Raw genomic sequence first — 51,482 nt, 5'->3', positions numbered from 1 at the left:
GCGCGGCCGGTCCGGGTCGGGAGCATCGGGGCGATCAACTCCCATTGGGTGTCAGAGAGCATCTGGAACCGGGACATGTCCCCAGGGTCTCAGCTGACTCGTGCATCTATTCTCAGACACGCCCTAGTCACCAGCCGGTCGGCACGTCAGGTCGCCCCGCGCAGACGCGAAGAGGGCCGGAATCGCGTGGATTCCGGTCCTCTCTCGCGGAGACGGGGGGAGTCTCCGTTAACTGGTGTCTGACAAGCAGCTATGTTGCTACACACTCGCTCTTAGTCAGTCTGTGGTCAGTCGCGGCGATCTTGCGTGTGTAGGACGGATTATGTGGTGCCCTCAATCCGAGCAAGCCGGACGGCAAGTTCCCGGCCAGCTCGGCTCCGTCGGTCGGCAGGCACGCGGTCAAGGAAGCGCCTGAGCACTGAGACCTCTTCGGCTTGTTCCTTGAGCTTCCGATGGACGATGGCTGCCTGTTCCGTGAACCAAGGGGCGGGCGCAAAGCCGCCGGCGCGCACACTGTCCTCTTCTTCCTGCTCGATAGCGGTGTAGATCAGTACCAGAGCCTCCTTGTAGCGCTTCTGGCGCTTCAGCTCCCTGATGGGCTCGATCAGTTCCTGAGGCCCGTAGCCCGTCACCTTGCCCCTAGCGATGGCCCTCGTGAGAGAGGCCTCAGGTGTGAGCAGGTGCGCAACCGATGGGGGGGAGCGGCGGGGCTCCGTCGGGGGCTGGCTAGGTGGCATCGGGTTGGACGCAGTGTAGGTCCATTCGGGTTTAGTGTTTCCCAGCCACACGAATGCCCTGGTCTTGAAGCTCGTGCCGTCGGCCGAGCTAGCCAGGACGTGCAACTGTGCAGGGACGGTGATGACTTCCTCCCGCCCAAACCGCATCTCCCGGGCGTGCTCGCCCCACAGTGCCCCAGCCTTGACCCTGAAGCGCCCTGGGTCTGATGGAGACTCGCGCTATTTGATTCCGACCAGCTGTTCGCGGCCGGCTTCGACAGCATAGAACGTGTCCTCGAACTCGGCGGGTGGGACGTCGCCGAGGTAGCCGTGGAGGCGTTGCGTATTGTGCCAGGACACCCACCCGCGGGTCGCGAGCTCGAGGTCCTCGACCGTCCGCCAGGGACCTGGCCGTGCGGGTCCGCAGACGAGCTCGGCCTTGTAATAGCCGTTCACGGTCTCGGCCAGGGCGTTGTCATAGCTGTCCCCGACGGTCCCGATCGACGGTGTCGCTCCGATCTCGGCGAGGCGTTCGCCGTAGCGAATGGAGGTGAATTGAGACCCCGCGTCGCTGTGACAGCGCAGGTCCTCGTGGCGAGCGCCGCGGGACCAGCGGGCCATCTCGATCGCGTCGAGGACCATCTCGGTGCGCATGTGTGACGCGCACCGCCACCCTACGATCATCCGGCTGAACGCGTCGACGATGAAGCAGACGTACGCGACGCCGGCCCACGTCGGCACGAACGTCAGGTCGGTGACCCAGAGCCGGTTCGGGGCAGGCGCGGTGAACTCCCGCTTCACGAGGTCCAGGTGCCGCGCCGACGCCGGGTCCGGCCGGGTGGTCTTGACCCTCTTCGACCGCCGCGCACCCTCGATGCCTGCAGCGCGCATCAGACGGGCGGTCTGGTCTCGGCCGATCATGATCCCCGCCCGGCCGGCGGCTTTCCAGAGCTTGCGGATTCCATAGACGCGGTAGTTTCCTCTCCCAGAGCTCGACCAGCTGCGGGATCAGCTCCTCGTCCCGCACCGCGCGAGCCGAGGGGGCGCGGGTCTTGGCGGCGTAGTAGCTGCTCGGAGCCACCTGCAGCAGCCTGCAGATGAGCTCGACTCCGAGCCGGCGACCGTCGACCAGGTCATCCTTGTTCGCGTCGATGAACGCGACTACTTCCGGTAGTGGCGGTCGAGCTCCGCCCCGAAGAAAGACGCAGCACGCTTGAGGACCTCGTTGGCCCGCCGCAACTCCCGGACCTCCTGCTCCAGTTCACGCACCCGCCGCGCCTCAGCGCTGCTCACGCCAGAGGTGACGCCGTCGTCGATGTCGGCGCGCTTGACCCACATCCGCACGGACTCGACCCCGTATCCGAGCTGCGTCGCGACCCGCTGCACAGTCCCATGCTCGGTCCCCAGCTCGGCACGCAGCGTCCGCACCATCCGGACCGCCGCGGCCTTCTCCTCCGGCGAATACCGACGCGTCGTCGGCTTCCCCGCTGTCTGCTCTTTCGGCATAACTCCATCCTCGTTTCCAAGGTCAGGAGTCTCCATCAGACCCAGGGCGCTTCACCCCGTTGATGAAGGCGACGATGGGAAGAGTGCGGAACGCTTCAGGCTCGTCCCGGTGTGCGCTCTTGAGGGTCGCCTGTGTTTCGACGTGCTGCCCGGCTGCTATTCCATACCGACGGACTAGCTGTTGTGGGTCATGAGGTTCTTGACATGGGTACCGGGCTGAGATGAGACGAGTGGGCCTCTCCCGCAGGATGGAAGTTCCTACACCACCCACCTGCCCGAAAAGACCCACTCATGACTCACGCTAACGCACCCCTGACCCCCACCGGCCGACTCAGGATGGTCCACCGCCACCTGCACGACGGGATCCCGCAGGCACACGTGGCCGCCGAGTTCCGGGTGAGCCGGCCCACGGTGGCCACCTGGGTCGCCCGCTACCGCGCCCAGGGAGAAGCCGGCCTTCAGGACCTGCCCAGCCGGCCGCGCCGTTCACCTGCCCAGCTCGATCCGGTCCTGGTCGCCCAGATCCACGCCCTGCGGCGGGAGCGCAAGTGGTCCGCACGGCGCATCCATCACCACCTCGTCTCCGAGGGCCACCGGGTGTGTCTTCGTACCGTGGGACGGTGGCTGCACCGACTCGGGATCTCCCGCCTACGGGACCTGACCCCGGCCGGAGAAGACCTGCGCCAACGACCCCAGAAGATCACCGCGAGAGGGCCGGGGCACATGGTGCACCTGGATGTGAAGAAGATCGGGAAGATCCCAGACGGGGGCGGCTGGCGCACCCACGGACGTGAAAGTGAAGCAGGCCGTGCTTCCAAGCGTGGTGCAGGCCGGCGGGTCGGGTACACCTACCTGCACTCGGCGATCGACGGGTTCACCCGGCTGGCCTACACCGAAGCGTTGGAGGACGAGCGGGCGGCCACGACCGTGAGCTTCTACTGCCGGGCGAGGGCGTTCTTCGCCGCCCACGGCATCACCGTGGACCGGGTGATCACGGACAACGGAAACAACTACCGGGCTGCGGACTTCACCGCGAAGGTGGTCTCGCTCGGAGGCCGGCATCACCGGATCCGGCCCTACACCCCGCGCCATAACGGGAAGGTGGAGAGGTACAACCGGCTGATGGTCGATGAGGTCATCTACGCCCGCCCCTACACCTCAGAGCAAGCTCGGCGTGAGGCCCTGGCGGTGTGGGTGAACCACTACAACTACCATCGGCCTCATACCTCCTGCGGAGACGCTCCTCCGGCCTCACTGGCACCGACCCGAGTCAACAACGTCATGCCCTCCTACACCTAGCACCGTGGACGTGGTGGTAACTATCCATTCCCAGCCGGTCGCGTCAATGGACTATTCCGTGATCGGCAGTTCATCGCGCGGCGCCGCATATTTCAATGCAGTCTCCTGCATAGCGCGTAGAGCTAGCGATGTGCAATCGAGCACCACGGGTCATGGAGTCTACTGGTCCGCCCAGTACGCCAGGCCCCGGCGCATGCTGCGGCCACGCGCCCGTGCACACCCTCCGCCAGAGGCCGTAGACCCCGGGCAGGTGCGTCGACAGAACCCGCGGCCGTCTCAGTCCATGAGAGGCGTACCCATCGTGTACGCACCTGCGCGGCCTGCCGACCCCACCCAATGAAGGTTGGGGGCATCAGGGCAATCAGAGCCCACCCCAGGGCGAAGAGCACCCTGAACCGGGACACACATTCAGAGCCCCAGCCTGCTGCCGGAATCCGGTCTCAGACATGGTCTGGACGTTCCAACTCCGACTGGCTACACTTTCACCCCAAGAAAATATTGCAACAATACTGAGGCCGGCCGGATAAGCTGTGTGGCCAGAGGGGGAAGCATGCTAAACGTCGAAAACCTTAGTTACGCTTGGGGAAATAAGACTATTGTCAAGAATTGGACAACCACCCTTCAGGCCGGTTCGGTCAACGGCCTAATCGCCCCGAACGGAGCAGGGAAGTCAACAATTCTCAGAGTGCTGGCAGGACAATTGAAACCAGCTAATGGCCGCGTGCTAAGAAATCCTCTCACCACAATCCAGTATTTGCCCCAACAGATTACTGCAGGCCAGAATGAAACCGTCGTCAATTATATTGAGGGAGCCACGGGCGCGCTCGATGCAACGAAACGACTAAGTGATGCGGCTCGCGCTCTAGCAGCCCAAAAAGCAAACGCCGAAGAAAAATATGTGGAAGCACTAGAACACTACAACAGTTCAGCCGCCCCAAGCCTAGATCTGGAGATGCCAGAAGCATTAACCCGGGTAGGCCTAGAGCCTTCACTTTGGAATCATCCGGTAGCGACCCTCTCGGGTGGGCAGCAGGTAAAGGTGGGGCTTGCAGCGCTCATATCATCACGAGCCGACGTGCTGCTGTTAGATGAACCTACAAATAACCTGGACCAGGAAGGATTGACTACTCTGGAAGAATACATCTCCCGTCAGGATGGGGTTGTATTCGTCGTGAGCCACGACCGCGATTTCCTCCACCGGGTTACCACAGTAATATATGAGCTCGATGAGTTCTCCGGGACAGTCTACGAATATAAAGGTGGATACTCTGCCTACCTGGAGGAGTCCAAGAAACGCCGAGAAAAGCTGTACAAGGACTACTCGCAATTTGAAGCAAGGAAGAACAAAATAGAGGAACAGGTACGAAGGGAGAGGTCCTGGGCCGCACGAGGGGAGCAACGAGCCGCATCAAAAAAGAGGCGGCCCGATAATGACAAACACGCCGCCGCGGCCGCTAGAGAAGGAGCACAGGCCACTGCCGGACGGGCCGCCCGATCTGAAAAGAAACTCGCCCGCCTGGAACAGGTAGAAGAGCCCCGCGAGCCCTGGACACTAAAGTTGCATATCGCAGAAACTCGCAGAAGTGGGCAAGCTGTGGTAACAATGTCAGATGTGGTATTTGTAAGAGGAGGTTTCAGCTGGGGCCCCCTAAAAGAACAAATATCCTACGGGGAGCGGATCCATCTCACCGGGCCGAACGGAGCCGGTAAGTCCACATTCGTAGACGTCATCATGGGCCGGTTGCTACCTACGCGGGGCACACTAACAATTGGCTCAAATGTAGTGATTGGTGAGCTCGCTCAATCACGCGGCTTATTCAACTCCGAACGCAATGCTACCCAGATCATAAGTCGTGAAGGGGGCATGACAATAGAGGAAACTCGAACACTGCTCGCCAAGTTTAGGTTGGGGGAGAAAGAAGCCTTACGCCCGAGTGCAACCCTCTCTCCAGGAGAGAGGACTAGAGCGAACCTCGCGCTTATGCAAGCAAAAGCAGTGAACTTCCTCATTCTCGACGAGCCTACCAACCACTTGGACATAGAGTCTATCCACCAACTGGAATACGCGCTTTCCAACTACAACGGCACGGTACTGCTTATTTCTCACGATCAACATTTGATCAGTAACTTGAGAATAGACAGAAATATTCCTATTCGCAATAATAAAACCGATGGAGAATAGCATGTGGGCTAGTTCACTACATATGAATGAAGATCACCTCTATAACGAATCACGGAGGCTAATTCAAAAAATCACAGGTTCCACGGAGACCTTGTTTAGGGTATTGCGATCGGTAGCGACACCCGAGGCAATTAATGATGAAATTAATAGATCCATTAGGGCCCTGGCGGGGGCTCCCCAAGAGCTAATGAGGGAGGACCCAAAAAAAATCAATATGATGACTGTCTTCTTCCCTTCCAACAATATACTCTACTCCTATGTACTATATTGCCTAATTCCAGGCCTCTACTGTGATACTATCCTGCTTCGGCCATCGTCTCGAGCCAAACAAGCAACAATGGACGTTCACGGATTGCTCGGCGCCTCCTCGGGCTCGCACGTCTGGCTCAGGGATGTAACACAAAAAGATTTTATTGAGGAATCCGGGGATGCCGACTTGGTGGTGTTCACGGGGACATCGCGGAACGCTACCGCGGTGCAAAAGAAACTCCCCCCGGGACCGACTCTGATTTCATTCGCGTCGGCTTCCACTCCTGTCGTGGTCGCCCCAGGGGCGGACGTGTATAAAACTGCGAGGAACGTCATCGCAGCGCGTTTGTTTAATGAAGGTAGAGATTGTCTGTGTCCCGACGCTATTTTAGTCCACGATAACCTTTTCCGCGAGTTTATAAAGAGCCTGAAGGCGCAAATCTCCGAATATATACACGCCCGAAACCGGAACAGCAACGACCTGCCCCGGGGGCACAATGTCGACCCTTCGATTATCGAGACATTGCAGGGAAGGAATAAAAGTATAGTGCACGGCGGAATTCTTGACAACTCCGGTGGAAAGATTGCACCCACAATTATAGAAGGAGATCTGACCCGGGACTTTGTCCAGACAGAATGGTACGGCCCTGTTTTCGATGTAGTCCGATATGAACGGGATCACGATTTGGAGAGTTGGTTTCTAGAGAACGAGCAGCTCAGCACGGGCAGCTACGTTTCCGTATTCGGTAAGTTCGGTGCAGGGCGAGAGATGATTGGTACACACCTTGTACTAAGAAACCTCATGCCACTAGATGCCGAGCACCCAAACTTGCCCTTCGGCGGCTACGGCCAGCTCTCCGGAAGTGTCCGTAATCATGGACACGTAGTGTCGAGGCCACTCCTAATCTCAGCAGAGGTCTGTCGACGACAGGCCAGGGCGTCATGATATCGAGCTCAAAGACGATATCGCTGCCGATTAGTTCGAGGAGCTATTCGGACGCAAGTCGAGACGATGTTTCCATTGCCGTGTCCAGGTTAATTGACGAAATCGGCGATGAGCGCAGCAACCCCGTAGTTCTCAATACGTACCCGTGGCCATCAATGCATATTCAAACCTTAGTTGACAGGGTCGACGGAGAACAGAGGGTCAGACCGGTTGAGTCGCTTGCCTTAGAAGCCACACGCCTCCTATCCGCTGCCTGTCTAGAATGGGATAAACGGGGAGTCGTACTGACCTCGAAGGTGGGTAACGACAGCGTCGCGATGATCGCTGAAGCCTTCGCGCGGGAGTACAAACAACCCTGCATAGTAATAGAGATTGCCATAGATTTACAGCGCTCGGTCATTACAATGTCAGGTCACAAGGTAGGGGAAAAACACCGTAATGAAAGTATTTGAGCAGGTAGTAGACCAACTAGCCAGTCACGGGGTGACCCATTTTTTCGGGTTGCCATCGGACGAACCCGGATTCCTAGATGCCGCGGCTTCAAACGCTGCATCACAGGCAATCATGTTCGACGATCAGAGGGCCGCCGCTCTAGCCTGTATCGGGTACGCTCGAGCCTCGGGTAAATCCCCGGCGCTGTGTTTAACTCCCGGTCCAGCCTTCTCAAATGCCCTCACAGGGCTTTTGGAGGGTTCGAGCTTAGGACTGCCGACCATTATACTTACCCACGGGTGCGATCCCCGAACGAGAAATAGAGGCGGGTTTCAACAGACTCCGCAGAGGGAAATGTTGGCTCCCCTCGTCTCGTGTTATGAGGAGCTGGTGGATGCACGCGACGTAGAGCGCGTCATCTTCAATGCGGTCCATAATAGTCTGAACCTGCGGCCGGGTCTTGTTGCCGTCCAGGCTGACAGTACTTTGATGCAGGCAGAGGCGGAGAAGGTATCCGTCCATAGGACCGTGTCCGCCGCGCGACTCAGAATGGCCCCGGATCCAGTGGCCGCGCGCGCCGCTGGACGAAGCATCGACAGTTCTCAGTCTCCTCTAATGTTAGTCGGAGGCGGCGGTTATACGGCTACCCGCGAAATACTCGCGTGCGCTGAGCATTGGGGTGCCGGCGTACTAACTACGGCTGCGGGACGTGGAACCATAGACGAGAGCCATCCTCTCTCATTGGGCCTATGTGGTCTTTATGCCTCGGAAAGAGCGCAAGAGGCCTTAAAAACATCCGACCTGGTCGTCGTTGTTGGCAGTGCTATGGAGGAAACCGTGCGGATGGGTTGGTCTGCACTTACGGAACAGAGAATCATTCAGATCGATAGAGACCCGAATGCGTTCTCTCGAGCCATCCCAGTTGAGTTTCCAATTCTGAGCGACGCTGGACTCGGTCTCCTCGCATTGAAGGATGCGACAAATGCACGTAGCAAGAGTGCAGCGTCTCTAATCTCTACGGGTACTGCACCCAGGACTTCCAAGTCTCTTGTTTCCCGATTGCTCCAAAATCTCTGGAACCGGCTGCCGGCTAAGACAACACTTGTGCAGGAGAACGGACTGCATGACATGTGGTCATACGACTCGGAAACCATCTCGGTCTACCCCGAAACGACGGTGGTCACCCCCGGTGAGCAAACAACAATGGGATTTAGCATACCTGCAGCCGCTGGCGCTGGGGCCGCAGCCCCTGGCCAAATGACGCTTATCGTTTGCGGAGATTCCGCGTTTGCGATGACTGTTGCCACCCTACCTACCCTGCTTGAGCAGACTATGCAGTGTGTAATTGTTGTTCTGAATAATAGTGGATGGGGATGGCCCAGGAGTCTTAGGGACGGTGGCGATACTCTAACCGTGGTCGACCGTAAAACTTGGCTCTACGCAATCCCAGAAGCGTTAGGAATGCGAATCATTGACGTCGATTATGAAAGCTCAGTCGCATCGGTGGTTGATAAAATCGAGACAGCAGTGTCCGCGGGCAGGCCTGTCGTCGTGAACGTCAGAGTGCGAGACGATGACGTGTACCCACCGATTCTTAGACAAGGGCTTGCGAGTGACTAAAGCATTCATTGCACCCCTATGGATTAACGGAGTGCGCGTTCCGAGGATAGATATCCTTCGGCTCGCAAGGGATATTCGTGGGTCTCTCAAGGGGCTGCATCAGGATACTGTCGTCGTCATGCCAAAAAATCCCCTGGTTAGTGTCATCGCTCGTAAAGTGGCACTGGAGTGCGGACTTCCCTATGCACTGGATTACGGCTCTATTCAACGGTCTCCGGATGTTCGCCATGTCTACTTAGACGAGCATGGGAACGTAGGACTGAGCCGCGGTTGGAGTTATCCATTACAAGATGACTGCGCGCGTCTCGTGTCGACATCGGGCTCGACGGGAAACCCCGAAACGGTTGTCCACTCATCCCACGCGATCGCCTTTCAAGCCCGGGTACTAGCCGAACGACTTGGGGTGGGTGCCGAATCGAACATGCTTCTCCCTATTCCCGTGAGTCACGCCTATGGTGCGTCGGTGGTCGAGCTGTGGTTGAACCATAACGTGCCGCTGATAATCGAGTGCGGGGACGTTATAGCTGGTACGCTAAGAAGTCTTCTCGAGCGTCGGATCAGCACGATTGACGTAGTGCCCTCCATGCTTCAAATACTAGTCAAACTCAGCCGGCGCAACACTGACCTTCGTGCCGCACTGTCGCGGTTGGATCTGTTGAACGTGGGCGGGGATGTACTCCCACTCGGTTTAGCTAATGAAGTAGAGCGCGAATGTGGTCAGAAAGTGTTTGATGGATATGGGCTCTCTGAAGCGGGCCCTAATGTGGCAATCAGTGGGCCCGGTGTTTATAAGAAGGGAACGGTAGGTCTACCGCTTCGCGGTGTAGAAGTGCGCGTAGACGCCCGAGACGAGGTGTACGTGAGGAGCCCGTCGCTACTATCGGGATATTTGCGCGGTACCAACGTCGTCAAACAGGTCAACAAGGACGGGTGGCTGCGCACCGGGGATCTGGGCAGTATAGATTCGGAAGGGTATCTATCCATTCGAGGTCGCAGCAAAAGCGCTATTATAGTTAACGGTAAAACAATTGCGCCGTTTGAGGTCGAGGAGGCGGCGCGCGCTAGTGGTGTTTGCGAAGATGTTGCTGTTATCTGTACCCGAGGGCAGAGTCAGTTGTCGGACCGGATTCATGTATTCTTCATTCCTGGCCGCGTCCACACCCCCCAGCGCCAAGTCGAGATACTTAAAGACGTTGTCAGGACATTTGGTGCTGGTCCGGTAGTCCTCCATAGAATACTTTCGTTTCCGAGACTCCCATCGGGAAAAATCGACAAAAAAGCGTTGAAGGAGAGCGTGTCATGAAGATCATTGGGGCGAGTCTTGCCGAGATAGGGCCCAGCAGTCCATTGGACGCGTTTGAGGCCTCAGTTGAGCCCTCGGGGGCGAGTGGGTTGCAGGGGTCCAGGCATTTGGTCATAGTAGTGGGCTATGGGGAGCTCTTAGCCCAGTCACGGGTGAAGACGGAGGTACAAGACTTCAGCGGACAGTCTGCCCTGGACCGTCTTCGTGAACGCGGATATGAGCCGGTCCTAATAAATCATGCCTGCGCTTCGGTGATCTTTGCGCTACAGCTCGCCCGAATTTCACTGCGGGCCGACGTGGCGGATATTGTGACCATTGTGGGGGACTCCCGTGGAACACGCTACGAACATGAGGGAATGCGGGCGCTAGGTGCCCTATCCAAGATGGGCTCCGCGCGCCCATTCCATCCCAGCCGGGATGGGACGACGATTGGTACAGGTCAGCTTGCGTTAACTTGTACCAGCGAGAAGTGGGACGGACCGAGCTATGGTCGAGTTACCGGTCTGGACTGCAGGATGGTTCGCGAGCCAAATGCTGGGTTGGAGAGGCATAGTGTGGAGAAGACAATGAGGGCAGCTCTAGATGACGCAAGGGTTATCTTGCCGCACCATATCGAGGCGCACGCGACGGGCACATGGCTAGGGGACGCTGTAGAGGAGGAGGCGATCAGAGGTCTGCTAGAAGAACGGCGAAGGTATGCCATTACGCCAACGGTTCATGCGTCGAAAGCAAGCCACGGGCACCTGCTCCATAGTGCCGCGGCGATTTCGATACTCCATGCAATCGTGTCCATCGGCAACGGTTGCCCCAGCGTCCTAATTAACGCGTTTGGCTTTGCAGGAAACTATGGTTCAGCGGTCATGGAAGGGGATTCACAAATGACAAGTGTAATGGAACTCGAGGCCGCCCTTCAAAAGCATAGCCGGGGTGGCAAATGAAGGCCCCGCTGGTCACGGTGGTCACTCCTACCATCGGAAGGCTTGAGAAGCTACGGGAAGCTATACGTTCAGTCGCAGCTCAGACTGTCGCCACGGAGCACGTCGTAATTGGAGACAACTGCGCCCGTCGCGGATGCGCGGGTGAAGTAGCTGAGGTGGTGAAGGAGTTCAGTAATGCAACGTTCTACGACATTCGTCGGATTGAGAATAGCTCCCGTTTCAATTACTTGCCGGCTCGTTTGGCGTATCTACGCAACTACGGTGCGCGCATGGGTCGGGGTGATTATGTCGCTCACCTCGATGATGACAACAGGCTCCGGGAGGATCATTGCGAGTCACTCGTCGCCATTATGAGGGCGACCGGGGCGGGCATCGCACATTCGTGGAGACAGCTAGTTTACGCTGACGGAGAACCGTTTGTTGTGCGTGATGAGGATCCATGGCAGCCAAAGCCCGAGCGCAGGAGGGAATCATTCATCAAACTTTCGGACCAAGGAGTCCTAATTTCCGGTAGCGACATTGTACGTGACCGCCTGTGGGATGGAGACGATCTGGTCGCTCGTGTAGACACGAGTGAGTATTGTGCGACTGCTATCTTCTTTTCTAAGTTCGGGTTTCCGGAGCGATTTTCTAGGGGGGAGCAACTGCTGGAGGTCACGGAGGACATGGCGTACGCGCGCCGCCTCGGACGGCAAGGAATTAGAGTTCCGTGTACGCAATTGCCGACCGTATTGTATACTATGGGGGGATACTCGAACCGTGACGTCGTAGATCCGGGCGTCGATCGCTTCAATGTGCTCGCGTGCTCAGCTTTAGAGAGGGGGCTGGAGAAATGACAAAACAGGATATCGAGTTGCCGGCGCGACGCGCCCATATGGTGCTTTATAATCGCCCTCTGGGCTACCTCGTAATGTCGGTGTTTCTTTCCCGTCTGGTAGGGTCGATGCTAACTGTTGCGGTACCCTTCTATGTCATTGAGAAATTTGGATTTGGGATAGAGGCTGGCATCACCCTGGCGGCGCGCCTTCTGCCGAGCGTGCTCCTTGGCATTGTGGTCGGTCACTTTGTAGATAAATGGGACCCTCGCAGAACGGCTATCTACTCAACCGTGATTGCAAGTGTCCTTCTGGCCCTGGTTCCATTGACCGGGGTTATTTGGCAGTTGCAGATTCTTATGTTTGTAATCGGCCTAGTGCAACTGTTTAGCTTCCCTGCACGGATGGCGTTGCGGCCCCTTGCGATTCCTACGGGTGGGGAGACTCGGGGCAATGCAGCAATTGTTACGGCAGAGCGCCTTAGCGGCATACTTGGACCGTTGCTAGTGGGTCTGTTGATCGCGACCTCGGGCTTGGGCATTGGCTTTTTTCTCCAGTCGGGTGTCTCGATTGTCTCCGCGCTCTTAATTCTTGGTTTGCCGGCGCGGCCGTTCGAGCGAGATGCGCCGGGGTCTCTTGGGGAAGAGTTCCGTGCGATGTTGATTACTGGGCCAAAGGTCCTCGCACGGGCGGTGTTTGGAGATCCCATGCTGCGGGTTGTAGTTTTGACGGCGTTCACGTACGTAGCAGCAACAGCTATCGGTGAGGTGTTTATTGTCGGGCTGGCCAAGGAGTCATTTCCGACGGTACCCGGCGCGAACGGAGTGCTGGTCGCGGCGATGGGCGCGGGCGGCGTCCTGGGAGCGCTGATGTCCTCAAAGCTCGAGCGCTTTTCCCCGGGGCGGTTGTATCTGACGGGGAACGTGCTGGAGGGTGTCGCCTGGGGGACACTGCCCTTTCTGCATAACTTGCCCGGAGCAGCGGTAGTTATGGTCATAGCGGGGTGTCTTGAGTCGGTGGCGACTGTGGTCTATTTTGCCGAAGTACAGAAGCGGTTGCCAGACAATCTGGTTGGCAAGTTCTTCGCCACATTTGTTCCTCTTACCGACATTTTTATTGTTCTGGGAATGGTGGGGGCGCCCGTTTTCATGGCTTCCATGGGCGTTACAGGAACGGCCATGATCATTGCCGGACTGATCGCGGTTCCTGTTCTGGCGTTTGCGCCGACCCTGGTTCGCCATGCGGTGCCGGTTGGAAAGGAGAAGCCGCTATGAGCGAAGGATCACTCAGTTCCGAGAGTGAACTCTACTTGAATGAAAAATGGGCGGTGGCTGTCGCATCCGGCCGTCATATTGCGGTGAATGTGGAAACCTTAGACCGCAGGATAATCTCTCCTGAGGTGGCCCTCGTTCTAAATCGGGCCAAGGACGGGGCGTCGAGTTCAGCTTTGGCCTGTGCGCATCCTGCTGGCCCGGGCCAGGGGCAGATGGTGGTACAGAGTCTGCGTTTGAGTGGTTTGCTGACTGAGCCGGGTAGGCCGGGCCGAGGAGGTGCTCGGGGAGTAATTCCAAGGTTGGAGGAGGAATTTCGGGTAGATCCGAGAGCTTCTCTCGCGTATGGTTCCTTACGACCTCTTATTGCGGCTGGCGACTCCGTGCCGCGGCGGGGAGACATTAGGATCACACTGGTAGGTGGCTGCGTGATGCAGTTTGCACGAGCGGCGACGCACGACAAGTTTGCATTGGCGGGTTACAATCCTTCGGTGACGACGCTTTGGCCGGGCGCTAGAGCAGCTGATCTGGAGATCCCCCTGAAGCGGACGGCACCTGATATCATTGTGCTTGCACCATTTGTCGAAACGCTCCTTCGTGGGATTTTTGATCCCTCATATGAAACGTCGGCGGTCGACCTCGCCAGGCGGGGGAAGGTGCTGTCGCGTACGCTCGTCCGCTTCATGAATGAGGTAGCGACATATTGTCCCTCGGCTCTTATTATCATGCACACCTTGTCAGAGCCGGGGCTGTCTGGTCGCGGGCGGCTTGAAGGATTGGAACGTCGGCGTTTGAGCCGAGTGGTTGGTGAACTCAACGACCAGATTCTGATCGCGAGTCAAGAGCATCATAACGTGCTCGTCCTGGATGAGGAGTATTTGGTGAGAAGGTGGGGAACCGATAAGTTGTTCGACGACTCGGTTTTTCCTTTCGCGCACCACGGAGGGAGCCTGGATATCGCTCTTGACACCCCTAATCAGCTGGAGTTTCTGGAAGAATGCCTTGCTCAGGAGTATTATAATCTCTGGGTAGCCTTTGGTTTCAAGAAGATTAAGTGCCTCGCTGTGGATTTGGATAACACTCTGTGGCCGGGAGTGATGGCCGATGGTCTTGCTGATTGGCACATTAGAGATACGACGTCATCCTGGATGCACCGAGGTTTACATGAGGCCCTAAAGATCGTCAAGGAACGCGGCGTACTCCTCGCGTCCGTTAGTCGGGGAAACCCCGATCACACATTATCGGAGTGGCGGAGGAATAGTGAGAAGGGGCTTCTAGATCCCGATGATTTCGTCGCACACTATATTCGGTGGGGGGCCAAGTCTGAGTCGATGTTTCAACTGTGTGAGGACCTGCGGGTATCACCGGAATCGGTTGCGTTCCTTGACGACATGGAGATCGAACGGGCCGAAGTAAGAAAGTTTGGGCCCCCGATCATGATTGTGGAGAGGCCCGTGCATGAGTTCCGGTCCTGGATTCTGACCGAACCAAGGCTCGAGATTGCATCGAGAACTGCGGAATCGGCAAACCGCACCGAAACCACACGCGCAAGTTTGAAGGTGGAGGCGGCGAAGCGGGACAACCCAGACGGGTTCGCAGAGATTCTGGGAGAGATGGAAGTGCGTCTCGTCGTTCGCCCGGCGGTAGAGGGGGATCGTACGCGCCTGGTCGAGTTGCTCTCTCGCACGACGCAGTTTACAAACGGGGGTCCAGCGCCGTCGGATGCGGACTACGCGCGGGGCATAGCGGATAACCGCGTGTTTGTGGTAGAACTTACAGACAGGGACGCTAGCTACGGAATCGTGGGTGCGTGCATTGTTGAAGGAAACAAGGTAGCGCACATGGCTGTTTCGTGTCGTGTGATTGCATATGATGTTGGGCCCGCGTTTATTTGTACCGTAATTGATCACCTAGGGGGAGACCTTTGGTGTGCGAAGATCGTCAAAACCGATAGGAATAACCCGGCAAGAGATGTTTATCGGCAGGTGGGCTTCGATTGCACTCGTGATGATCATGAGTGCAGCGAGTGGGTGCTTTATAATGGCGGCCTGGAGGAGCTATCGCGCAACTGGCCGCACCAAATCGAATGGAGGGGAGTTACGGCGTGATGAATCTACGTTGGAGTCACTTGGATCGAGACGAGGCGACTCTCCGAGACTTGCGAAGTGTGTCGGCAAATGAACTGCGATGGAACGCTGAGTCGGTGGTAAGGTCGGGCGCCAATTCGTGGCATTTATATAAGAAGTGGGAGCATCAGCACTGGCAAGTCGACTCACTTAGAATTGGGGATGACCGGACACAATGGGAGTCCTTTTCGAATGGATCCAGGGAGATGCTGTTGGATCTATTCGCATCCTTCTACGTGGGCGAGTATACGGCAGTAGATGGGCTCACAGCTGTTACTAGGGGTGCTCCGCAGGAGGATTACTTGGTGTTTTTGGCAACCCAGAGCGCGGACGAAGCGCGGCACGTTGCATTTATGAACGAGATCGATAAGAATCTTATGGATGGGAATGGGTCACTTCGAGATCGCCTTCCCGAATTTTGGGAATGTTTGACGCCTCCTTACAAAGCACTCCAGCGTGTTGAAGATCAGTTTGTGACTGAGCTCCTGGAACGTCCCGATATTGACAGCTGGTTGAGGGTAGTAACAGTGTTTCACTTACTCACTGAAGGTGTGCTTGCGATTAATGGCCAGCAGTCCATTATCCGTGCACTAAGGCTTCAGGGGGATTTGCCCGAGGTTGAGAAGGGGTTCATCGGGATGATGCGAGACGAATCGCGTCATATCGCGTTTGGAACTCAAGCGGTTCGGGAATGGGTTTCCCGAGGGTTCGAACGTCATGTTATCGAGGCGATGGAGATGGCGGTGCCTCATGTTGTACATGTCGGTGACAGGGGCGAGTCGAACCTTCCTGCGGTGCATCATCTGACCAATCTGGTGGACAGGCGGTTGGCCGCGGCGGGAGTCTCCCTGGCGGGGAGGAAACATGTTGCCATTGTAGCGGCTCGTGAGTATGATTCGAAGATGTGAGCTTGGGCACAGGGGAAGAGTTGATGTTCCTCGGTCTGGCTCCATTCGCCGCAGGCCCTGTGGCGGGATTCCTCTGTGTCATGTAGGGAGGTGTTTCAAGTGGCCAAGATTGTCAAGCTTGCCGGCAAGCCCGATAAGAAGACGATGCTCTGACATTGCTTCTCGCAGAAAGCTGCTCCGGGTCTCTGGAACCAGGGGCCCGGAGCAGTGCTAGTTAAGGGAAGGCGGGGTTAATGTGCGGTGGCCGGCGTACGGTTTGCAGCGGCGGTTAATGGCCCTTGGCGAGGTGGATTCGGAGGGGTGGTTAGTAGGCCATCCGCAGGAGCCTGTATGGGATTTGTATCGCGTAGAGGGCACCCTGGATCTGGTTCGCTTGGAGGCTGCCTGGCGTGGTGTGACCGACGGAATCGACACTCTGCGCTTTCGAATTAGAGACGAGGGGGGGCAGCCGTTTCTATACCGGGTCGCGGATGCTCCTAGCTCGGAATTCGAAATTGCCGATATAGATTCATGCTTTGGCGTCGGAGGACTGTCTGAACCGGCTATCGATGCCGTCTCGGAGCATATAGGTAATACCCGCTGTGGGCCGGAGGCGGCGCTGGCTAAGTTGTTGGTGCTCCGTGACGGATTCGATTTCCTTTTGTGTTTCTCTATTGACCACGGGTTTAGCGACGGTTGGTCTCTTTCCTTGATTCTTAAGCGACTAAGTCGTGCTTACAGAAGTGGGGCGTCTGGGTCGTCCGCTGGCGATTATAAAGGCGCTTCGCTTGAGGGGTTTTTGAACCGGTGGATCGGCGAGGTTGATATTTCGGCGGCCCGAAGGGAACTGTCTGACTATTTCCAGGATATCGAATCGCCCGGTTCAGCCCTTTGCGGTGAGGAGTTCTCTCCTGAACGTGGGGATGCGTTTTTTGTTGACTCGAAACGGACCTATGTGGTTCCTACTGATGTTGACCAAAAGGTTTCCCACTTGGCCGAAGTAGGGGAGTGTTTTTCAGTCGATGTTTGGAATGCGGCGGTCTCGGTAACGGCCCGACGCTGTTCTCAGGGGCCACAGCCTCTCTTCTATATTCACCATGGTCGGGTTGATCGGCGCGATTTTAATGTGGTGGGACCACTTTATGAGGCGCGGGTTCTACGGTCGGCTAGGAGTGGATCTCGAGTCGGTGAACAGATCTCCGAGTTGGCTGCTGTTCCTGCCCTTCGGGGTGCCAATTTGCGAGAGATGGGGCTGACAAACAAGTTGCGATTTGCCGTTGACCACGTGCCAGAATCATCCCCTATTAAGTTTGATGATGATGTTACAGGGCGTCCTATTCTGGGTGCCGAGTTGGGGGGGCTGTCTGGAAGTGTGTTTGAGCCGTCTGAGTCTGCAGCTACTGTCTGGGTGACGATTTATCGAATGGGCGATCGGTCTGAGGTTGGTATCGAGTATGCCAGCGCGTCTGTAAGGAACCCGGATTGGATTTTTGAAGAACTAGTCAGGGCAATACGAGATGAGTAGAGATAGTGTAGTGGCTCCTGGCGGCTTAGGTACGGGTGAGTCTGGCCCCCGCAGGGCGGTGGTGCTTGGCGGGGCCGGGTTTTTAGGGAGCCATCTGGTCGATGGGCTTCTTTCCGAGGGGTTTTCTGTTACCTCGATCGACAATTTGTGCACGGGTAGGAAGGAAAACTTCGAACATTGCCTTGGGCTCTCTCATTTCGAGTTCATTGACTGTGATATCGAGGAAATGAGGACTGATATTCAATGTGATTTGATGTTTAACTTGGCCTCTCCCGCCTCTCCGGAGGCGTATAGAAGGTTGCCTCTAGAGACTCTCAGCGCAGGGTCTGCGGGGGTTAAGCGTTCACTTGAGGCCGCGCGAAAGAGCGGCGCTACTTATATTTTTACTTCGACCTCGGAAGTTTACGGAGACCCTCTGGAGCATCCCCAGCGGGAGGGGTATTTTGGCAATGTTAACCCCGTCGGCCCGCGCAGCATGTATGATGAGGCCAAACGCTTTGGCGAGGCGCTTATCACGGCGTATGCAGATGTTCATAACCTGGATGTGCGTATAGCCCGTTTGTTCAATACCTACGGGCCACGTATGCGGGAAGACGATGGACGTGTCGTCCCCATGTTCATGAAGCAGGTGTTCGACGGTGAAGAAATGACGGTGCATGGAGACGGTCTCCAGACACGCTCGTTGTGTTATGTGACTGATACCGTCCGTGGCCTGATCAGGCTGGCTGATACTGCCGTTGCCTCTCCTGTGAATATCGGCAATCCGGAAGAAGTGTCGATTTTGCAACTTGCGGATATAATTGCCGAGGCCGCGGGCGTTTCGGAGCCGAGGGTTCGGTTTATGGGGGCCTCGCCTGAGGATCCCAGAGTGAGGCGCCCGGATATTGAATTGGCCAGAACTATGTTGGGTTGGAAGCCTGAGATCGGTCTGCGTGAGGGTATTGAGCGGACTTTGATGCATTTCAGGCAAGGATAGACGAATTGTATTCGAATGAGTATCGAGGAAATTTTGACTGTTGACGGGGCCGCATCGTCTGGAGCTCGTGTTTCTTATTAGTGTCCGCGCGTCGGGTGGTTCTTTGGGGATCCGTATAAAGTCTAGCAGGGGGTCTTCGACGGGACCTTTTTTGGTATAGGGTCTAGTACTCGATTTGTGATGGCTCAGGAATGCGTTGTCCTTATGCGAGGTCCGGCTGTCGCGGGTATTTATGAACCTTGCGGTGATTGCGCGTGGCGCTCCCTGTAGGGGCGCTTGGGAGATAGGGGGGAGCACTGTGCCCCATGCTCTCCTGGGCGGATGTGCTGTTGGCGTGGCCTGAGCGCAGTGCCCTCATTACTCGTAGTACTTGGAGTGCTGTCATCTGGGGGTGGGGCGGCCTGCCGCGGCCGCTGGCCGACCCTCTGCGCTATTGACCCTGCAGGCCTCTGCGCTCCTCTGTGTGCCTCTGTGCCGTTCTGGGAGCTTGTCTGGTCGGTCGTGCTGGCCGCAGGCTGGTGGGGAGCGTCGTGGGGGCGCGCCTGTCACCGCGAGGAAGGCCGGTGGTGTCGGTCTGTGGCTGTCGGTCGAGGTGATTGCCCACCCGGCCCCGCACCGTCCCGGGCTCTCCCGTTGCCCAGGGCCGCGTGGAGCACTGGAGCGCCGTCGGCCAGGGCCAGGGTCAGCCCGGCGTCCGAGGTGCCCGGGGCGTAGGGCTCGCTCTCACCCGTGGTCAGGTTCGTGCAGTTCTTCCCGTCCACCGATACCAGGGCGGCCATGGGCATCCCGTGATCGGTCATGGCCGCCTCCACCTCGAACCAGTGCGGTGCGCGGTCTACGGGGCCGTAGCCGATCAGGATTGCGCGCTCACATCCGGCCTCCCCGAGTGTTGCGTCCTGACCTCGGAACGAAGCCAAGGGCGCTTCAGTACTTATGGCGACCTCCTCTGACCAGTACCGTCGGGCGGCGGATCCAGCCGGCACGACTTGAGCAGAACGACATGGTCAGCGGGAAGGGGAGGGGGGCGACCCGCGATGCCCCAGCCGGTCAAGACCCCCCCGAGGCGGGTACCCCACTTCTAGGGCGTGTTGCTAAAGGGTTCGGGGACGTGGATGCGCGAGTCTGGGGTCATGTCGCGTGATGTCATCTCGGACGAGGTCTGGGCCGTGATCGGCCCGCTGTTCCCGGCTCCGAAGTCCACGGGTCGGTCCCCGGTGGATCGGCGCGCGGTAGTCGAGGCCACCGCGTGGCGCTTCCGCACGGGGGCACCATGGCGGGATCTGCCCGATCGGTTCGGGAACGGGAACACGATCTACAAGAACTTCAACCGGTGGGCCGCCCAAGGCGTGTGGGAGCAGGTGCTCGAACGCACTCAGTCCATGGCACAGCAGGCCGGCGAGCTGGACTTCGGTGGCCTCGATCGATTCCACGATCGTGCGCGTCCACCAGCACGGGGCGACCCTGCCCCGCACCACAGGGGGCCTGGATGAACTACAAGAAATCAGCGGACGAGCCGGCTGATCATGCCATCGGACGTTCCCGCGGTGGTCTGACGACGAAGAATCATCTGGTCTGTGATGGCAAGGGCAGGGTGCTGGCGTTCGTGGTGACCGGCGGGCAGGTCGCGGACACCTCGATGCTGGCCACCGCGCTGGAGCAGATCAGCGTTCCCGGGCCCCGTGGGCGGCCCCGGACACGCCCTGAGCGCCTGATCGCAGACAAGGGCTACCCCTCGAAGGCGAACCGGGCCTGGCTGCGCCGGCATGGCATCGCGGCCACGATCCCCGAGCGGGCCGATCAGATCACGCACCGGCGCAGACGCCCGGGCCGGCCGATCGACTTCGGTGAAGACCAGCGCCAGCGCTACCGGGGACGCAATGTCGTGGAGCGGTGCTTCAACCGGCTCAAGCAGTGGCGAGGGATCGCGATGCGTTCGGACAAGTACGCCCGGAACTATCACGCCGGTCTCAGCCTCGCAGCGACACTGCACTGGCTGACTACCATCCTTTAGCAACACGCCCTAGGTGTAAGAGGTCATGACGTTGTTGACTCGTGCCGGGGCCAACGAGGTTGGCGGGGCGTCCCCGCAGGAGGTATGAGGCCGATGGTAGTTGTAGTGGCTCACCCACACCTGCAGGGCCTCACGCCGAGCTTGCTCTGAGGAGTACGGGCGGGCGTAGAGGACCTCATCGACCATCAGCCGGTTGTACCGTTCGACCTTCCCGTTATGGCGCGGGGTGTAGGGGCGTTCCCTGCTGTTGCCCGTGTTGAGGGTGGTGGTGTGGGGTTAGGGTTACGGCGGTCATAGCGTGGGGGAAACGCCCGGTTCCATTCCGAACCCGGAAGCTAAGGCCCACAGCGCCGATGGTACTGCAACCGGGAGGTTGTGGGAGAGTAGGTCGCCGCCGGACATTTTTTGAGGGAGGGCCTCGCACTGTTGGTGCGAGGCCCTTCCCGCATTTCTGGACTGTTTCTCCGAGAGGACGGTCCGCCACAGGCTCCGGGCACTAGCCTGGTCTCCTGAGGACCCGGCCGTGAGGCCGGCGCATGAGGAACAGAGACTGCGTTCCCGCGGATCATCGCGGCGTGACGCCCAGGAAGGACACCATGGCTGAGGACACCCCCCGAGAGCGCCGCGAGGACCGTGGTTCCGAGGGCCGCGGGCCCCGTGGTGGTGATGGCCGGCGTCGTGGTGGAGACCGCGACGGACGTCCTCGCAGCGGTGCCGGTGACCGGCGCCGCTCCGGCGGGCCTCACGAGGACCGTCGTCGTGGCTCCGCAGACGGTCCGCGTCGTCAGGACGGGGCCGGTGACCGTGGCCCGCGTCGCGAGGAGTTCGGTCGCGACGGCGCGCGGCGTCGCTTCCGCCCCACCTCCGAGGACCGCCGGCGCGGCCCGGGCCAGGATGGCGGGCGGCCCGAGCGCCGCGGTGCGCCGACGGGCCCTCGTCGCGAGGACCGCGCCGAACGACCCGCGCACAATCCCGGTGACCTCCGAGCGGCGAATCGTGCGGACCAGGAGCGCTCCCCGGACATCGACCCGGACGTGACGGGCAAGGAGCTCGACCGCGGCACGCTCAAGGAGATCAACGGCCTTGACGAGCGTGCTGCCAGCTGGGTCGCCAAGCACCTGGTGATGGCCGGTCGCTACCTGGACGTCGACCCGACGCTGGCGTTCCAGCACGCCCTCGCCGCGTCCCGCAAGGGCGGCCGCCTGTCACGCGTGCGCGAGGCCGTCGCGCTCACCGCCTACGCGGCGGGGGAGTACGCCGACGCGTTGCGCGAGTTCCGCACCTACCGGCGCATGACGGGCGACGACACCCACATCGCCGCGCAGGTGGACAGCGAGCGTGCCCTCGGCCGCACGGAGAAGGCCCTGCAGCTGGCCGCCGAGGTGGATGCCTCGCGTCTGGACCGCGCGGCGCGGGCCGAGCTGGCCATGGTCGTCTCCGGCATCCGCGAGGACGCCGGCGACCTCCAGGGTGCCCATGAGGCCCTGCAGATCCCGGAACTGGACCGTCGGCGCGGCTACCCCTTCTCTCCCCGGCTGTTCCAGCGCCAGGCCGACGTGCTGCTCGCCCTGGGGCGCCGCGACGAGGCTCGGCTGTGGGCGCGTGCCGTGCGCGTCGCGGAGAAGGCCCTCGGCGTGGGCGGGTTCGCGGACCCAGAGATCATCGACGTGGACACCGAGCCGGTCGAGGACCCCCGGAACCGCCGCCCGTCCCCCCGCGAACGGCGCCACGAGCGGTATGCGGCCGAGGCCGGTGCGGAGCCGACGGCGGACGGATCCCCGGCCGAGGAGCCGGAGGCCGCCGCGGAGCCGACCTTGGTGCCCCGACAAGAGGCCGTCGCGGAGCCGCCGGCCGCCGTCGACACGCCGGACGAGGTCGACCCGAACCAGCTGTCGCTGTTCGACGACCTCGAGGCCCCGGAGGCAGACGAGCGGTGAGCACCACGTTCTTCGACGGTCACGACGGGCTGCTGTGCGACCTGGACGGCGTCGTGTACGCCGGAGACGGTGCGATCGCCGGGGCGGTCGAGACGCTGTCGACGCTGCAGGAACGCGGCGTGCCGGTCGGGTTCGTGACGAACAACGCCTCTCGCGCGCCGGAGTCCGTGGCCGAGCATCTCCGCACGCTCGGGGTGCCCGCGGAGGCGGGGCAGGTCTTCGGCTCCGCACCGGCGGGCGTCGACCTGCTCGAGGAGACGCTCGGCCGCCGGACCGGCCGGGTGCTCGTGGTCGGCTCGGCGTACCTGCGCGCCGTGGTCGAGGAGCGGGGCTACGAGGTGGTCGCGTCCGCGGCGCAGTGTCCCGACGCGGTGATCCAGGGCTTCGACCCCGGTCTCGGCTGGGCCGATCTGGCGGAGGCCGCGTACGCCGTGCGCGCCGGGGCCACCTGGGTCGCCACCAACCTGGACACCTCGATCCCGCGCGCGGAGGGGATCGCCCCCGGCAACGGGGCCCTCGTCGAGGCGGTGGGCCGGGCCACCGGCACCGCGCCCGTCGCGGCGGGCAAGCCCGAGCCACGACTGTTCCGGACGGCGGCCGACGCCCTCGGCCTGGCCCGTCCCCTCGTGGTCGGCGACCGCCTGGACACGGACATCCGCGGCGGCAACGCGGCGGGGTTCGACACGGTGCTCGTCCTGACCGGCATCGACACGCGCGAGACCGCGGCCGCCGCCCCCGGGCCAGACCGGCCGACGTGGGTCCGTGCGCACCTGCCCGCTCTGCTCGCCGGCGGGGCCGAGGCCTCCGCGGACCCACGGCGTGGCTGAGACCGCACGCGCCGACGTCGCCCTGGCCGCTCGGGGCCTGGCACGCTCCCGCACGGAGGGCGCGGCGCTCATCCGCGCGGGACAGGTGCTCCTCGACGGCCGCCCGGTGCGCCGGCCCGCCGACCGCGTGGCCGCCGACGCCACCCTGCGCCTGCGCGACCCGGGCCCGCGGTACGTCTCCCGTGCGGCCCACAAGCTCGTCAGCGCACTCGAGGCATTCCCGGACGTGGGCGTGGCCGGCCGCCGAGCGCTCGACGCCGGGGCCTCCACCGGCGGATTCACCCAGGTCCTCCTCGAGCGGGGCGCCGAACGGGTGGCCGCCGTCGACGTGGGCCACAACCAGCTGGCCCCGCCCGTCCGGGCCGACCCCCGCGTCCTCGTGCGCGAGGGGCTCAACATCCGCGACCTCACGGCCGAGGACATCGACGGTCCGGTGGACCTGGTGGTCTCCGACCTGTCCTTCATCTCGCTGCGCCTCGTCCTCGCCCCGCTCGCGAGCGTGTGCCGACCCGGCGCCGAGCTACTGCTCATGGTCAAGCCCCAGTTCGAGGTCGGGCGGCGCGCCCTGCCGCGCTCCGGTGTCGTGACCGATCCCGACGCCCGCCGCCACGCCGTCGTGGGTGTGACCGCGGCCGCGCTGGGCGCCGGCCTCGCACCGCGCGGCCTCGCCCGATCCGGCCTGGCCGGACAGGACGGGAACGCCGAGTTCTTCCTGCGGCTCCGCCGTCCCGACGCCACCGCGGCCGACAACCCGGCAGGCGGGACGAGCCCGGCCCCGCCCGCCGGCGAGCGCGCCGCCGGGTGGGTCCGGGGCGCCCACATCGACTGGTCCTGACCCCCGACCGGGGGACACCGCCCGTCCACGGGCGCGGGGCCACCGGTTCGCGTGTCCGGTCTCGTGGCTATCCTGGAGCGCAGTGCCCGGCACCCCGGCTCGCGGAAGGAACCATGCCCTACACCCCCGGACGTCGCATCCTCGTCCTGACCCACACGGGCCGCGAGGACGCCATCAGCGCGGCGCTGCAGGCCACCCGCATGTTCGCGGAGGAGGGCCTGGTCACCGTCATGCTCGAACAGGACGTGGCCGCCATCCGCGCGGCCGCGGGGGACCCCCCGGAGTTCGCGCCGGAGACCCTCGGGGTCGACTGCGAGCTCGAGGACATCACCCTCGGCCTCGTCCTCGGCGGCGACGGCTCGGTGCTGCGGGCGGCCGACTTCGTCCGCGGCCACAACGTGCCGCTGCTGGCGGTGAACCTGGGCCACGTCGGCTTCCTCGCCGAGTCCGAGCGCACCGACCTGCACCGCACCGTCCAGGCGATCGCCTCGGAGTCCTACGTGGTGATCGAGCGCATGGCCCTGGACGTCGTCGTGCACGTGGAGGGCCGCGAGGTGGCCCGCACGTGGGCCCTCAACGAGGCCTCCGTGGAGAAGTCCCACCGGGAGCGGATGCTCGAGGTGGTCGTCTCCGTGGACAACTCGCCGCTGACGTCCTTCGGCTGCGACGGCGTCGTGCTGGCCACCCCCACCGGCTCCACGGCCTACGCCTTCTCCGCCGGGGGCCCCGTGGTGTGGCCCTCCGTGGAGGCCCTGCTGTGCGTGCCCATCAGCGCCCACGCACTGTTCACCCGCCCCCTCGTGGTGGGTCCGCGCTCCACGATCGGTGTGGACGTGCTCACCCGCACCCGCGAGACCGGTGTGCTGTGGTGTGACGGCCGGCGCACCGTCGAACTGCCACCGCAGGCCCGGGTCGAGGTGTCCCGGTCGGCAGAGCCGGTGCGCCTGGCCCGTCTTAACCCGACTCCCTTCGCGGAACGGCTGGTGCGCAAGTTCCGGCTGCCCACGGACGGCTGGCGCGGCCCCGTCACCGCCCAAGAGCGGGCGGGCGTGCTCCACGAGGTGGAGACCGTCGAGCCGCGGCACGCGGGGCCGCGTCCCGACGTCGTCGAACCGGCCACCATGCCGCTGTCGGTGCCCTCGCCCGCGGACATCCAACGCCACCGCGACCGCGGGGCGCGTCACCCCGGGGAGGACGCATGATCGACCATCTGAGGATCTCGGGGCTCGGCGTGATCGGCGAGGCCACCGTGGACCTGGACCCCGGCTTCACCGTCGTCACCGGTGAGACCGGCGCCGGCAAGACCATGGTGGTCACCGCCCTGGGCCTGCTGCTCGGTGCTCGCGCCGACGCGGGCGCGGTCCGCCGGGGCTCGTCCCGAGCCGTCGTGGACGCCGGCGTGCGCGTGACCGCGGACCACGCGGCGCTCCGCCTGGCTCAGGAGGCCGGCGCGGTCGTGGACGAGGGCGACAACGGCACCCACGACCTGGTCCTCAGCCGCAGCGTCACGGCGTCGGGGGACGGCACACGCTCCCGTGCCACGGCCGGCGGCCGTTCCGTGCCCGTGGGCCTGCTCTCCGAGATCGGGGCCACGCTCGTGGCCGTGCACGGGCAGAACGACCAGGTCCGCCTCCAGGGCGCCGACGCCCAGCGGCACGCCCTCGATGCGTTCGGCGGCGCCGAGCTCGCCGCGGCCCTGCGCGCCTACCGCGCGGACCACGCCGCCTGGACCGCCGCGCGTCGGGAGCGCGAGGAGCTCACCGCCCACCGCCAGGAGCGGGCCCGCGAGGCCGAGGCACTGCAGCGCTCGCTCGAGGAGATCGACCTCGCCGAGCCGCAGGAGGGGGAGGACGAGGAGCTGCGGGCTCTCATCCGTCGGCTCGAGGACGTCGAGGAGCTGCGCGCCGCCTCGGGGGAGGCGCACGCCCGACTGGCCGGCCCCGACGTGGACGCGATGGACGAGACCCCCGGCGCCGTCAGCCTTGTGGAGGCGGCGCGGCAGGCCGTGCTCGCCGCCCCCGGCGACGACCCCGACCTCGCCGCCGCGGCCGCACGCCTGGCCGAGGCCGCCGTCGTGCTCACGGACATCGCCGGCGACCTGGCCCGCTACACCGCCGACCTGGACGCCGACGCGGCCTCCGACCTCGACGCGGCCCAGTCGCGGCTGGCCGAGCTCACGCGACTGCAGCGGCTCTACGGGCCGGAGCTCGCCGACGTGATCGACTGGGCCCGGACCCAACGTCCGCGCCTGGACGAGCTGCAGGGCGACTCCGGCCGCCTCGAGGAGCTCGAGGCGGAGGTCGACCGGCTGGACGCCGCGCTGCGCGAGCGGGCCGCGACCCTCACCGCCCTGCGCACCGCGGCCGCCGAGCGGCTCGAGACCGCGGTGACCGAGGAACTGCACGCCCTGTTCATGCCGGACGCCTCGTTCCACGTGGGACTGACGCCGGTCGCCGGGGACGGTCTCGGCCCGTACGGCGCTGAGGACGTCACGCTCGCCCTGCGCCCCCACGCGGGCGTCGAGCCCCGGCCCCTGGGCCGCGGCGCCTCCGGCGGCGAGCTCTCCCGCGTGATGCTCGCCCTCGAGGTGGTCCTGGCCGCCACGGACCCGGTGCCCACCTTCGTGTTCGACGAGGTCGACGCCGGCGTGGGCGGTGAGGCCGCCGTGCGGATCGGGGCCCGCCTGGCCCGGCTCGCCCGCCACGTGCAGGTCATCGCCGTGACCCACCTGCCCCAGGTCGCCGCCTACGCGGACCGGCACGTGCGGGTGGAGAAGAACTCGGACCCGGCCGCGGGTGTGACCACCTCCGACGTCGTGACGCTGACGGCCGACGAGCGGGTCGAGGAGCTCGCCCGCATGCTCGCCGGCCACGGGGACTCCGCGGCGGCCCGCGAGCACGCCCGGGAACTGCTCGAGTCCTCCGCCCGCGAACGCGGCTGACCCGGTCCGCGGACGCCGCCCCGACATGAGAGGATCGCCCCATGCCTGAGATTTCCGCGTCCGCGGGACGCTCGCCCCTGCGCGACCTGCACGTCCCCCGCCCGGTGAAGAAGTCGAAGACCGTGTACGAGGGCCGCGTGTGGGACATCGCCCGCGAGTCGTTCCGCCTGGACCCGGCGGACAAGTCCCGGGAACCGCTGACCCGAGAGCTGATGGTGCATCCGGGCGCCGTGGCGATCCTCGCGGTCCGCACCAAGCTCACCACCACCGGCCCCCGCGAGCAGGTGGCCCTCGTCCGCCAGTACCGCCACCCCGTGGGCATGGAGCTGTGGGAGATCCCGGCGGGCCTGCGGGACGTGGACGGGGAGGACCTCCACCAGGTCGCCGTCCGTGAGCTGGCCGAGGAGGCCGACCTGCGCGCCCGCGAGTGGCACACCCTCGTCGACTACTACACGACCCCGGGCGGCTCCAGCGAGGCGATCCGCGTGTTCCTGGCCCGTCAGATCGAAGAGATCCCCGACGGCGAGCGGCACACCCGGCAGGACGAGGAGGCCGCCATGCCGCTCGTGTGGGTCGGCCTCGACGAGGTGACCGACGCCGTCCTGGACGGCCGGGTGCACAACCCGTCCACCGTCGTCGCCGTGCTGGCCCTGGGCGCCCACCGCGCCCAGGGCTGGCGACGCCTGCGTCCCGTGGACGCGCCGTTCGTCCCCGACCGGCAGGCCCCGGGGGCGGACTGGCCCGCGTGAGCGCCGACCCGGCACCCCGGGGGAGCCGTGGGGGCCGGGGCGCGGAGTCCGCCCTCGCGGCCCCGTTCCGCCGCCACCTGGAGCACCTGGCCGTCGAGCGGGGCCTCGCCGCGAACACGCTGGCCGCCTACCGCCGCGACCTTGAGCGCTACCGCCGCTGGCTCGAGGCCCAGGGGGTGCGCGCCCCCGCCGACGTCGACCCGGGCCACGTCTCGGGCTTCCTGCGGGCGCTGGGCACCGGCGAGGACGGCGGGCGGCCCCTCGCGGTCCGCTCGGCGGCCCGCGTGCTCGCGGCCGTGCGCGGCCTGCACCGGTTCTGGGCCCTCGAGGGACTCACGCCCGCCGACCCCGCCCGCGACGTCCACCCGCCGAAGCCGGGCGACCGCCTGCCGAAGGCGCTCCCCGTGGAGCAGGTGACGGCGCTGCTGGAGGCCGTGCCCGTCGACACCCCCGCCGGACTGCGGGACCGCGCGCTGCTCGAGTTCCTCTACGGCACCGGCGCCCGCATCTCCGAGGTGGTCGGCCTCGACGTCGACGACGTGGTGGGGCTCGCGCAGACCGGGGACGACGGCGGCCAGCCCGTGGTCCGCCTGTTCGGCAAGGGGTCCAAGGAGCGCGTGGTGCCGATCGGCTCCTACGCGGCCGCCGCGCTCGACGCATGGCTGGTGCGGGGACGGCCCACGATCATGACGGGAGTCACACGCTCCACGCCCGCCCTGTTCGTCAACGCCCGCGGGGGCCGGCTCTCCCGGCAGTCCGCGTGGGCCGTGCTGAAGCGGGCGGCCGAGCGCGCCGGCCTCGAGGCGGACGTCTCGCCCCACACCCTGCGCCACTGCTTCGCCACGCACCTGCTGGCCGGCGGCGCGGACGTCCGCGTGGTCCAGGAGCTGCTCGGGCACGCGTCCGTGACCACCACGCAGGTGTACACCCTCGTCACCGTGGACTCCCTGCGCGAGGTCTACTCCGCCGCGCATCCGCGCGCGCGCTGAGCCCCGCACCTGATACGCTCAAAATCCGTGGTGAAACGAACTTCTCGTACTCAGACGTCCACGCGCGTCACCCGTCACGTGTTCGTGACCGGCGGTGTCGCCTCCTCCCTCGGCAAGGGGCTCACGGCCTCCTCGCTCGGCCACCTGCTCAAGGCGCGCGGGCTCAGGGTGGTGATGCAGAAGCTCGACCCCTACCTCAACGTGGACCCGGGCACCATGAACCCGTTCCAGCACGGCGAGGTGTTCGTCACCGAGGACGGCGCCGAGACGGACCTGGACATCGGCCACTACGAGCGCTTCCTCGACGAGGACCTCGACGGCCTGGACAACGTGACCACCGGCCAGGTGTACTCCACCGTGATCGCCCGCGAGCGCCGCGGCGAGTACCTCGGGGACACCGTCCAGGTCATCCCGCACATCACCGACGAGATCTGCCGCCGGATGCGCCTGCCCGCGGAGCCCCGCGGCGACCGCCCCGCCCCGGACGTGATCATCACGGAGATCGGCGGCACCGTCGGCGACATCGAGTCGCAGCCCTTCCTCGAGGCCGCCCGCCAGGTCCGCCAGGACGTCGGCCGCGACGACGTCTTCTTCCTGCACGTCTCCCTCGTGCCGTACATCGGCCCCTCGCAGGAGCTCAAGACCAAGCCCACCCAGCACTCCGTGGCCGCCCTGCGCTCGATCGGCATCCAGCCGGACGCGATCGTGCTGCGCTCGGACCGGGCCGTCCCCGACGATGTCCGCGGCAAGATCGCCCGCATGTGCGACGTCCCGCAGGACGCCGTCGTCAACTGCGCCGACGCCCCCTCCATCTACGACATCCCCCGCGTCATCCACGACCAGGGCCTCGACGCCCACGTGGTGCAGTCCCTGGACCTGAAGTTCAAGGACGTGGACTGGACCGCGTGGGATGCCCTCATGGACGCCGTGCACCACCCGGAGCACGAGCTCACGGTGGCGCTCGTGGGCAAGTACGTGGACCTGCCGGACGCCTACCTGTCCGTCACCGAGGCGCTGCGCGCCGGTGGCTTCGCCCACCGGGCCAAGGTGGGCATCCGCTGGGTGGCCGCGGACGAGTGCGCCACCCCCGAGGGCGCGGCGGTGGCGCTCGCGGACGTCGACGCCGTGTGTGTGCCCGGCGGCTTCGGCGTGCGCGGGCTCGAGGGCAAGCTCGGCGCGCTGCGGCACGCCCGCGAGCAGCGGATCCCGACGCTGGGTCTGTGCCTGGGCCTGCAGTCCATGGTCATCGAGTACGCCCGCAACGTCCTCGGCCTGGAGGACGCGGACTCCACCGAGTTCGACCCGGAGACCGCCTCGCCCGTGATCGCCACCATGGCCGAGCAGGAGCAGATCGTGGCCGGCGAGGGGGACCTCGGCGGCACCATGCGCCTGGGCGCCTTCCCCGCGACCCTGCGCCCGGGCTCCGTGGTGGCCGAGGCCTACGGCACCACCGAGGTGACCGAGCGCCACCGCCACCGCTACGAGGTGAACAACGCCTACCGCGACCGCCTCGAGGAGGCCGGTCTCGCGATCTGCGGCACCTCCCCGGACGGCGCCCTCGTGGAGTTCGTGGAGCTGCCCCGGGACGTGCACCCGTACTACGTGTCCACGCAGGCCCACCCGGAGTTCTCCTCCCGGCCGACCCGCCCGCACCCGCTGTTCGCCGGCCTCGTCGCCGCCGGCCTGGCCCGCCGCGCCGACGCGGCGGCCCGGCGCTGAGGGGCCGACGACCGGCCCGACACAGTGGTCACGACACGCCGTCGCCGCGCCCGGCACGCGGCGTGTCGTGACCACTCTGCGAGGGCGTCGCACCGATGACGACACGACGACGGCGGGCCGCCCCACCCGGGGCGACCCGCCGTCGTCGTGCACGCGGCACCGCGCCGCGAGCGAATGGGGCGACGTGTCGGAGGTGATCTGCGTCTACACCTCCGACAAGTCGCCCCGACCGCCCCTCACGAGGCTCAGCCCGCCGGCAGCTCCCGCTGCTCGGGGCCGTCGTAGGCCGAGAGCGGGCGGATCAGCGCGTTCGCGGCGCGCTGCTCCATGATGTGGGCGGTCCAGCCCGTGATGCGCGAGGCGATGAACAGCGGGGTGAACATCTCCGTGTCGAAGCCCATCAGGTGGTAGGTCGGGCCGGCCGGGTAGTCGAGGTTCGGCTTGATCTGCTTGGCCTCGTCCATCGCGGACTGCAGGCCGTCGTACAGCCCGAGCATCTCCTCGCGGCCGTAGTGCTCGATCATCCGGTCCAGCGCGGCCTTCATGGTGGGCACGCGGGAGTCGCCGTTCTTGTAGACGCGGTGGCCGAAGCCCATGACCTTCTTCTTCTGGGCCAGGGCGTCCTCCATCCACGCCTTCGCTCGGGCGGCGGCGTCCTGGCGGGACTCCTCCTTCCGGATGCCGATCTCGTCGAAGGTGTGCATCACGGCCTCGTTGGCGCCGCCGTGCAGGGGGCCCTTGAGCGCGCCGATCGCACCGGTCACGGCCGAGTGCAGGTCGGAGAGCGTCGAGGTGATCACGCGCGCGGTGAAAGTCGAGGCGTTGAACGAGTGCTCTGCGTACAGCACCATCGAGACGCGGAACGCGTCCACGACCTCCGGGGCGGCCTCCTCGCCGAACGTCATCCAGAGGAAGTTCTGCGAGTAGTCCAGGTCCTCGCGCGGCTCCACCACGTCCTGGCCGCGCCGGCGGCGCTGGTCGTAGGCGACGACGGCCGGGAACGCCGCGAACAGGGCCTGGGCCTTCTCCAGCTCGGCCTCGGGGGAGGAGTCCTCCGCCTTCGGGTGGTTCGCGCCGAGCACGGACACGGCGGTGCGTCCGACGTCCATGGGGTGGCAGTCGGTGGGCAGCAGGTCGATGGCCTGCTTCACCTTCGGGTCGAGGGCACGGTGGGTGCGCTCGAAGCGCTCGAACGCGGTCAGCTCCTCGTCCGTGGGCAGCTCACCCGTCCAGAGCAGCAGCGCGACGGCCTCGAACGGCAGCTGCGCGGCCAGGTCCTGCACGGGATAGCCGCGATACAGCAGGGAGTTCGTCTCCGGGTTGACCTTGGAGATCGCCGTGGTGTCCACGACGACGCCGGCCAGGCCCTTCTTGATCTCGGTCTCGGTCATGGTGTCCCTCCTCGGGGAGTGGGGCCCGCCCGCGCACGGGCGGGCCCGGTGACGGGTCAGAGGTCGGCGTGGTTGGCGCCGATGTCGAGCGTGGGCACGTCGAAGTTGAAGATGCCCGTGTCGAAGGCGTTGTAGCCCTCGTAGTCCACCAGCTCGTACAGGCGGGCGCGGGTGAGCATCTGCTCCACCTGCGACTGCTGGGTGCCCTCCTCCTTGATGGCGTGGAGCACGCGCTCGGCGGCGCCCATCGCGGAGCGCAGCAGGGTGACCGGGTAGATCACCATCGCGACGCCGGCGTCGGCCAGCTGCCGGCGGGTGAACAGCTCGGACTTGCCGAACTCGGTCATGTTCGCCAGGACCGGGACCCCGAGGGGCTCCAGCTCGCGACACACGGTCTCGAACTCGCCGATGTCCTTCAGGGCCTCCGGGAAGATCGCGTCCGCACCGGCCTCCACGAGCGCCTTCATGCGGGCGATCGCGGCGTCCAGGCCCTCCACGGCACGCAGGTCGGTGCGCGCCATGATGAGGAAGTTCGGGTCCCGGCGGGCATGGACGGCGGCGGCGATGCGCTTGACCGCGGTGTCGAGCTCCACCATGTTCTTGCCGTCGAGGTGGCCGCACCGCTTGGGGTTGAACTGGTCCTCGATGTGGCAGCCGGCCAGGCCGGCGTTCTCGAACTCCTGCACCGTGCGGGCCACGTTCATCGGCTCGCCGAAGCCCGTGTCCGCGTCGATGAGGCACGGCAGGTCCGTGAGGCGGGCGATCTGCCCGCCGCGCACGGCCACCTCGGTGAGCGTGGTCAGCCCGACGTCGGGCAGGCCCAGCTCGTTCGCGAGCACGCCGCCGGAGATGTACACCCCGGGGAAGCCCTTCTCCTGGATCAGCTTGGCGGTCAGCGGGGTGAACGCGCCCGGGAACTGCTGGGCGCCGCCCTGCTTCAGGGTCTGCCGCAGGTCGATCCGCTTCTGTTCGGCCGTCTTCGTCGAGTACAGCATCAGAACAGGCCCTTCGGGGCGGCGGCGAGGTCGGCCTCGGACAGGAACGCCGGGTCCGCCAGGATGTTCAGCTGGTCCAGCTCGCCGGGCTGCAGCTCGGCCACGCGCTCGGCGGCGGCCAGGAAGCGGTCCTGCTCCTCCTTCGAGACGATGCCCTCGGCCAGGGTGCGGAACTTCTGGATGTACTGCTCGCGGGCGAACGGCCGGGCGCCGAGCGGGTGGGCGTCGGCCACGGCGATCTCGTCGGTGATGACGGTGCCGTCCTTGAGGGTGATCTCCACCGCGCCGCCGAACGCCTTCTCCGCGAGGTCCAGCGAGTGGTAGCGGCGGGTCCACTCCGGGTCCTCCACGGTGGTCACCCGGTGCCACAGGGCCACGGTGTCCTCGCGCTGGGCGCGCTCGGGGGCGTAGGAGTCCACGTGGTGCCAGGAGCCGTCCTGCAGGGCCACGGTGAAGATGTAGGGGATCGAGTGGTCGAGGGTCTCGCGCGAGGCCGTCGGATCGTACTTCTGCGGGTCGTTGGCGCCCGAGCCGATCACGTAGTGGGTGTGGTGCGAGGTCTTGATCAGCACCGACTCGACGTTCGCCGGGTCGGTGGCCTCCGGGTGCTCCCTGTGGAGCTTGCGGGCCAGGTCGATCCAGGCCTGGGCCTGGTACTCGGCCGAGTGCTCCTTGGTGTAGGTGTCCAGGATGCCGCGCTTGGGCTCGCCCTGCTCGGGCAGCGGCACCTCGTAGGAGGCGTCCGGGCCGTCCAGCAGCCAGGCGATCACGCCGTCCTCGCCCTCGTAGATCGGGACGGGGGAGGTCTGGCCGCGCATGGCGCGGTCCACGGCCTCGACGGCCATCTTGCCGGCGAACGCCGGGGCGTGGGCCTTCCACGTGGAGATCTCGCCCTTGCGGGACTGGCGGGTGGCGGTGGTGGTGTGCAAGCCCTGGCCGATGGCCTGGAAGATGGTCTCGGTGTCCAGGCCGAGCAGGGTGCCGATGCCGGCGGAGGCGGAGGGGCCGATGTGGGCCACGTGGTCGATCTTGTGGCCGTACAGGTTGATGGACTTCACGAGGTCCACCTGGATCTCGTAGCCGGTGGCGATGCCGCGGATCAGGTCCTTGCCGGAGCGGCCGGTGTGCTGGGCGACGGCGAGGATCGGCGGGATGTTGTCGCCCGGGTGGGAGTACTCGGCGGCCAGGAACGTGTCGTGGTAGTCCAGCTCGCGGACGGCCACGCCGTTGGCCCATGCGGCCCACTCGGGGGAGACCTTCTGCTCCACACCGAACACGGAGGCGCCCGCACCGCCGGTGGAGACCGGGTGGGACAGGGCCTGGGCGCGGGCGGCGACGATCGGGCCGCGCTTCAGCGAGGCGACCGCGACGGAGGCGTTGTCGATGATCCGGTTGATGATCATCTCCTCGACCTCGGGCAGCACCTCGACGTCGTCGACGGCCACCTCGGCCAGCTTCCAGGCCAGCTGGTCCTTGCGCTCGAGGTTCTCCTCGGAGCGGTGCACGCGCACGTGATGGTTCTTCATGGTCGGTCTCCTTCGGTGGGGGTCAGCAGGGTCGGGGTCTCCTCGGCGCGGCCGCGCCGGGTCAGATGGTGGAAGGCGTGGTGCAGGTGGACCCGCGTGGTCGCCTCCGCGAGGTCTGCGGCGCCCGAGCCGACGGCGTCGGCGATGTCCGCGTGCTCCGCGGCGGAGGCCGCGAGGCGGGCCGGGTCGTCCGCGGCCAGTCGGCGCAGGCGCGCCAGGTGCAGGCGCAGGGTGCGCAGGGTGGAGACGAGGTAGGGGTTCGCGGCGGCCTCGTCCAGCCGGCTGTCCAGCTCGGCCGTCATCGCGTAGTAGTCCGCCGGGTCGGTCCCGCCGCGCAGGGCCGCCTCGGCCTCCTGGAAACGGCCCGCGAGGACCGTGAACCGCTCGGCCGCCTCCGGGGTGGCCCGCTGCGCGGCCCGGCGCGCCAGGAGGGACTCGAGGGCGATGCGCAGGTCGAACAGCTGGTCCGCCTGTTCGAGGGACAGGTCGGCGACGACGATGCCCCGGCCCGGGGCCTGCTCGGCCAGGCCGTCGGCCATCAGGCGGGAGAGCGCCTCGCGCAGAGGGGTGCGCGAGATGCCCAGGCGCTCGGCCTGCTCCACCTCGCCCAGGCCCGCGCCCGGAGGGAGGGACCAGTCGAGGATCTCCGCCCTCAGGGCCTGGTACGCCCGCTCACTCGCTCGCATGCCGCCAGTGTATACACAACAGTCCCGCCGAGGGCAGGGGGTGTGTCCGATGCGCGTGCCGGGCGACGCCGTCCACGGGGAGCGTCGTCCGGCGTGCGGGGGCTGGGTGGTGCGTCCCCGGCGCGGGTCTCGCGCGTGCCGCCACGCCTCACTGACGGGGCACGAAATGTATACAGATCCCTTGCCCCCTGTGATCCACGGCACTACCCTGGGCGCATGGCGACCCACGATGCCCCCGCCGAAGACCGCCCCTCCGGCGCGTACGCCGACGCCCACGCCCGCTCCCTCCGCGACCCCGAGGGGTTCTGGCTCGACGCGGCGCGCGCCATCGACTGGACCGTCGCGCCCACGCGCGCCCTCGACGACTCCGCCGCGCCTCTGTACCGCTGGTTCCCGGACGGCGAGCTGAACACCGCCTTCAACTGCCTGGACCGGCACGTCGAGGCGGGCCGCGGGGACGCCGTCGCGCTGATCCACGACTCCGCGATGACCGGTGAGGTCACCCGCTACACGTACGCCGAGCTCACGGACGCGGTGGCCCGCCTGGCCGGCGCCCTGGCCGCGCGCGGCGTCGGCAAGGGCGACCGCGTCCTCGTGTACCTGCCGATGATCCCGCAGGCCCACATCGCGATGCTGGCGTGCGCGCGGCTCGGCGCGGTGCACTCCGTGGTCTTCGGCGGCTTCGCCCCGCGCGAGCTCGCCTCCCGCATCGACGACGCCGCCCCCGACGTCGTGCTCACCTGCTCCGGCGGCATCGAGCCCAAGCGCCGGGTCGAATACCTGCCCGCCGTGGCCGAGGCGCTCGAGACCGCCGCGCACCCCGTGCGCACGGTGCTGGTCCACCACCGCGAGGGCTTCGAGACCGCGCTCGCGGACGCCGACGGGCGCGGGGGCGCGAGCTGGGAGGACTGGGGCGAGGCCGTCGCGGCCGCCGAGCCGGCCGACTGCGTCCCGGTGCAGGCCACCGACCCGCTGTACGTGCTCTACACCTCGGGCACCACGGGCAAGCCGAAGGGCGTCGTCCGGGACAACGGGGGCCACGCCGTCGCCCTGCGCTGGACCATGGAGCACATCTACGACGTCGGTCCGGGGCAGGCGATGTGCACGGCCTCGGACGTGGGCTGGGTCGTGGGGCACTCCTACATCGTCTACGGCCCGCTGCTGGCCGGGGCCACCACGGTCATGTACGAGGGCAAGCCCGTGGGCACGCCCGACGCCGGCGCGTTCTGGCGGCTGATCGAGGACCACGGCGTGCGCTCCTTCTTCACGGCCCCCACGGCGCTGCGCGCGATCCGCCGCGCCGACCCCGAGGGCGAGCTGCTCAAGGACCACGACCTGTCCTCCCTGCGGCACTTCTTCGCCGCGGGCGAGCGCCTGGACCCGGAGACGCAGCGGTGGATCGAGGGCCTGCTGGGCATGCCGGTGATCGACCACTGGTGGCAGACCGAGACCGGGTGGGCCATCGCGGCGAACCCGGTGGGCCTGGAGCAGCTGCCGGTGAAGATCGGCTCGTCCTCGGTGCCCTCGCCGGGCGTCGATCTCGTGGTCCTGGACGGCCTGGGCGAGCCCGTGCCCGCCGGGACCGAGGGCAACATCGCCCTGCGGCTGCCGCTGCCCCCGGGCACCCTGCCCACCCTGTGGGGCGACGACCAGCGCTACATCGACTCCTACCTCAGCGCGTTCCCCGGCCATTACGCGACCGGTGACTCCGGCGTCGTGGACGAGGACGGCTACGTGTTCGTGCTCGGCCGCACCGACGACGTCATCAACGTCTCCGGGCACCGGCTGTCCACGGGCGTCCTCGAGGCCGCCCTGGCCGCCCACCCGGCGGTGGCCGAATGTGCCGTGATCGGCATCGCGGACCCGCTCAAGGGCCAGCGGCCCTCGGGCTACGTGGTCCTCAAGTCCGGCGTCGAGACGCCCGAGGCCGGCTCCGAGGCCGAGGCCGCGCTCCTGGACGAGCTGCGTCAGGCGGTGCGCCGCGAGGTGGGCCCGGTGGCGGACTTCCGCGACGTCGTCGTGGTGGACGCGCTGCCCAAGACCCGCTCGGGCAAGATCCTGCGCAAGACCATGCGGCAGATGGCCGACGGCGAGGAGTACGCGGTGCCCTCGACCATTGAGGACCCCGCCGTGCTCGAGGCCCTGGCCGGGGTGCTGCGCCCGGCCCGCTGAGCCCCGCTCACGTGCGGCCGGCCCAGCGGTACTCCTGCTCGGGCCGGCCACGGCCGCCGTGCCGGGCCGAGCGCCGCACCCGGCGGATCCGCTCGAGGTGCTCGAGGTAGCGCCGGGCCGTCACGCGGGAGATGCCCAGGCGCTCGCCCACCTCGGCCGCGCTCAGGGCGGTCTCCGGGTCCGCCCCCAGCAGCTCCACCACCTCGCGCAGGGTGCTCTCGGTCAGCCCCTTGGGCAGGGCCTCGGCGCGCCGCTCGCGGGAGACGCGGAAGACGGCGTCCACCTGCTCCTGGCCGTCGAGGGCGCCGTCGCCGGCCAGCATCGCCGAGGCGGCGCGGAACCCGCCCAGCCGATCCGCGAACTCGTCGAAGCCGAACGGCTTCACGAGGTACTGCGTCACCCCGTACGCGACGGCGCGGCGCACCACCGGCAGGTCGGTGGCCGCGGTGAGCGCCAGCACCCCGCCGTGGAAGCCGGCCGCGCGCAGTTGGCGCAGGAAGTCCAGGCCGTGCCCGTCGGGCAGGTTCATGTCCAGCAGGACGACGTCGAACGGGAAGCGCCCGTTGGCGTGCAGGCCCGCCGCGGCGACCTGCCGCGCGGCCAGCAGGGAACCGGCCACCGCGGCCACCTCGAAGCCCGGCAGCCGGTCCAGGTGCGCCACGTAGGTCTCGGCCGTCAGCTGCTCGTCCTCGACGACGAGCACCCGGTACGGGCGGGCGGTCATGTCTCCTCCTGGGGTGTGGGCTCGCGGGGCACCTCGACGGTGAACACGGTGCCGGAGTCGGTCGCGACGTCCACGACCCCGCCGGCCTCCTCCGCGATCCGCCGCGTCAGCCACAGCCCCATGCCGCGTCCGGCGGCGCCGACGGGCTTCGTCGACCAGCCCCGGTCGAAGAGCCGGCGGCGGTCCGCGTCGGAGGGTCCGGGGCCGCCGTCGGCCACCTGCACCACCAGGCCCGTGGCGTCCGAGACCACCTCGACGTCGACCCACCGGTCTACCGCGGACAGGTCCGGTGCGGCGGCCGCGTCGAGGTCGTTGTCCACCAGGTTGCCCAGCACGGTCAGCAGGTCGAGCGGGCGCAGCGGGGCGGGCGCGGTCAGCTCGGCGGACCAGGTCAGCGCCACCCCCCGCTCACGCGCCTGGGCGGCCTTCGCGTCGAGCAGGGCGGCGAGGACGTCGTCGGAGGCCTCCTCGTCCGCGGCGCGGCGGGACAGCACGGCCCGGGCCGCCTCCAGCCGGCCCGACTCCACGAGGGCGAGGGCGGTGTGCAGCTGGTTGGCGTGCTCGTGCGTCTGCGCGCGCAGCGCCGTGGTCAGGGTATGCGCCACGGTGAGCTCGTCGCCGAGCCGCTGCAGGTCGGTGCGGTCGTGCAGGACGAGCACGCGCGATCCCGCCGGGGCGGTGGTCACGCCCTCGCGGGCGGCCGCGGCGAGGGCCGTCGGCGGGACCGACCCGCCGGGGTCGGAACGGCCGGGCGCCCGCACGACACGCTGCTGCACCACGAGGACCCGCCCGCCGACGGCGAGGCTCGCCCGCGCCCTCCCAGCCGAGCAGGCGCGCGGCGGCGTCGTTGTGCAGGCGGACCCGCCCGTCCGGGGCGAGGACCACGACGCCGGCCTCGAGCGAGTCCATGGCCGTCTCCGCCAGCAGGAACTGCTCGGCGATCTGCTCGGGGCCGCGTCCGAGCGTCACCCGGTTCAGATACCGGCCCACGAGCCAGGCGACGAGCAGGCCGACGGCGGCCACGGCGGCCGAGCCCAGCAGGATGCCGGGGATCTGGGCCTGGGCCATGATGGTGACGTCGGAGATCTGCACGCCCATCGTGACCACGCCCAGGACGGTGCCGTCCTCCGGGTCCACGACCGGTGCGAGCGCACGCACCGACCGGCCCGCGGCACCGGTGCTCGAGAGCTCCACGACGGTGTCCCCGGCCACGACGGCGTCCACCGGCCTCGGGTAGCGGACACCGACCTGCTCGGGGCGCCAGCTCGCCAACCGCATCCCGTCCGGGTCCATCACGGTCAGCCACGAGACCTGTGCCTCGGCGATCCAGCCGTCGATCCCGGCCTGCAAGGCGGGGGCGTCGCCGGCCCGCAGGGCCGAGACGAGCGCGGGGTCGCGCGCCACGAGGGTGGTGACGCCCTGGACGTGGCGCTCCTCGACGCGCTGGGCCACCTCGCGGGCCTGGAGGTAGGCGCTCCACACGCTGAACAGGGCGATGGCCGCCACGAGCGCCACGTGGACCACGGCGATCCGCCGGGCGATCGACCACGGGTGGCGCATGCCTCTCCTCCCTCGGGCCGGCGACGCGCCGGTCCACCCCCACGATCCTGCAGTCCGTCGGCCGCCGTGACCACTATGACCGCAATCGTGACCGACACCACCCGGGGCCGCGAGAGTGGTCACATCCCTCCCGCGCCGTTGCGGACCGCTCGGCGGCGCCCCACCACCGCACAGAACGGAACGCCCGATGGCGCACACCCCACCGGCCGAGACCTCGGCCCCGCCGGCCCCGGCGACGAAGAAGGACCGCACCCACTGGCTGTACATCGCCGTGATCGCCTCGGTGGTGCTGGGCGCCGCCGTCGGCCTGCTCTTCCCCGAGTTCGGCAAGTCCCTCAAGCCGCTGGGCGACGGCTTCGTCTCCCTCATCAAGATGATGATCGGCCCGGTCATCTTCTGCACGATCGTCCTCGGCGTCGGCTCGATCGCCAAGGCCGCGACCGTCGGCCGCGTGGGCGGCATCGCCCTGGTCTACTTCATGGCGATGTCCACGTTCGCGCTGGCCGTCGGCCTCGTCGTCGGCAACCTCATCCACCCCGGCGAGGGCCTCAAGCTGACGCCCTACGACCCGAACAAGCCCCAGGCCGCGGCGGACGGCACCGTCCAGTTCCTGCTGGACATCATCCCCGGCTCCCTGCCGATGCTGCCCACCCTGTTCATCGCCCTGCTCGTGGGCTTCGCCCTGCAGCAGATGGGCCCGGCCGACGCCCCGCTGCTGCGTGGTCTCACGCTGATCCAGGGCGTCGTGTTCCGCATCCTCATGATGGTGATGTGGGTCGCCCCGATCGGCGCCTTCGGTGCGATCGCCGCCGTCGTCGGCTCCACGGGCTGGTCCGCGATCGGCGCCATGGCGCTGCTCATGGGCGCCTTCTACCTGACCTGCATCGCCTTCATCGTGGTGGTGCTCGGCACCGTCCTGAAGGTCGTGACCGGCCTGAGCATCCTGTCCCTCATGAAGTACCTGGGCCGGGAGTACCTGCTCATCTTCGCCACCAGCTCCTCCGAGACCGCCCTGCCCCGCCTGATCGCCAAGATGGAGCACGCCGGCGTGGACAAGTCCGTCGTGGGCGTGACCGTGCCCACCGGCTACTCCTTCAACCTGGACGGCACCGCCATCTACCTGACCATGGCCGCGCTCTTCGTCTCCAACGCGATGGGCGCGGAGATGAACCTCGGCGAGCAGATCGGCCTGCTGGTCTTCATGATCATCGCCTCGAAGGGCGCGGCCGGCGTCACCGGCGCGGGCATGGCCACGCTCGCCGCCGGCCTGCAGGCGCACCGACCCGAGCTGCTCGGCGGCATGGGCGTGATCGTGGGCATCGACAAGTTCATGTCCGAGGCCCGCGCCCTGACCAACTTCACCGGCAACGCCGTGGCCACGCTCCTCGTCGGCCGCTGGGTGGGCGAGCTCGACGGCGAGCGTGCCCGGCGCGTCCTCAGCGGCGAGCTGCAGTTCGACGAGGCGACCGTGGCCGGCCACGACGGCGCCGCGCACGACCCGCAGCAGTCCCCGACGATCGCCGAGCAGGCCTACGAGGGTCACCCCGACTCCAGCCTGAACTTCGCCATGGCCGCCGACGGCGACCGGAACCCCGCCCGCTGACGGAGGCGGCGGGCCCGCGCGGCACGCCGCACCGTCGACCACCGGCGACGCCGGGGACGAGCCTGGACACCGGCCCGTCCCCGGCGCCGCCGTCGTCCCGGGAACGCCAGGCACTAGGGTGGGGGAAGATCCGGACACGCCGACGACGGCGGCCGCGGCGCGCCGCGGCCCGCGGCCGGGCGTGCAGACCACCGTGGAAGGAGCCGGCGCCGCCGTGACCTCGAGAGAACCGATCCCCGTGATGACCATCCACGGCGAGCCCGTGCTCGGGCCCACCGGCCGGCCCAAGCACGACTTCCCCGAGCCCGCGCCCCTGACCTCGCACGGCCCGGCGCGGATCATCTCGATGGTGAACCAGAAGGGCGGCGTCGGGAAGACGACCTCCACCATCAACCTGGGCGCCGCGCTCGCGGGCTACGGCCGCAGGGTGCTCATGGTGGACTTCGACCCGCAGGGCGCCCTCTCGGCCGGCCTGGGCGCGAACCCGCACGAGCTCGACACCACGGTGTACAACGTGCTCATGGAGCGGTCCGTGACCGCGAAGGACGCGATCCTGTCCACGGACTTCGCGAACATGGACCTGCTGCCGGCCAACATCGACCTGTCCGCGGCCGAGGTGCAGCTCGTCAACGAGGTGGCCCGCGAGCAGGTCCTCGAGCGCGCGCTGCGCCAGGTCCGCGACGACTACGACGTGGTCCTCATCGACTGCCAGCCCTCGCTGGGCCTGCTGACCGTCAACGCGCTGACCGCCTCGCACGGCGTGATCATCCCGCTGACCGCCGAGTTCTTCGCGCTGCGCGCGGTCGCCCTGCTCGTCGAGACGATCGAGAAGGTGCAGGACCGGCTCAACCCGGACCTGGAGATCGACGGCGTGCTGGCCACGATGTTCGACCAGCGGACCCTGCACTCCAAGGAGGTCGTGGGCTCGCTGGTGGCCGGCTTCGGGGACCGCGTGTTCGAGACCGTCATCAAGCGGTCCATCAAGTTCGCCGACGCCACGGTGGCGGCCACGCCCATCACCCTGTTCGCCGAGAACCACGACGGTGCCAAGGCCTACCGGCAGCTCGCCCGCGAGCTGATCTGCCGCGGCGGCGCGCCGTGACCGTCCGCTGAGCGCCGACGACGCCGGCCCGGTCCCGTCTCGGGACCGGGCCGGTTCGCTGCGCGCTCGCGGCGGGGGAGCGGTGGCCGGGAGACGCGACGCCGCTGATCTGCGAGAATGGAGCCGGGCGTGTCCGTCTCCGGGCCGTCCCTCACCCCCTGACCCGTCCGCCGCCGGCCCGACCGGCGCCGTTGACGCGCACCCGAAAGGACGCCCTCCCCATGAACTCCCGCAAGCCGCGAGGCTCCGGACGCACCCCCGCCGTCGGTCGACGGGGCGGCCCGTTCCAGGAGCGCGACTTCCAGCGACAGATCGGTGCCCGCCGCGGCGCCGCCGCCCCCCGTGAGGAGGCCCCCTTCGACGAGGACGCCGTGCCGCGCACCCGCGGTCGCCGCGGCCGCGGCGCCGGCGCCGCCCGGGCCAAGGCCGCCCACCTCGACCGCATCCACGACGAGTCGGGCGAGCGCCTGCAGAAGGTGCTGGCCGCGGCGGGTGTGGCGTCCCGGCGCGTGAGCGAGGACCTCATCGCCGAGGGCCGCGTGGAGGTGGACGGCGTCGTCGTCACCGAGCCCGGCGTGCGCGTGGACCCGGCCACGGCCGTGATCCGGGTGGACGGCATCTCCGTGCAGACGGACGTGACCAAGCAGTACTTCGTCTTCAACAAGCCCCGCGGCGTGATCTCCACGATGGTGGACCCGGAGGGCCGGCCCTCGATCGCCACCTACCTCAAGCCCGGGCAGGAGCACCTGTTCCACGTGGGCCGTCTGGACAACGAGACCGAGGGCCTGCTCATCCTCACCAACGACGGCGAGCTGGCCAACCGCCTCACCCACCCCAGCTACGAGGTCCCCAAGACCTACGTGGTGCAGACCCGCGGCCCGCTGGCCAAGGGCGTCTCGAACCGGCTGCGCGAGGGCGTGGAACTGGAGGACGGCGTGGCGCAGGTCGACTCGTTCAAGCTCGTCGACTCGACGCCGGGCCACGTGCTCGTCGAGGTCGTGCTGCACTCGGGCAAGAACCGCATCGTGCGTCGCATGTTCCAGGAGATCGGCCACCCGGTCGAGCGGCTCGTCCGCGTCAAGGTGGGCCCCATCCTGCTGGGCGACCAGAAGCAGGGCACCGTCCGCGCACTCAACGCGCAGGAGCTGGGCCACCTCAAGGCCCTGGTCGGCCTGTGAGCGCGCCCGCCGAGTCCGCCGCCAAGCTCGGTGACGGCCCGGCCGGGATCCCGCAGCCCGTGCTCGTCCGGGGGACCGGTCTGCTGGGCGCCTCGATCGGCATCGGGCTGAGCGCGGCCGGTGTGGACGTGCGCCTGCACGACCCCTCGCCCGCCGCCCTGGCCGTGGCCGCGGACATCCGCGCCGGACGCCCCGCCCGCCTGGACGCCGAGGGCGACGACCTCGACGTCGCCCCGGGACTCGTCGTCGTGGCCGCGCCGCCGGACGTGACCGCCGACGTCGTGGTCGACTCGCTGCGCCGCTGGCCCGCGGCCGTGGTGGTGGACATCGCCTCGGTGAAGGAGGCGGTCGCCGCGGGCGTGCGCGCTGCCGTCGACGACGGCCGCCTGGCCCCGCAGGACGCCGACCGGTACCTCGGGACGCACCCGATGGCCGGCTCCGAGCGGTCCGGTCCCGTGGCGGCCCGCGGCACCCTGTTCACGCAGGCGCCGTGGGTGCTGTGCCCGACGGACACGACGCACCCGGGCGCCCTCGCGGCCGGTCGGGCGCTCGCGCGGACGCTGCAGGCCACCCCGTACCGGATGGCGGCCCGCGCCCACGACGAATCGGTCGCGCTGATCTCGCACCTGCCGCAGATCGCCGCCTCGCTCGTGGCCTCCCGCCTGCAGGACACCCCGGACCAGGCGCTCGCCCTGGCCGGCAACGGGCTGCGGGACACCACCCGGATCGCAGCGTCGGACCCGCAGCTGTGGGTGCAGATCCTCTCCGGCAACGCCGGGCGGATCGTGCCGGCGCTGCACGGGCTGCGGGCGGACCTGGACCGGCTGATCCGCACCCTGGAGGACCCCTCCGCCCCCGGGGCGCGGCTGGACATGGCGCAGCTGATCGCCGAGGGCAACGCCGGTCGGGCACGGGTGCCCGGCAAGCACGGGGCGCCGCCGCAGGCGTTCGCGGTGGTCACGGTGATCGTGGACGACGCCCCCGGGCAGATCGCGGCCCTCCTCGACGAGGTCGGCCGCACGGACGTGAACGTGGAGGACCTGCGGCTCGAGCACGCCTCGGGCCACCGGGTCGGCATGGTGGAGATCTCCGTGCTGCCCGGCCGCAGGGACGAACTCGTGGCGGCGCTGACCGCCGCCGGATGGAAGGTGGTCTGAGATGACCGAGCACACCCGCGACGACGTCGCACCCGCGCCGCTCGTGGTGGCGGTGGACGGCCCCTCGGGCTCGGGCAAGTCGTCCGTGTCCAAGGCCGTGGCCCGGCGTCTCGGCGCCGCGTACCTGGACACCGGCGCCATGTACCGCGCCGTGGCGTGGCACTGCCTGCACGAGGGCGTCGACCTGGCCGATGCGGAGGCCGTGGCGGCGGCCGCCGTCGCCATGGACCTGGACCAGTCCACCGACCCGGACGTCGAGGCCGTGCGGGTCGGCGGCACGGACGTCACCGAGGCGATCCGCGGCCCCGAGGTCACGGACACGGTCTCCACCGTCGCCGTGGTCATCCCGGTGCGCGAGGAGCTGCATCGTCGCCAGCGGGCGGCGATCGCCGCCGCGGGCCGGATGGTCGCCGAGGGCCGTGACATCACCACGGTGGTGGCCCCGGACGCCCACGCGCGCGTGCTGCTCACGGCCTCCGAGGCCGTGCGCACCGCCCGCCGCTCGGGCCAGCTGGCCGCGGCGGGGGAGACCGGCGTCGATGCCGGCACGCTGCACCGTCAGGTGGCCGGGCGCGACGCCCGCGACGCCACCGTGTCCACGTTCGACCGCCCCGCCGACGGGGTGGCGCTCGTGGACTCCACCGAGCTCGACTTCGAGCAGACCGTGGCGGCCGTCCTGGCCGCCGTCGAGGACCAGGCCGGCATTCCGGCCGTGAAGGGAGGCCGACGATGACCGAGAACCCCCAGCACCGCTCCGGTGAGGACGAGTTCGTCCCCGCCGGCGACGATCAGGTGGCCGAGCGGCTCGCCGCCATGACCGAGGAGGAGGCCGAGGCGCGCGCCGCGTCGCTGCGCGCCGGCCTCGAGGACTACGAGCTCGAGGAGGACGACGCCGCCCTCCTCGACGCGTGGCAGCTCGGGCCCGACGAGGACGTCGACGCGCCCGTGCCGCCCGTGCTGGCCATCGTGGGCCGGCCGAACGTCGGCAAGTCCACGCTCGTCAACCGCATCATCGGCCGCCGTGAGGCCGTGGTGGAGGACGTGCCCGGCGTGACGCGCGACCGCGTCTCCTACGACGCCGAGTGGAACGGCCGCGAGTTCACCGTGGTGGACACCGGCGGCTGGGAGCACGACGCCAAGGGCATCCACCGTCGCGTGGCCGAGCAGGCCGAGCTGGCCGTGGACGTGGCGGACGCCGTCGTGTTCGTGGTGGACGCCACCGTCGGCATGACGGCCACGGACGAGGCCGTGGTCTCGATGCTGCGTCGCAAGGACCGCCCGGTGATCGTGGCCGCCAACAAGGTGGACGACATGGTCCAGGAGGCCGACGCCGCCACCCTGTGGTCGCTCGGCTTCGGCTACCCGTACCCGGTGTCCGCGGTGCACGGCCGCGGCGTCGCGGACCTGTTGGACGCCGCGCTCGAGGCACTGCCGGAGGAGTCCGCCCACGGCGGTCTCGTGCCGCGCGGCGGCCCGCGCCGGATCGCCCTCGTGGGCCGGCCGAACGTGGGCAAGTCCTCGCTGCTGAACAAGCTGGCCGGCTCGGACCGCGTGGTGGTGGACGACCTGGCCGGCACCACGCGCGACCCCGTGGACGAGCTCGTGGAGCTCGGCGGACGCCTGTGGCGCTTCGTGGACACCGCCGGCATCCGTCGACGGCAGCACATGGCCCACGGCGCCGACTACTACGCGTCGCTGCGCACTGCCTCGGCCCTGGACCGCGCCGAGGTGGCCGTGGTGCTGCTCGAGGCGCCGCAGGTGATCTCTGAGCAGGACGTGCGCATCCTCCAGATGGTGCTGGACTCCGGTCGCGCCCTCGTGATCGCGTTCAACAAGTGGGACCAGGTGGATGAGGATCGGCGGCTCCAGCTGGCCAAGGAGATCGAGCGGGACCTGGCGCACGTCGCGTGGGCGCCGCGCGTGAACATCTCCGCGAAGACCGGCTGGCACAAGGACCGTCTCGTCCCCGCGCTGGACCTCGCCCTGGACTCATGGGACACCCGTATCCCCACGGGCAAGCTCAACGCGTTCCTCGGCGAGCTCGTGGCGGCCCACCCGCACCCGCTGCGCGGCGGCAAGCAGCCCCGCATCCTGTTCGCGACCCAGGTCTCGAGCCGGCCGCCCAAGTTCGTGCTGTTCACCACCGGGTTCCTGGACCCCGGGTACCGCCGGTTCATCGTGCGCCGCCTGCGCGAGACCTTCGGGTTCGAGGGCACGCCCCTCGAGATCGGGATGCGCGTGCGCGAGAAGCGCGGTCGCCGCCGCTGATCCGGCCCCGCCCCGACGACGTCCCTCGACCACCCGCGTCGGGGGACGTCGTCGTCCCGGCCGGCTCCCACCGTTCGTCCACCTTCGCCTCGTAGCCTGAGGGCATGAGCCTCATCCGACGTCGCCCCGCCGCCCTGTCCCTGGCCACCCTGGCCGCGCTCGCGCTGGCCGCATCCGGCTGCGCGGTCGACGACGGCGCGACCCGGGCCGCGCTGCAAAGCGCGGAGGACCGGCTCGCCCAGGCCGAGGACCGGATCAGCGAGCTGGAGGCGGACGCCTCGGACCGCGTGGACCTGGGGCAGCTGCGCCAGGAGGCCGAGGGCGCCCTCGAGGAGGCGGACCAGCGCGCCGCCGAGGTCGTCGAGGACCTGACGCGATCGCTGCCCTCCGGTTCGGACATCGTCGACGTCGAGGCCCTTCGGGAGGACGGGAAGGTGGTCATCGAGTACGGCCAGTCCCTGCTCGAGGCCGATCCCCAGGTTCTCGAGGACACGATGCGGGAGGCGGCGGACCGGGCGCGCGACGCCATCCCGGACCTGGAGGACGTCGAATTCCGCGTGGGGGACCGAACCTTCACGTTCTGAGCCTGCGACGGGGCTCCGTGAGGCCCCCGACACGCCCCTGCGACGCGCCCGGAACGGCGGATCGGAGCGGCTCAGCGTGTTACACTTCTCACGTGCGCGACTGCACCCTCAGTCATGAGAGGGTTCGTGCAGACCGCCAGGCCCACCGGTACGCCGGGGCCGCGGTCGCTGGGGGACTCTCGGTCGGGTGGCCCTCGGTCAAGGGATGAGGGGTTCACGTCTGTGAAGAGGACGTGGGCCCCTTGTTCACGTTTCGGGGGTGTCGCGCGGTTTGCCCCTGACAACGACGACCTGGCAGGCCCGCTTCCGATTCGCGCCCGGCGGTGCCGGTGGGGTATGCTCATCGGGTGCCGAAGCGCGGATGACCGCGATTCGCCACGGGCTATGGCGCAGCTTGGTAGCGCGCTTGACTGGGGGTCAAGAGGTCGTGGGTTCAAATCCCGCTAGCCCGACCACGTTCCCACGGGTCAGAGTCCGCATCTGACGAGGGAAAATGGAATGAGGCCCAGGTACTCCCTCGAGGGGAGCGCCTGGGCCTCTTTCCGTGCCTGACATATTCCTTAGCACAAACTGATCGAGACAGACCCTACGGTTCGGCGTTCGGCTCGACTTATATCCCCGGGAATTCAGAACTTCCTCAGTGGCCGAGCGGCTCGATCCAAAATCGATCTCGTCGGTGACCAGAGCGTTGGCCCTGAAGCCCCCTGGGTCTGATGGAGACTCGCGCTATTTGATTCCGACCAGCTGTTCGCGGCCGGCTTCGACAGCATAGAACGTGTCCTCGAACTCGGCGGGTGGGACGTCGCCGAGGTAGCCGTGGAGGCGTTGCGTGTTGTGCCAGGACACCCACCCGAGGGTCGCGAGCTCGAGGTCCTCGACCGTCCGCCAGGGACCTGGCCGTGCGGGTCCGCGGACGTGCTCGGCCTTGTAATAGCCGTTCACGGTCTCGGCCAGGGCGTTGTCATAGCTGTCCCCGACGGTCCCGATCGACGGTGTCGCTCCGATCTCGGCGAGGCGTTCGCCGTAGCGAATGGAGGTGAATTGAGACCCCGCGTCGCTGTGACAGCGCGGGTCCTCATGGCGAGCGCCGCGGGACCAGCGGGCCATCTCGATCGCGTCGAGGACCATCTCGGTGCGCATGTGTGACGCGCACCGCCACCCGACGATCATCCGGGAGAACGCGTCGACGATGAAGCAGACGTACGCGACACCGGCCCACGTCGGCACGAACGTCAGGTCGGTGACCCAGAGCCGGTTCGGGGCAGGCGCGGTGAACTCCCGCTTCACGAGGTCCGGGTGCCGCGCCGACGCCGGGTCCGGCCGGGTGGTCTTGACCCTCTTCGACCGCCGCGCACCCTCGATGCCTGCAGCGCGCATCAGCCGGGCGGCCTGGTCTCGGCCGATCATGATCCCCGCCCGGCCGGCGGCTTTCCAGAGCTTGCGGATTCCATAGACGCGGTAGTTCGTCTCCCAGAGCTCGACCAGCTGCGGGATCAGCTCCTCGTCCCGCACCGCGCGAGCCGAGGGGGCGCGGGTCTTGGCGGCGTAGTAGCTGCTCGGAGCCACCTGCAGCAGCCTGCAGATGAGCTCGACTCCGAGCCGGCGACCGTCGACCAGGTCATCCTTGTTCGCGTCGATGAACGCGACTACTTCCGGTAGTGGCGGTCGAGCTCCGCCCCGAAGAAAGACGCAGCACGCTTGAGGACCTCGTTGGCCCGCCGCAACTCCCGGACCTCCTGCTCCAGCTCACGCACCCGCTGCGCCTCAGCGCTGCTCACGTCAGAGGTGACGCCGTCGTCAATGTCGGCTTGCTTGACCCACATCCGCACGGACTCGACCCCGTACCCGAGCTGCGTCGCGACCCGATTGACGGTCCCATGCTCGGTCCCCAGCTCGGCACGCAGCGTCCTCACCATCCGGACCGCCGCGGCCTTCTCCTCCGGCGAATACCGACGCGTCGTCGGCTTCCCCGCTGTCTGCTCTTTCGGCATAACTCCATCCTCGTTTCCAAGGTCAGGAGTCTCCAACAAACCCAGGGCGCTTCAATCGGTCAGGAAGGCAGCAGGAGCACCTTGATGTCGTAGTCGAGCTTGCAGAGATAGAAGATCAACTCGACGACGGGACGGTGACTATCCCAGCGGGGCTGTGAGGGGCCGATCTCGCAGAACCTTGCGGCAAACTCAACCTTCTCGCGCGCGGCCGGGATCGATGCGCGGAAGGCCGCTTCATCCCATTGCTCTTCGCTCATACTCCCGACCGTAGCGGTGAGTACCGACACGGCCGTGGGAGCTCTCAGCCCCAGAAGATCGGATCCTGGTGGCTGCCGATGTAGTCGAGCAGACTCTGGACGTTCTTCGTCGGGCGCCTCTTCGTGTACTCGTGGAACTTCATGTGCCGGTCACGCCAGTAGATGCTCCACTGGCCGGTCTTGACGGTGTATCGCAGGCGCGCGACCGGGAACCGCGTCCAGTCGCCCTGCCCGTCCCACGGCGGCCGCGTCTCGATGATCGTGACGTGCCGGTCGGCGATCTCGGCTTCTACTCTCACCTGATCCCACAGGTGCTCGGGCACGCGTTCACGGCACCAGCGGCCGATGCGCAGCAGGTCGGTCTCGGGCATAGCCATGGTCAAGTCCTTTTGAGTGGTGTATCGAGGCTTTGTCGGGTTCCTCGTGGTCGGGTGGGTTGTCAGGCGGCGAGTGCCGCGTGGCCGGGGTCGTCGGTCATGGTGTCGCTGACCTGTAGGGCGGCTTGTTCAGCCGCGGCTTTCGCGGCTGCTTCGGCGAGCATCGTGTCGGTCGCGGTCAGCAATTCCAGGCTCATGTAGCGCCGTGATTCGGTCCATTCGTCGTGCTGCTCGGCCAGCACCGCGCCGAGGAGTCTAATCACCGCGACTCGGCTGGGGAAGATGCCGACGACGTCGGTGCGTCTCCGGATCTCCTTGTTGAGCCGTTCGTTCGGGTTGTTCGACCAGATCTTCTTCCACACCTCCTTCGGGAACTTCGTGAACGTGAGCACCTCATCGCGGGCGCCCTCGAGGTGCTCGGCAGCGGCCGGCAGATGGGTGGCCAGGCTGTCGATCATGTGCTCGTACTGGGCGATCACCGCCTCGACGTCGGGCTGGGTGTAGACGCTGTGCAGCAGCGCTTTCACCGCGGGCCACTGCGACTTCGGGCACACCGCCATCAGGTTGGCCGCGTAGTGGGTGCGGCAGCGCTGCCACTGCGCCGTCCCGAACACCGCCCCGGCCGCTTCGACCAGCCCGGCATGGGCATCGGAGGTGATCAGCTCCACCCCCGACAGGCCGCGGGCAGCCAGATCACGGAAGTGAGCCGCCCCCTTCATTCGGTCCGGACGTTCTGTGAGTCGTCGGTTTCCATTTGATGGGTGCACTGCCGAGCGTACTCGGCTGGGGTTAGGTAGCCGAGCGAGGAGTGAGCCGCCCCCTTCATTCGGTCCGGACGTTCTGTGAGTCGCCGGTTTCCATTTGATGGGTGCACTGCCGAGCGTACTCGGCTGGGGTTAGGTAGCCGAGCGAGGAGTGCCGGCGGTGGTGGTTGTACTCGTCCTTCCAGTCGCCGATGATGACCTGTGCGTGCAGCAGCGAGTAGAAGCTGTTGATGTTGAGGCACTCGTCGCGGATCCGGCTGTTGAACGACTCGACGTACCCGTTGCGCCACGGCGAGCCCGGAGGGATGTAGGACAGGCCGGTGCGGGTGCCGGCCCAGTCGGCCATCG

The 51,482-nt window shown here is 66.7% G+C and carries 39 protein-coding genes, 1 tRNA gene, 1 rRNA gene, 5 pseudogenes and 2 other annotated features; of the genes and pseudogenes, 31 read left to right on the top strand and 15 right to left on the bottom strand.

Annotated elements, in window-relative coordinates; all coding sequences use genetic code 11:
• Positions 1 to 320 precede the first annotated feature (320 nt).
• Positions 321 to 632, bottom strand: a complete 312-nt coding sequence (locus J1M40_RS04775; protein ID WP_144818546.1) for a hypothetical protein — start codon at positions 630 to 632, stop codon at positions 321 to 323.
• 324 nt (positions 633 to 956) lie between these two features.
• Positions 957 to 2,222 (bottom strand): annotated as a pseudogene (locus J1M40_RS04770) (IS3 family transposase).
• Positions 1,789 to 1,923: a sequence feature (AL1L pseudoknot), on the bottom strand. (Overlaps the previous pseudogene by 135 nt.)
• 291 nt (positions 2,223 to 2,513) lie before the next feature.
• Between J1M40_RS04770 and J1M40_RS04765 the strand changes: the two are divergent.
• The 13 genes and pseudogenes from J1M40_RS04765 to J1M40_RS04705 all read left to right on the top strand — a co-directional run bounded on the left by J1M40_RS04765 (position 2,514) and on the right by J1M40_RS04705 (position 20,802).
• Complete coding sequence (locus tag J1M40_RS04765) at positions 2,514 to 3,521, top strand: IS481 family transposase (protein WP_206450502.1); 1,008 nt, start codon at positions 2,514 to 2,516, stop codon at positions 3,519 to 3,521.
• 550 nt (positions 3,522 to 4,071) lie between these two features.
• The gene (abc-f, locus tag J1M40_RS04760) at positions 4,072 to 5,703 is read left to right on the top strand and encodes a ribosomal protection-like ABC-F family protein (protein WP_144819245.1); all 1,632 of its coding nucleotides are present in this window, start codon (positions 4,072 to 4,074) and stop codon (positions 5,701 to 5,703) included.
• Positions 5,693 to 6,898 (top strand): aldehyde dehydrogenase family protein, encoded by a 1,206-nt coding sequence (locus J1M40_RS04755; protein ID WP_144819243.1) that lies wholly within the window; start codon positions 5,693 to 5,695, stop codon positions 6,896 to 6,898. The genes abc-f and J1M40_RS04755 overlap by 11 nt, the downstream gene beginning before the upstream one ends.
• Positions 6,899 to 7,336: 438 nt before the next feature.
• On the top strand, positions 7,337 to 8,950 hold the full coding sequence (locus J1M40_RS13030; RefSeq protein WP_145016007.1) for a thiamine pyrophosphate-binding protein: 1,614 nt from the start codon (positions 7,337 to 7,339) through the stop codon (positions 8,948 to 8,950).
• Positions 8,904 to 10,253: a fatty acid--CoA ligase family protein gene (locus J1M40_RS04745; RefSeq protein WP_342356883.1), complete on the top strand. Its 1,350-nt coding sequence runs from the start codon at positions 8,904 to 8,906 to the stop codon at positions 10,251 to 10,253. Before J1M40_RS13030 ends, J1M40_RS04745 begins: the two co-directional genes overlap by 47 nt.
• The gene (locus J1M40_RS13025) at positions 10,250 to 11,191 is read left to right on the top strand and encodes a beta-ketoacyl synthase N-terminal-like domain-containing protein (RefSeq protein WP_144819237.1); all 942 of its coding nucleotides are present in this window, start codon (positions 10,250 to 10,252) and stop codon (positions 11,189 to 11,191) included. Before J1M40_RS04745 ends, J1M40_RS13025 begins: the two co-directional genes overlap by 4 nt.
• Positions 11,188 to 12,027: a glycosyltransferase family 2 protein gene (locus tag J1M40_RS04735; protein ID WP_144819235.1), complete on the top strand. Its 840-nt coding sequence runs from the start codon at positions 11,188 to 11,190 to the stop codon at positions 12,025 to 12,027. The genes J1M40_RS13025 and J1M40_RS04735 overlap by 4 nt, the downstream gene beginning before the upstream one ends.
• Complete coding sequence (locus tag J1M40_RS04730) at positions 12,024 to 13,280, top strand: MFS transporter (protein ID WP_206450500.1); 1,257 nt, start codon at positions 12,024 to 12,026, stop codon at positions 13,278 to 13,280. Before J1M40_RS04735 ends, J1M40_RS04730 begins: the two co-directional genes overlap by 4 nt.
• A 428-nt stretch (positions 13,281 to 13,708) precedes the next feature.
• Complete coding sequence (locus J1M40_RS04725; RefSeq protein WP_186302035.1) at positions 13,709 to 15,385, top strand: HAD-IIIC family phosphatase; 1,677 nt, start codon at positions 13,709 to 13,711, stop codon at positions 15,383 to 15,385.
• A complete protein-coding gene (locus tag J1M40_RS04720; protein WP_144819229.1) occupies positions 15,364 to 16,311 on the top strand; it encodes a ribonucleotide-diphosphate reductase subunit beta in 948 nt (315 codons plus the stop codon). The genes J1M40_RS04725 and J1M40_RS04720 overlap by 22 nt, the downstream gene beginning before the upstream one ends.
• Before the next feature lie 271 nt (positions 16,312 to 16,582).
• Positions 16,583 to 17,815, top strand: a complete 1,233-nt coding sequence (locus J1M40_RS04715) for a condensation domain-containing protein (RefSeq protein WP_145016002.1) — start codon at positions 16,583 to 16,585, stop codon at positions 17,813 to 17,815.
• A gap of 10 nt (positions 17,816 to 17,825) precedes the next feature.
• Positions 17,826 to 18,791, top strand: coding sequence for an NAD-dependent epimerase/dehydratase family protein (locus J1M40_RS04710; RefSeq protein ID WP_260849748.1), 966 nt, complete (start codon positions 17,826 to 17,828; stop codon positions 18,789 to 18,791).
• A 1,112-nt stretch (positions 18,792 to 19,903) separates the two neighbouring features.
• A pseudogene (locus J1M40_RS04705) lies at positions 19,904 to 20,802 on the top strand (IS5 family transposase).
• Between the two features lie 9 nt (positions 20,803 to 20,811).
• Here the strand turns inward: J1M40_RS04705 and J1M40_RS04700 are convergent.
• A pseudogene (locus J1M40_RS04700) lies at positions 20,812 to 21,039 on the bottom strand (integrase core domain-containing protein); the annotation flags it as partial.
• Positions 21,040 to 21,085: 46 nt separating this feature from the next.
• Between J1M40_RS04700 and rrf the strand changes: the two are divergent.
• The 9 genes from rrf to J1M40_RS04655 all read left to right on the top strand — a co-directional run bounded on the left by rrf (position 21,086) and on the right by J1M40_RS04655 (position 30,799).
• Positions 21,086 to 21,202: ribosomal RNA gene (gene rrf, locus J1M40_RS04695) — 5S ribosomal RNA — on the top strand.
• Between the two features lie 634 nt (positions 21,203 to 21,836).
• Positions 21,837 to 22,739 carry a hypothetical protein gene (locus J1M40_RS12655; RefSeq protein WP_179297204.1) on the top strand — a complete coding sequence of 301 codons (903 nt, stop codon included), beginning with the start codon at positions 21,837 to 21,839 and terminating at the stop codon, positions 22,737 to 22,739.
• The gene (locus J1M40_RS04685) at positions 22,736 to 23,566 is read left to right on the top strand and encodes an HAD-IIA family hydrolase (RefSeq protein ID WP_078025588.1); all 831 of its coding nucleotides are present in this window, start codon (positions 22,736 to 22,738) and stop codon (positions 23,564 to 23,566) included. The genes J1M40_RS12655 and J1M40_RS04685 overlap by 4 nt, the downstream gene beginning before the upstream one ends.
• Complete coding sequence (locus tag J1M40_RS04680; protein WP_078025589.1) at positions 23,559 to 24,401, top strand: TlyA family RNA methyltransferase; 843 nt, start codon at positions 23,559 to 23,561, stop codon at positions 24,399 to 24,401. Before J1M40_RS04685 ends, J1M40_RS04680 begins: the two co-directional genes overlap by 8 nt.
• Positions 24,402 to 24,514: 113 nt before the next feature.
• Positions 24,515 to 25,603, top strand: a complete 1,089-nt coding sequence (locus J1M40_RS04675; RefSeq protein WP_206450498.1) for an NAD kinase — start codon at positions 24,515 to 24,517, stop codon at positions 25,601 to 25,603.
• Positions 25,600 to 27,342 (top strand): DNA repair protein RecN, encoded by a 1,743-nt coding sequence (recN, locus tag J1M40_RS04670; protein ID WP_036338142.1) that lies wholly within the window; start codon positions 25,600 to 25,602, stop codon positions 27,340 to 27,342. Before J1M40_RS04675 ends, recN begins: the two co-directional genes overlap by 4 nt.
• A 41-nt stretch (positions 27,343 to 27,383) precedes the next feature.
• Positions 27,384 to 28,091, top strand: a complete 708-nt coding sequence (locus J1M40_RS04665) for an NUDIX hydrolase (RefSeq protein WP_036338140.1) — start codon at positions 27,384 to 27,386, stop codon at positions 28,089 to 28,091.
• A complete protein-coding gene (xerD, locus tag J1M40_RS04660; protein ID WP_342356882.1) occupies positions 28,088 to 29,080 on the top strand; it encodes a site-specific tyrosine recombinase XerD in 993 nt (330 codons plus the stop codon). The genes J1M40_RS04665 and xerD overlap by 4 nt, the downstream gene beginning before the upstream one ends.
• Positions 29,081 to 29,089: 9 nt before the next feature.
• On the top strand, positions 29,090 to 30,799 hold the full coding sequence (locus tag J1M40_RS04655; protein WP_080695883.1) for a CTP synthase: 1,710 nt from the start codon (positions 29,090 to 29,092) through the stop codon (positions 30,797 to 30,799).
• A gap of 245 nt (positions 30,800 to 31,044) precedes the next feature.
• Here the strand turns inward: J1M40_RS04655 and J1M40_RS04650 are convergent, their stop codons facing one another.
• Genes J1M40_RS04650 through J1M40_RS04635 form a run of 4 tightly spaced genes read right to left on the bottom strand, consistent with a single transcriptional unit; the run spans position 31,045 to position 35,397 of the window.
• Positions 31,045 to 32,190, bottom strand: a complete 1,146-nt coding sequence (locus J1M40_RS04650; RefSeq protein WP_136940162.1) for a bifunctional 2-methylcitrate synthase/citrate synthase — start codon at positions 32,188 to 32,190, stop codon at positions 31,045 to 31,047.
• 56 nt (positions 32,191 to 32,246) lie between these two features.
• Entirely contained in the window at positions 32,247 to 33,185 is a 939-nt protein-coding gene (gene prpB, locus J1M40_RS04645; RefSeq protein WP_036315724.1) for a methylisocitrate lyase, read from the bottom strand.
• Complete coding sequence (locus tag J1M40_RS04640) at positions 33,185 to 34,711, bottom strand: MmgE/PrpD family protein (RefSeq protein ID WP_036315722.1); 1,527 nt, start codon at positions 34,709 to 34,711, stop codon at positions 33,185 to 33,187. Before J1M40_RS04640 ends, prpB begins: the two co-directional genes overlap by 1 nt.
• Positions 34,708 to 35,397: a GntR family transcriptional regulator gene (locus tag J1M40_RS04635; RefSeq protein WP_206450497.1), complete on the bottom strand. Its 690-nt coding sequence runs from the start codon at positions 35,395 to 35,397 to the stop codon at positions 34,708 to 34,710. The genes J1M40_RS04640 and J1M40_RS04635 overlap by 4 nt, the downstream gene beginning before the upstream one ends.
• A gap of 216 nt (positions 35,398 to 35,613) precedes the next feature.
• Here J1M40_RS04635 and J1M40_RS04630 point away from each other — a divergent pair, with 216 nt between their 5' ends.
• The gene (locus J1M40_RS04630) at positions 35,614 to 37,569 is read left to right on the top strand and encodes an AMP-binding protein (protein WP_036315720.1); all 1,956 of its coding nucleotides are present in this window, start codon (positions 35,614 to 35,616) and stop codon (positions 37,567 to 37,569) included.
• A 7-nt stretch (positions 37,570 to 37,576) separates the two neighbouring features.
• On the opposite strand, the gene J1M40_RS04625 is transcribed toward J1M40_RS04630, so the two are convergent.
• From J1M40_RS04625 to J1M40_RS12965, 3 genes and pseudogenes are all read right to left on the bottom strand, one after another.
• Positions 37,577 to 38,293 (bottom strand): response regulator, encoded by a 717-nt coding sequence (locus J1M40_RS04625; protein WP_078025596.1) that lies wholly within the window; start codon positions 38,291 to 38,293, stop codon positions 37,577 to 37,579.
• Entirely contained in the window at positions 38,290 to 39,072 is a 783-nt protein-coding gene (locus tag J1M40_RS12970; RefSeq protein WP_020628105.1) for an ATP-binding protein, read from the bottom strand. Before J1M40_RS12970 ends, J1M40_RS04625 begins: the two co-directional genes overlap by 4 nt.
• Positions 39,073 to 39,148: 76 nt before the next feature.
• Positions 39,149 to 39,853 (bottom strand): annotated as a pseudogene (locus tag J1M40_RS12965) (cache domain-containing protein); the annotation flags it as partial.
• A 187-nt stretch (positions 39,854 to 40,040) separates the two neighbouring features.
• Here J1M40_RS12965 and J1M40_RS04615 point away from each other — a divergent pair.
• The 8 genes from J1M40_RS04615 (at position 40,041) to J1M40_RS04580 (ending at position 48,200) form a co-directional block, all read left to right on the top strand.
• Entirely contained in the window at positions 40,041 to 41,456 is a 1,416-nt protein-coding gene (locus J1M40_RS04615; RefSeq protein WP_206450496.1) for a cation:dicarboxylate symporter family transporter, read from the top strand.
• 241 nt (positions 41,457 to 41,697) lie between these two features.
• Positions 41,698 to 42,558: a ParA family protein gene (locus J1M40_RS04610; protein WP_036338157.1), complete on the top strand. Its 861-nt coding sequence runs from the start codon at positions 41,698 to 41,700 to the stop codon at positions 42,556 to 42,558.
• 221 nt (positions 42,559 to 42,779) lie between these two features.
• Positions 42,780 to 43,736, top strand: coding sequence for a pseudouridine synthase (locus J1M40_RS04605; protein ID WP_036315713.1), 957 nt, complete (start codon positions 42,780 to 42,782; stop codon positions 43,734 to 43,736).
• On the top strand, positions 43,733 to 44,893 hold the full coding sequence (locus J1M40_RS04600; protein WP_020628100.1) for a prephenate dehydrogenase: 1,161 nt from the start codon (positions 43,733 to 43,735) through the stop codon (positions 44,891 to 44,893). The genes J1M40_RS04605 and J1M40_RS04600 overlap by 4 nt, the downstream gene beginning before the upstream one ends.
• 1 nt (position 44,894) lies before the next feature.
• Positions 44,895 to 45,626: a (d)CMP kinase gene (gene cmk, locus J1M40_RS04595; RefSeq protein ID WP_002857424.1), complete on the top strand. Its 732-nt coding sequence runs from the start codon at positions 44,895 to 44,897 to the stop codon at positions 45,624 to 45,626.
• Positions 45,623 to 47,161: a ribosome biogenesis GTPase Der gene (gene der / locus J1M40_RS04590; RefSeq protein ID WP_020628099.1), complete on the top strand. Its 1,539-nt coding sequence runs from the start codon at positions 45,623 to 45,625 to the stop codon at positions 47,159 to 47,161. The genes cmk and der overlap by 4 nt, the downstream gene beginning before the upstream one ends.
• A 104-nt stretch (positions 47,162 to 47,265) precedes the next feature.
• The gene (locus tag J1M40_RS04585) at positions 47,266 to 47,745 is read left to right on the top strand and encodes a hypothetical protein (RefSeq protein ID WP_020628098.1); all 480 of its coding nucleotides are present in this window, start codon (positions 47,266 to 47,268) and stop codon (positions 47,743 to 47,745) included.
• 378 nt (positions 47,746 to 48,123) lie between these two features.
• A tRNA-Pro gene (locus J1M40_RS04580) sits at positions 48,124 to 48,200 on the top strand.
• A 271-nt stretch (positions 48,201 to 48,471) separates the two neighbouring features.
• Here J1M40_RS04580 and J1M40_RS04575 read toward each other — a convergent pair.
• From J1M40_RS04575 to J1M40_RS04555, 5 genes and pseudogenes are all read right to left on the bottom strand, one after another.
• A protein-coding gene (locus J1M40_RS04575; protein WP_223247548.1) for an IS3 family transposase occupies positions 48,472 to 49,736 on the bottom strand; the annotation gives its coding sequence in 2 pieces (ribosomal slippage) (positions 48,472 to 49,433 and positions 49,433 to 49,736; 1,266 coding nt in all).
• Positions 49,303 to 49,437 (bottom strand) — a sequence feature (AL1L pseudoknot). Its footprint overlaps the gene before it by 135 nt.
• 59 nt (positions 49,737 to 49,795) lie before the next feature.
• On the bottom strand, positions 49,796 to 49,993 hold the full coding sequence (locus J1M40_RS04570; protein ID WP_010078466.1) for a hypothetical protein: 198 nt from the start codon (positions 49,991 to 49,993) through the stop codon (positions 49,796 to 49,798).
• Between the two features lie 44 nt (positions 49,994 to 50,037).
• Positions 50,038 to 50,370: a DUF3024 domain-containing protein gene (locus tag J1M40_RS04565; RefSeq protein WP_036315702.1), complete on the bottom strand. Its 333-nt coding sequence runs from the start codon at positions 50,368 to 50,370 to the stop codon at positions 50,038 to 50,040.
• Positions 50,371 to 50,432: 62 nt separating this feature from the next.
• Positions 50,433 to 51,071, bottom strand: a pseudogene (locus J1M40_RS04560) (transposase); the annotation flags it as partial.
• Between the two features lie 121 nt (positions 51,072 to 51,192).
• Positions 51,193 to 51,482 (bottom strand): integrase core domain-containing protein (locus J1M40_RS04555; RefSeq protein WP_206450495.1); only part of this gene is annotated, 290 nt, incomplete at its 5' end.

It is taken from the genome of Micrococcus sp. KRD026 (genome assembly GCF_017168445.1).
Lineage (GTDB): Bacteria > Actinomycetota > Actinomycetes > Actinomycetales > Micrococcaceae > Micrococcus > Micrococcus luteus.
Note: the sequence above shows the minus strand (reverse complement) of the source record. Positions and strands in the feature narration are given on the sequence as shown.

What these genes read in the sequence shown, in the direction of transcription:
- J1M40_RS04765 (WP_206450502.1), top strand. Translation starts at nt 2,514, where the DNA reads ATGACTCACGCTAACGCACCCCTGACCCCCACCGGCCGACTCAGGATG.
- abc-f (WP_144819245.1), top strand. Translation starts at nt 4,072, where the DNA reads ATGCTAAACGTCGAAAACCTTAGTTACGCTTGGGGAAATAAGACTATT.
- J1M40_RS04755 (WP_144819243.1), top strand. Translation starts at nt 5,693, where the DNA reads ATGGAGAATAGCATGTGGGCTAGTTCACTACATATGAATGAAGATCAC.
- J1M40_RS13030 (WP_145016007.1), top strand. Translation starts at nt 7,337, where the DNA reads ATGAAAGTATTTGAGCAGGTAGTAGACCAACTAGCCAGTCACGGGGTG.
- J1M40_RS04745 (WP_342356883.1), top strand. Translation starts at nt 8,904, where the DNA reads ATGACGTGTACCCACCGATTCTTAGACAAGGGCTTGCGAGTGACTAAA.
- J1M40_RS13025 (WP_144819237.1), top strand. Translation starts at nt 10,250, where the DNA reads ATGAAGATCATTGGGGCGAGTCTTGCCGAGATAGGGCCCAGCAGTCCA.
- J1M40_RS04735 (WP_144819235.1), top strand. Translation starts at nt 11,188, where the DNA reads ATGAAGGCCCCGCTGGTCACGGTGGTCACTCCTACCATCGGAAGGCTT.
- J1M40_RS04730 (WP_206450500.1), top strand. Translation starts at nt 12,024, where the DNA reads ATGACAAAACAGGATATCGAGTTGCCGGCGCGACGCGCCCATATGGTG.
- J1M40_RS04725 (WP_186302035.1), top strand. Translation starts at nt 13,709, where the DNA reads ATGCAGTTTGCACGAGCGGCGACGCACGACAAGTTTGCATTGGCGGGT.
- J1M40_RS04720 (WP_144819229.1), top strand. Translation starts at nt 15,364, where the DNA reads ATGGAGGGGAGTTACGGCGTGATGAATCTACGTTGGAGTCACTTGGAT.
- J1M40_RS04715 (WP_145016002.1), top strand. Translation starts at nt 16,583, where the DNA reads ATGGCCCTTGGCGAGGTGGATTCGGAGGGGTGGTTAGTAGGCCATCCG.
- J1M40_RS04675 (WP_206450498.1), top strand. Translation starts at nt 24,515, where the DNA reads ATGCCCTACACCCCCGGACGTCGCATCCTCGTCCTGACCCACACGGGC.
- recN (WP_036338142.1), top strand. Translation starts at nt 25,600, where the DNA reads ATGATCGACCATCTGAGGATCTCGGGGCTCGGCGTGATCGGCGAGGCC.
- J1M40_RS04665 (WP_036338140.1), top strand. Translation starts at nt 27,384, where the DNA reads ATGCCTGAGATTTCCGCGTCCGCGGGACGCTCGCCCCTGCGCGACCTG.
- J1M40_RS04650 (WP_136940162.1), bottom strand. Translation starts at nt 32,190, where the DNA reads ATGACCGAGACCGAGATCAAGAAGGGCCTGGCCGGCGTCGTCGTGGAC.
- prpB (WP_036315724.1), bottom strand. Translation starts at nt 33,185, where the DNA reads ATGCTGTACTCGACGAAGACGGCCGAACAGAAGCGGATCGACCTGCGG.
- J1M40_RS04640 (WP_036315722.1), bottom strand. Translation starts at nt 34,711, where the DNA reads ATGAAGAACCATCACGTGCGCGTGCACCGCTCCGAGGAGAACCTCGAG.
- J1M40_RS04635 (WP_206450497.1), bottom strand. Translation starts at nt 35,397, where the DNA reads ATGCGAGCGAGTGAGCGGGCGTACCAGGCCCTGAGGGCGGAGATCCTC.
- J1M40_RS04630 (WP_036315720.1), top strand. Translation starts at nt 35,614, where the DNA reads ATGGCGACCCACGATGCCCCCGCCGAAGACCGCCCCTCCGGCGCGTAC.
- J1M40_RS04625 (WP_078025596.1), bottom strand. Translation starts at nt 38,293, where the DNA reads ATGACCGCCCGCCCGTACCGGGTGCTCGTCGTCGAGGACGAGCAGCTG.
- J1M40_RS04615 (WP_206450496.1), top strand. Translation starts at nt 40,041, where the DNA reads ATGGCGCACACCCCACCGGCCGAGACCTCGGCCCCGCCGGCCCCGGCG.
- J1M40_RS04610 (WP_036338157.1), top strand. Translation starts at nt 41,698, where the DNA reads ATGACCATCCACGGCGAGCCCGTGCTCGGGCCCACCGGCCGGCCCAAG.
- J1M40_RS04605 (WP_036315713.1), top strand. Translation starts at nt 42,780, where the DNA reads ATGAACTCCCGCAAGCCGCGAGGCTCCGGACGCACCCCCGCCGTCGGT.
- cmk (WP_002857424.1), top strand. Translation starts at nt 44,895, where the DNA reads ATGACCGAGCACACCCGCGACGACGTCGCACCCGCGCCGCTCGTGGTG.
- der (WP_020628099.1), top strand. Translation starts at nt 45,623, where the DNA reads ATGACCGAGAACCCCCAGCACCGCTCCGGTGAGGACGAGTTCGTCCCC.
- J1M40_RS04585 (WP_020628098.1), top strand. Translation starts at nt 47,266, where the DNA reads ATGAGCCTCATCCGACGTCGCCCCGCCGCCCTGTCCCTGGCCACCCTG.
- J1M40_RS04570 (WP_010078466.1), bottom strand. Translation starts at nt 49,993, where the DNA reads ATGAGCGAAGAGCAATGGGATGAAGCGGCCTTCCGCGCATCGATCCCG.
- J1M40_RS04565 (WP_036315702.1), bottom strand. Translation starts at nt 50,370, where the DNA reads ATGGCTATGCCCGAGACCGACCTGCTGCGCATCGGCCGCTGGTGCCGT.